This window comes from Pseudomonas sp. CAN1, from assembly GCF_030462585.1.
GTDB lineage: Bacteria > Pseudomonadota > Gammaproteobacteria > Pseudomonadales > Pseudomonadaceae > Pseudomonas.
Genome location: NZ_JASMRU010000032.1, coordinates 1 through 57,671, shown reverse-complemented (window position 1 = coordinate 57,671; position 57,671 = coordinate 1). Strand labels below are relative to the sequence as shown.

At 65.6% G+C, this 57,671-nt stretch carries 42 protein-coding genes (1 of these 42 running past the window's edge); 9 read left to right on the top strand and 33 right to left on the bottom strand.

All coding sequences use genetic code 11. The annotated features are described in order from the left end of the window. From tssF to tssB, 16 genes are all read right to left on the bottom strand, one after another. Positions 1–656, bottom strand: the start of a protein-coding gene (tssF, locus tag QO207_RS26615) for a type VI secretion system baseplate subunit TssF (protein ID WP_301535255.1). The gene continues 1,108 nt to the left of window position 1, outside the view; the window shows 656 of its 1,764 coding nt (coding positions 1–656); the start codon lies at positions 654–656; its stop codon lies off the left edge, out of view. Positions 657–678: 22 nt separating this feature from the next. Beyond that, on the bottom strand, positions 679–2,259 hold the full coding sequence (gene tssA / locus QO207_RS26610; RefSeq protein WP_301535254.1) for a type VI secretion system protein TssA: 1,581 nt from the start codon (positions 2,257–2,259) through the stop codon (positions 679–681). A 25-nt stretch (positions 2,260–2,284) separates the two neighbouring features. Further along, positions 2,285–4,909 carry an ImcF-related family protein gene (locus tag QO207_RS26605; RefSeq protein WP_301535253.1) on the bottom strand — a complete coding sequence of 875 codons (2,625 nt, stop codon included), beginning with the start codon at positions 4,907–4,909 and terminating at the stop codon, positions 2,285–2,287. 775 nt (positions 4,910–5,684) lie between these two features. Continuing rightward, entirely contained in the window at positions 5,685–6,905 is a 1,221-nt protein-coding gene (locus QO207_RS26600) for a hypothetical protein (protein ID WP_301535252.1), read from the bottom strand. A gap of 2 nt (positions 6,906–6,907) precedes the next feature. After that, positions 6,908–7,165: a PAAR domain-containing protein gene (locus tag QO207_RS26595; protein ID WP_301535251.1), complete on the bottom strand. Its 258-nt coding sequence runs from the start codon at positions 7,163–7,165 to the stop codon at positions 6,908–6,910. Positions 7,166–7,300: 135 nt separating this feature from the next. Continuing rightward, positions 7,301–8,578 (bottom strand): sel1 repeat family protein, encoded by a 1,278-nt coding sequence (locus QO207_RS26590; RefSeq protein WP_301535250.1) that lies wholly within the window; start codon positions 8,576–8,578, stop codon positions 7,301–7,303. Continuing rightward, positions 8,571–9,842, bottom strand: coding sequence for a sel1 repeat family protein (locus QO207_RS26585; RefSeq protein WP_301535249.1), 1,272 nt, complete (start codon positions 9,840–9,842; stop codon positions 8,571–8,573). Before QO207_RS26585 ends, QO207_RS26590 begins: the two co-directional genes overlap by 8 nt. Beyond that, positions 9,842–11,680 (bottom strand): phosphatidylserine/phosphatidylglycerophosphate/cardiolipin synthase family protein, encoded by a 1,839-nt coding sequence (locus QO207_RS26580; RefSeq protein ID WP_301535248.1) that lies wholly within the window; start codon positions 11,678–11,680, stop codon positions 9,842–9,844. Before QO207_RS26580 ends, QO207_RS26585 begins: the two co-directional genes overlap by 1 nt. Continuing rightward, the gene (locus tag QO207_RS26575; RefSeq protein ID WP_301535247.1) at positions 11,677–14,382 is read right to left on the bottom strand and encodes a type VI secretion system Vgr family protein; all 2,706 of its coding nucleotides are present in this window, start codon (positions 14,380–14,382) and stop codon (positions 11,677–11,679) included. Before QO207_RS26575 ends, QO207_RS26580 begins: the two co-directional genes overlap by 4 nt. After that, positions 14,372–17,026 carry a type VI secretion system ATPase TssH gene (tssH, locus tag QO207_RS26570; RefSeq protein ID WP_301535246.1) on the bottom strand — a complete coding sequence of 885 codons (2,655 nt, stop codon included), beginning with the start codon at positions 17,024–17,026 and terminating at the stop codon, positions 14,372–14,374. The genes QO207_RS26575 and tssH overlap by 11 nt, the downstream gene beginning before the upstream one ends. A gap of 149 nt (positions 17,027–17,175) precedes the next feature. Next, positions 17,176–17,667: an Hcp family type VI secretion system effector gene (locus QO207_RS26565; protein WP_301535245.1), complete on the bottom strand. Its 492-nt coding sequence runs from the start codon at positions 17,665–17,667 to the stop codon at positions 17,176–17,178. A 13-nt stretch (positions 17,668–17,680) separates the two neighbouring features. Further along, entirely contained in the window at positions 17,681–19,432 is a 1,752-nt protein-coding gene (locus QO207_RS26560) for an OmpA family protein (protein ID WP_301535244.1), read from the bottom strand. A gap of 2 nt (positions 19,433–19,434) precedes the next feature. Further along, a complete protein-coding gene (gene tssL / locus QO207_RS26555; RefSeq protein ID WP_301535243.1) occupies positions 19,435–20,082 on the bottom strand; it encodes a type VI secretion system protein TssL, short form in 648 nt (215 codons plus the stop codon). Positions 20,083–20,102: 20 nt separating this feature from the next. Further along, complete coding sequence (gene tssK, locus QO207_RS26550) at positions 20,103–21,455, bottom strand: type VI secretion system baseplate subunit TssK (protein ID WP_301535242.1); 1,353 nt, start codon at positions 21,453–21,455, stop codon at positions 20,103–20,105. Positions 21,456–21,476: 21 nt separating this feature from the next. Then, a complete protein-coding gene (gene tssC, locus QO207_RS26545) occupies positions 21,477–23,015 on the bottom strand; it encodes a type VI secretion system contractile sheath large subunit (RefSeq protein WP_301535241.1) in 1,539 nt (512 codons plus the stop codon). Between the two features lie 11 nt (positions 23,016–23,026). Continuing rightward, positions 23,027–23,536 carry a type VI secretion system contractile sheath small subunit gene (gene tssB, locus QO207_RS26540; protein WP_301535259.1) on the bottom strand — a complete coding sequence of 170 codons (510 nt, stop codon included), beginning with the start codon at positions 23,534–23,536 and terminating at the stop codon, positions 23,027–23,029. A 423-nt stretch (positions 23,537–23,959) separates the two neighbouring features. On the opposite strand from tssB, the gene QO207_RS26535 reads away from it, so the two are divergent. From QO207_RS26535 to QO207_RS26505, 7 genes are all read left to right on the top strand, one after another. Continuing rightward, entirely contained in the window at positions 23,960–24,466 is a 507-nt protein-coding gene (locus QO207_RS26535) for a sigma-70 family RNA polymerase sigma factor (protein ID WP_301535240.1), read from the top strand. Continuing rightward, a complete protein-coding gene (locus QO207_RS26530; protein WP_301535239.1) occupies positions 24,463–25,401 on the top strand; it encodes a FecR domain-containing protein in 939 nt (312 codons plus the stop codon). Before QO207_RS26535 ends, QO207_RS26530 begins: the two co-directional genes overlap by 4 nt. Before the next feature lie 124 nt (positions 25,402–25,525). Then, the gene (locus QO207_RS26525) at positions 25,526–27,934 is read left to right on the top strand and encodes a TonB-dependent receptor (protein ID WP_301535238.1); all 2,409 of its coding nucleotides are present in this window, start codon (positions 25,526–25,528) and stop codon (positions 27,932–27,934) included. Between the two features lie 18 nt (positions 27,935–27,952). Then, the gene (locus QO207_RS26520) at positions 27,953–29,104 is read left to right on the top strand and encodes a PepSY domain-containing protein (RefSeq protein WP_301535237.1); all 1,152 of its coding nucleotides are present in this window, start codon (positions 27,953–27,955) and stop codon (positions 29,102–29,104) included. Then, a complete protein-coding gene (locus QO207_RS26515; RefSeq protein WP_081518216.1) occupies positions 29,101–29,292 on the top strand; it encodes a hypothetical protein in 192 nt (63 codons plus the stop codon). The genes QO207_RS26520 and QO207_RS26515 overlap by 4 nt, the downstream gene beginning before the upstream one ends. 1 nt (position 29,293) lies before the next feature. Continuing rightward, complete coding sequence (locus QO207_RS26510) at positions 29,294–30,490, top strand: MFS transporter (RefSeq protein WP_301535236.1); 1,197 nt, start codon at positions 29,294–29,296, stop codon at positions 30,488–30,490. Beyond that, the gene (locus tag QO207_RS26505; RefSeq protein WP_301535235.1) at positions 30,487–32,112 is read left to right on the top strand and encodes a hypothetical protein; all 1,626 of its coding nucleotides are present in this window, start codon (positions 30,487–30,489) and stop codon (positions 32,110–32,112) included. The genes QO207_RS26510 and QO207_RS26505 overlap by 4 nt, the downstream gene beginning before the upstream one ends. 503 nt (positions 32,113–32,615) lie before the next feature. On the opposite strand, the gene QO207_RS26500 is transcribed toward QO207_RS26505, so the two are convergent. Further along, positions 32,616–33,389: an ABC transporter ATP-binding protein gene (locus QO207_RS26500; protein ID WP_301535234.1), complete on the bottom strand. Its 774-nt coding sequence runs from the start codon at positions 33,387–33,389 to the stop codon at positions 32,616–32,618. Between the two features lie 130 nt (positions 33,390–33,519). Here QO207_RS26500 and QO207_RS26495 point away from each other — a divergent pair, with 130 nt between their 5' ends. Then, positions 33,520–33,861 carry a hypothetical protein gene (locus QO207_RS26495; protein ID WP_301535233.1) on the top strand — a complete coding sequence of 114 codons (342 nt, stop codon included), beginning with the start codon at positions 33,520–33,522 and terminating at the stop codon, positions 33,859–33,861. A 63-nt stretch (positions 33,862–33,924) separates the two neighbouring features. Here the strand turns inward: QO207_RS26495 and QO207_RS26490 are convergent, their stop codons facing one another. The 16 genes from QO207_RS26490 to QO207_RS26415 all read right to left on the bottom strand — a co-directional run bounded on the left by QO207_RS26490 (position 33,925) and on the right by QO207_RS26415 (position 54,895). Further along, the gene (locus QO207_RS26490; protein WP_301535232.1) at positions 33,925–35,070 is read right to left on the bottom strand and encodes an acyl-CoA dehydrogenase family protein; all 1,146 of its coding nucleotides are present in this window, start codon (positions 35,068–35,070) and stop codon (positions 33,925–33,927) included. A gap of 24 nt (positions 35,071–35,094) precedes the next feature. Next, complete coding sequence (locus tag QO207_RS26485; protein ID WP_301535231.1) at positions 35,095–36,285, bottom strand: acyl-CoA dehydrogenase family protein; 1,191 nt, start codon at positions 36,283–36,285, stop codon at positions 35,095–35,097. A gap of 90 nt (positions 36,286–36,375) precedes the next feature. Then, positions 36,376–37,461, bottom strand: a complete 1,086-nt coding sequence (locus QO207_RS26480; protein WP_301535230.1) for a Zn-dependent alcohol dehydrogenase — start codon at positions 37,459–37,461, stop codon at positions 36,376–36,378. A 54-nt stretch (positions 37,462–37,515) separates the two neighbouring features. Next, positions 37,516–38,916 carry a coniferyl aldehyde dehydrogenase gene (locus QO207_RS26475; RefSeq protein WP_301535229.1) on the bottom strand — a complete coding sequence of 467 codons (1,401 nt, stop codon included), beginning with the start codon at positions 38,914–38,916 and terminating at the stop codon, positions 37,516–37,518. A gap of 133 nt (positions 38,917–39,049) precedes the next feature. Next, on the bottom strand, positions 39,050–41,455 hold the full coding sequence (locus tag QO207_RS26470) for a LuxR C-terminal-related transcriptional regulator (RefSeq protein WP_301535228.1): 2,406 nt from the start codon (positions 41,453–41,455) through the stop codon (positions 39,050–39,052). A gap of 177 nt (positions 41,456–41,632) precedes the next feature. Further along, positions 41,633–42,994: a DUF1329 domain-containing protein gene (locus QO207_RS26465; protein WP_301535227.1), complete on the bottom strand. Its 1,362-nt coding sequence runs from the start codon at positions 42,992–42,994 to the stop codon at positions 41,633–41,635. 23 nt (positions 42,995–43,017) lie between these two features. Beyond that, positions 43,018–44,862, bottom strand: a complete 1,845-nt coding sequence (locus tag QO207_RS26460) for a DUF1302 domain-containing protein (protein WP_301535226.1) — start codon at positions 44,860–44,862, stop codon at positions 43,018–43,020. 279 nt (positions 44,863–45,141) lie between these two features. Continuing rightward, positions 45,142–46,863, bottom strand: coding sequence for a long-chain-fatty-acid--CoA ligase (locus QO207_RS26455; RefSeq protein ID WP_301535225.1), 1,722 nt, complete (start codon positions 46,861–46,863; stop codon positions 45,142–45,144). Positions 46,864–46,905: 42 nt separating this feature from the next. After that, positions 46,906–48,138: an acyl-CoA dehydrogenase family protein gene (locus tag QO207_RS26450; protein WP_301535224.1), complete on the bottom strand. Its 1,233-nt coding sequence runs from the start codon at positions 48,136–48,138 to the stop codon at positions 46,906–46,908. Between the two features lie 60 nt (positions 48,139–48,198). After that, a complete protein-coding gene (locus QO207_RS26445) occupies positions 48,199–49,350 on the bottom strand; it encodes an acyl-CoA dehydrogenase family protein (protein WP_301535223.1) in 1,152 nt (383 codons plus the stop codon). Between the two features lie 14 nt (positions 49,351–49,364). Beyond that, a complete protein-coding gene (locus QO207_RS26440) occupies positions 49,365–50,168 on the bottom strand; it encodes an enoyl-CoA hydratase/isomerase family protein (RefSeq protein ID WP_301535222.1) in 804 nt (267 codons plus the stop codon). A 10-nt stretch (positions 50,169–50,178) separates the two neighbouring features. After that, positions 50,179–50,925, bottom strand: coding sequence for a 3-oxoacyl-ACP reductase FabG (fabG, locus tag QO207_RS26435; RefSeq protein ID WP_301535221.1), 747 nt, complete (start codon positions 50,923–50,925; stop codon positions 50,179–50,181). Positions 50,926–50,936: 11 nt separating this feature from the next. Further along, positions 50,937–52,082 (bottom strand): thiolase family protein, encoded by a 1,146-nt coding sequence (locus QO207_RS26430; protein ID WP_301535220.1) that lies wholly within the window; start codon positions 52,080–52,082, stop codon positions 50,937–50,939. Beyond that, positions 52,079–52,480: a Zn-ribbon domain-containing OB-fold protein gene (locus QO207_RS26425; RefSeq protein ID WP_301535219.1), complete on the bottom strand. Its 402-nt coding sequence runs from the start codon at positions 52,478–52,480 to the stop codon at positions 52,079–52,081. Before QO207_RS26425 ends, QO207_RS26430 begins: the two co-directional genes overlap by 4 nt. Positions 52,481–52,495: 15 nt before the next feature. After that, positions 52,496–53,692, bottom strand: a complete 1,197-nt coding sequence (locus tag QO207_RS26420) for an acetyl-CoA C-acetyltransferase (protein WP_301535218.1) — start codon at positions 53,690–53,692, stop codon at positions 52,496–52,498. A gap of 45 nt (positions 53,693–53,737) precedes the next feature. Continuing rightward, positions 53,738–54,895, bottom strand: coding sequence for a CaiB/BaiF CoA-transferase family protein (locus tag QO207_RS26415; RefSeq protein ID WP_301535217.1), 1,158 nt, complete (start codon positions 54,893–54,895; stop codon positions 53,738–53,740). 314 nt (positions 54,896–55,209) lie between these two features. On the opposite strand from QO207_RS26415, the gene QO207_RS26410 reads away from it, so the two are divergent. After that, complete coding sequence (locus QO207_RS26410) at positions 55,210–57,600, top strand: AAA family ATPase (protein ID WP_301535216.1); 2,391 nt, start codon at positions 55,210–55,212, stop codon at positions 57,598–57,600. Positions 57,601–57,671 lie beyond the last annotated feature (71 nt).

The following is a 57,671-nucleotide window of genomic DNA, read 5'->3' as shown; positions in this document are numbered from 1 at the left end:
GAGAAATGCCCCTGCAGCGGCTGGCGATCCGCCTCGCCGGGCAGACGCAGGTACAGCGCCTGGGTCTGCAGCGTCAGCGCCTGGTGCAGCGCGCTGGCCAGCGCGGCGTCGGCATTGAGGTAGAGCGGCAGATTGCTCAGGTCGATCTGCTTCCAGTCAGCCAAAGTGCCGCAGGAAAAGCGCAGGCGCAGCACCGAGCGGCCATCCGGCTCGCTGGCTACCCGCAGCGACTCCAGGGCCAGCGGGTGCAGCTTCACCAGCTCGGTGGTGGTGTAGCGGCAACGGGTGCGTTGCGGGCCGATGGGCCGCGACAGCACTTCGAAACCGGCGTCGATCATCTCGTCGCGCTTCAGCTGCAGGTGATCCGGCGTCAGCTCCACCACCGACAGCGACGGAATGGTCCGCAGGTAGTGCGGCCAGAGCAGGCTCACCAGCCCCTCGGTCAGCTCCGGCAGATCGTCATCGAGCTTCTCGCGCAAGCGCCCCATGAGGAAGGCGAAGCCCTCGAACAGGCGCTCCACGTAAGGGTCGCGCGCTCCCGCCTTGTCGAGGTTGAGTTGCGCGGCGCGGTCGGGGAACGCCTCGGCGAACTCCTTGCCCGCCTCGCGCAGGTAGCGCATTTCGGCGTCGAAATAGCGCAGTGTCAGATTGTCCATGTTGCAGTCCAGGGAAGTGGGTTCAGCCGCACAGCACGGCGGCACGAACAGGGTCGATGACGACCAGGGCGGCCAGCAGGCCTTCCATGCGCCGCGCCAGGGCGGGTTTGTCGGCATCGCTGCGCTGGGCCTTCTGCCGCAGCAGCTTGAGCAGGCGCGCCTTGACCTCGAAGCACAGCTCGGGCTCCCAGTCGCTCAGCGCCTGCGCCTGGCCATCCAGCTCGGTCAGCAGGTGCGCCGCCAGCTCGGCCTTGCCGTGCTGCTCGGCCACCCGCGCCATCAGCAGGCGCAACAGCCAGCGCTGGCGGCCACTGCGCAGGTCCGGGCGCGACGCCAGCCAGGCCAGCGCCGCTTCCACACCGTCACTGTCGGCCTGGGCCAGGGCTTCGCTTTCCAGCGCGAGCACGTCGTCACCGGCGGAGCCGGTGGGCGCTGCCGAGCTCATCCATTGCGCGGTCTGCCCGGTACTGATGTGCTGGGCGATCCAGTTGCGCGTGGCCTCGTCGGCGAACGGCGTGCCGTCGCTCCAGTGCAGTTGCTCCAGTCCCGGCAGGCGTTCGAGCAGCATGCGCAGGTCGCCTTTGACCAGCTTGGCCCAGCCATCGTAGGGCGTGCCCAGCCGCCCCAGCGCCTGGCACAGGTGCCATTGCAGGTCGAGCCAGAAGTGGTTCACCCCTTCGGCGAACATGCGCTCGGCATGGTCCAGCAACTCGGTCCAGCCCTGCTGCAGGTTGAGGCGCTTGAGCTGCGCCCGGTACTCCGTGCGCGGTGGCGCCAGGCGGGTGTTGTCGCTGGCATCCTGGGGCGGCAGCTGGTGCACGGTGTCCCAGCGCAGGCTGGTCAGCAGCCGATGCGCCGCCAGCCAGCCCTGGGGCTGGTCGCGCAGATAGCTGGCGAGCACCTTGCCGCTGTCGAGCAGGTCACGGCCGGATTGCACCTTCCCCGGCGCCGGAACCGCGGATGCCGGCGCCGGTTCGTTGTGCGCGGCGCTGTTCTGCGGCACCAGCGCATGCACCCCGCCGGATTGCGCCAGGCGGCTGCCCAGCGCTCCGTACAGGCCACCCAGCCCCGGCCGCTCGGCCTCCGCCCAGGTGGCGAAGATTTCCTCCAGCCAGGCCAGYGCCGCGACGGTGCGCTGGGTCTCGGACTTCACCACCTCGGGGAACAGCGACAGACTGTCCAGCACCTTGGCACTGGCCAGCCATTCCAGCGCCATGCGCCGGCTGTTCGGGCGCGCCGGCAGCACCTGGCTGCCAAAGCGGTCGAGCAGCGCCGCCAGCAGTTCCAGACCATCGGCGAAACCCGCCTCACCGTCGCCCTGGGTGCGCGCCCAGAGGTAGTAGCTGACGATCCGCACATCCTTGCAGCGCTGCTTCAACAGCTGCTCCGCCAGACGCGCCACCAGTTCCACGTCCGCGGAGGAAAGCTTGTTGACCTCCTCGCGCATGCGCTGGAAATCGTCGTCGTAACCGGGGTCCTCGCCCACCGGTGTCGCGCCCTCGATGGGCTTCAGCCAGGCATCCCACTGTGTCGCCTGCGCCTTGGCCAGCGCGACGGCGTCCTGCCCTTCCAGGCAGTTCGATATCAATCCCTGCAAACTCATCGATGCGTCCTGAATTCCCTTGCTTTCACTGGCCGCCCGGCTCTAACGGATCGGCCAGGGCATATGGCTCGGCGGCAGCCGCGCCGACGTTGAAAATGTTCTCCGGCAACGCGAAGCCGCGCAGCTGCAACACCGCCAGCGGGCCGCGGCCAAGCTCGGTCTGCAACTGCCAGGTCAGTGGCAACTCGTCTGGCGCCGTCAGCACCAGCTCGAAGCGGGTATCGCTGCCGTCCAGCGAGGTCACCCGCGCCTGTTCCAGCAGGCGGATCAGCCCCCAGACACCGGAGTAATCGCCGAACAGGCGCGCCCCGCCCTTGAGGCTGGTCCAGCTCAGCGAGGCACCCGGATGATCGGTGCCGCCCGGCCAGGTGAACTGCTGCCAACTCTCCATCTGGTTGAAGTACTCCAGCTTCACCCCGTCGAGGATGAAGGTGGTCTCCACCACGTTGCGCACCGGCTTGGCCTGCAACTGGAAAGTCATGCCCAGGCCGCCGTCGGTGTAGAGCATGTCCGCCAGGTCGCTGAGCTGGTTCACCGCCCGCAGGAACTGCGGGTTGAAATGCAGGCCCTGACTGTGGGCACTGTCCGGCACCCAGCGGTTGCCCTCCTTGCGCAGCACGCCGCCCAATTGCGCCTTGATGAACTGGTCGATGCGCCCGCTACCGGAGCGGATCATCTGCCCCAGCATCGGCAGCGAGGCGTCGCTGCCGCTGACCTCGAACGGATAGCGACCGTTGAAGGCGCGTTCCCAGTTCGCCACCACGGAGCGCTGCCACTGGCTGTTCAGGCCCGCCGCCGATGGCTGCAACACCCCCTCCCAGGCCTGGTTGAGCGGCTGCACGAAGAGGTTCTGGCCAAAGCCGCTCCACTCTCCGCCCAGGCTCGCAGCGATCAGGCCGCCGTAGTCGAGGGTGTCGGTGAGGTCCACGCTGGTGCCCTGGAACACCGTCTGCGCCAGAGCCTGGGTCATCGCCTGGGGGTCGCTGGCATTGGTCACATGCTGCAGCTTCAGGCGCACACGAGTGACCCGCGTGAGGAACGCCTGCAGGCTCAGGCCATCGTCTGCGTAAGCTGCACCGCCCTTTTCCTTGCCGAGCAAGGCGAGCAGCGGGCCGAAGGTACTTTCCAACGGGCCGTGGGGGTCGTTGCTCTTCTGGTCGATCAGCGGTTGCTTGTCCTTCTCCAGCAACTGCTGGGCCGAACGCATCAGCGAATCGGCCAGCGCCTCGCCCTTGACCTCGGTGCGGCCCTGGTAGGCCAGGGTGTTCATCAGCGCAATCAGTGGCGACTGACGTACGTCACTGAGCAGGGTCAGCTGGCTGATGGAATCGGACAGGCTGTGCGCCTTGCGCCAGCGGATGCTGTTGAGAAACGCCAGCCAGGCATCGCTGAAGTCCTGGAAATAGCGTTCGGTCAGCTGCGCCTTCAGTACTTCGGGCTGCAGTTCGCTGTCGAGAGTGCTCTGCTGATCGCTGAGCACCCAGTCGATCTCTTCACGGCGGGTCTCGGCCATCTCCTCGATGGTCTTGCGCACCTGCCCTTCCCAGGCCTGCCGGGTGAATACCCCCGGCACGCTGTTGGGCGTGTCGAACAGGCTCGCCGCATCGGACTCGCCGACCATGTCCATCAGCGCCATCGCCGCGTAGTTGTTGCTCGCCTGCTCGATCACCTGCTGATACAGGTTGGCCACACCATTGCGCCGGCCCAGCTGCCCCAGCAACACCTGCCGCGCCTGCCCGACCAGCGCCGGCTTCGCCTCGATTCGCCACTCCGGATGCGCCGCCAGATGCTGCGCGTAGAAGGCCCACAACCCCGGCGCCACTCCCTGCCACAGCCCCGGCGCCACGCCATCCCGCTCAGCCGTCACCTCGCCCAGCACCTTGCCCAGGAACGCCGCATCGACCTTCTCCGGCCGCGCCATCATCAGGTAGGCCTTGAGCTGCGAATGCGCGCCCTCGGCCCGCTCCGCCCGCTCGGGGCTGTCCGCCGGCAGCTCCGCCAACTCGGTCAGTTGCTCCTCCAGCCGCTGCACTGCCACATCACGCATCAACCGATTGTTCGCCTGGGCATAACGCGGCCACAACGATTCCAGCAGCTCATCGTTCTGGCTCAGGCCGAAGCGCTGGTACCAGGGCACTCCATGCTCGCGCCGGTAATCCAGCCGCGCGATTTCGCGGGTGAGTTCATTGAGCGCTGAAAGCTGGGCATCCGGATCGCCTGGCTGGCCGATGGTGGCCAGCGCGCTCTCCACCGTGGCGATCTGCGCGCGGTTGCTGATGAAGGACACCAGCAGCGTGAGGAGGCAGAGGCCGGCCAGGGCCAGCGCGGCAATGTAGAGGCCACGTAGCCAGGTCCAACCCTGTGTCTTCCCGTGCGCACCGCGATCCCCCAGTACGTCCCCCCATGCCGCACCGGGCCACCAGGCGCGCTCGCCACCCACCTCACGCTGAGTCTGTGCGGGGCTGAACAGCAGCCCGCGTAACAGTGGTCGCCACTGCGCGTGGCTCAATATTGGCGCAAGCGCGCTGGTCCAGCGGGCGATACCCTGCGCCTGCAGATCACGGGAAAGCCGCAGCAGAAAGTCATGCGATGCCTGGGCTTCCATCTGCACTATGCCCTGCTCTCGCAATGGCAGAGTCAGCTGGCGCAAGGACGACTCGACGCGCGCCACGGATGCGCTGGGAGGCAGCAGGCAGCCCACCGATTGCTCGGGACGCCCCATTTGCGACCATAGAGCGGGACAAATCTGCCAAAGATACAGCGGCGCACTCCAGGACAACTCCTGGGCGAGCCTGCGTAGTTGCTGCATCCCATTCCCTAACCGTGCAGCATCCGCCACGTCCGCCTCGCCCAGCGCCCAGCGCCCAGACGATGCCGTCAAACGGGCGCCAGCGTCCTATTCCATGCAGACCCGCGAGAAAATCCTGGGACCAGGCGCCCCGCAAATCACCACCGCGAAGCAGCACAGTCCCCTGTCCTTCCATCCACTCCTGCTCCAGCAGGCCGGGCGCCACCGCCTGGACGTGGCTGCCTTCACCCACCACCAGGAGCAGACGAACCTTGCTGCGCCAATGGCGACCATACTGCTCCCGCAGGTAAGGTTTGAGTCCAGCAAATCGAACTGACTCTCCGACGCTACCGGCCTGGGCAACAGCTTGTTGGGAAGGCTGGTCGTCGCCTTTCTGCAACTGGAAGGCCGAAGCGCCCACCCTTCTCCCCAACAGGCGATACCCAGCCACCAGCGCGACCACCAAAAGCGACAGTGCTGAACACGCCCAAACCCAGTAAGTCTGTGCCGAACTGCCGGGCCTGAGGCCAAGCCACTCTGGGCGCAGCCAGGCAATCAGGCACAGCGCGAGCCCCATCAGCAGCAGAAGCCCCACCACTACCCATCCACCTATCGAACGATTGCGCATCGCATATCCCTATACTTCAGACGGCATGACCACCGAACACCACGACCACACGCCTTCCGTGCCGTCGCCACTACAGATGACCTGAGGCCCCTCACCGGCCTCTACCGCGCCCACTGCCGCTGCAACAGCCAGCCAGGGCGTAGCGCAGCCAGCAAATCCCAGTGCGCCATCAAGGTCATGCAGCCCCGCTGCTGGCTTTGCAGCCAAGCCGGCCTCACCCAGGGCCTGAACTATCAATTGATCACCGGCGGCATCGCTGCCGGCTTTCCACACACCCGCCACCTCGGGAGCCGCCAGCGGCACCCAGTCCAGCGCCTGGCAAAGCGCTCGATTCAACGGCTCCGCGGCTGCCTCGTCGACAGGCTCCGGTCGATGCAGATAGGCCAGGGGGCGAACTGTCGACTGAGTCAGGCGGTTGCCAAACAGCACCGCCACCACCGCCTCAGCGGAACCCTCCACCGATTCGGGCTGGAATTGGCAAGCCACTACCAGCAGCAGCGCCTGATCGCGGATACGCTGGTCCAGCCACTGGTCCACCACTGCCAGTCCAGTACCGCCCAGCCGAACCGCCTCCTGTCGAATGCCGGAGGCTTGCCAGGCTTGCTCCCACGCGGCGGCCCATACGTCATCTCCCAGAGCAGAGTGCGTTTCGACCAGCAGGGCCAGCGGCCGGTCGCCTGGCAACTTCTGCAGAGCCGTCGCGACGTCTTCGAGCACTGCCGATAACTGCCGGCCCAGTGCCCGCACCGCTGGCTCGTCGTCCGCTCGGGCAATCCGGCTATGGTGGGCAGACTGCTCCTGCCACGACGCCTGCTGGCGCAGGGCGCCAGCCCCCACCAGCACGGCACTGCCTTGCGCTTCGTCAGCATTGTCCGTGCCATGCAAAGCGGTGCGCAGGCTCGCAGCCAGCACCTGCTGCGAACGCCGGCCCTGGCGCATCAACTGAGTCAGATGCGCCTCGCGGGAGCGATCCCAGCCATCGGCAACCGCCTCCTCGCCCAGATAAACCAGAGCGCGCAGGCCGGCCAGCCCAGCAAACACCAGCGTCGGCAAACCCAGGGCGAGCAGCCAGAACCGCACCGGCTGATGGTTCAACGAGTCACCGCCCAGCCACAGCGTGGTCCCCAGACCCGCACCCACGCACGGCACCAGCACGAGTAGCCAGCGCCACCAACGTGGCGGCTCGGGGCGTTGCGCCAGCGGAGGCACCCTGTCCAGGCGAACCACCATGTTCAGCCTGCTGTCGCTTCGGGCAACGAGGTCAACAGGGCGCAACCACAAGCGCAGCGATGGCCATGGAAGGCCACCGGTACACCGTGATCCTTGAACACCGGATTGCCTTCGCTCACCACCGTTGGCCCGTGGGCCGGACAACTCACCTTGTCCCCCACCCGCGCTGCGCCAATACCGTGAAACTTCATGGTCGGTGAACCCTCCAGCACACTGCCGCCGCTGGTGGTTTTGTCGCCGAGGCGAATGACACCTTTCATATTGGATTCCTCCACGTTGACATCCCGAGTACTGAACTTTCACCGCCAAATTCGTGGGCCGGTCTGTTCTCACTGGTTGAGAGCAAGTCCAGTGCAACCGGCCAGCGCCAAACAGAAATCCAGAGCAATCCGCGCTTAAGCATCGCCATAGAAACTCCACTCCATCCGCTGTTGCGTGACGGTGGTTTTGTTCTTGAGCGGCCAGGGGCGCACTATGAAGCGCTTGATGTCCCAGGTGGGGAAGACGTCGCCTTCATTGAACAGCCGCACGGTATCGGTCTTGACGATGGTGCGCTCGGCGGACCAGAGCACCCGCCAGTAGCCGGCACGCGGGCACGGCTGGCCGCTGTGGCAGATCTGGTATTCGTCGGTGCGGATAAAGGTTTGCGAAGCGGGCAGCGGCTTACCCGTGGCGGGGTCTAGGCCTTTGGCCTTGGCCAATTCTTCGATCAGCGCTTCGCTGGGTTTGGGCGGCGCGATATTGGCTTCGCGCTCTTCCAGCCATTTGAGCTTGCCGTCCCACGGCGGCAGCTTGGCCGGTGGCAGCGGGACGATCTCGTTGATCTCGGGAACTTTTGGGGAAGCATAAGAGTAATCCGCGAGGATGCTCCAGATTCTCTCATAGCGGTCGGCGCGTTCGAGATCCTTTTCTTGGCCGAGGTAATAGAACTTATTCGTAGGGCTCGGGCCACGAAACCCCTTATTCAAGAAGGAAGCCGAACCTTCATCACCCGCTGCAACCCCCAGTTGGTATGCTTCCAGCGCTTCCTGGTAATGTCCATCCTCCGACAGATCTACGCCTAGCATTCCAGCAGCTTCACCCTGCCCTTGCTCCGCCGCACAGCGGCGCATTTGCCGCGCGATGTTCGGAGCTCGATCAATCGGAACTAGCAGGTCTGCCACATAGGCCTGGGCATTGGCACTACCTTCATCCGCCGCCTTGCGGTAATAACGCAAGGCCTTCTCTTTGTCCTGCTGCAGCCCTGCCGAACCCTGATTGAGGAAGATGCCAATAAAGTAGTAACCACTGGCCACACCAGCATCGATCAAACGTTGGCTATACCGTAGTTGCTCTTCGCCACTAAGAGAGTAGTGTCCGCGCAAGACACCATTCTGCAAATTGATACTGGCTTTTGCGTGACCATTTTCGGCAGCAATACGGTAGAGCCGTTCGATCTGCGCATCTACCGCCTTGTCCTGCTTGAGTTGATTGTTCTTTTGCAGCCAGCGGGCGAAGTGAAACAGCTGATCGGCGTCAGCTGTGGGCTCGGGGTAGCGCTCGTGCTTGCAGGTGAAGGCCAGGTTGGCCTTGATCTGGGAAAGCGAGTCCAGCGGCGCTGGACGGGCAGCGGAAAGTCCGCCACAACCGACCAGCACCAAACAAAGCGCCCAGACGCAGCAGCCCTTAAGCATCGCCGTAGAAACTCCATTCCACCGGTTCTTGGGTTTCGGTGGTTTTGTCCTTCAGCGGCCAGGGGCGGACGATGAAGCGCTTGACGTCCCAGGTGGGGAAGACGTCGCCTTCGTTGAACAGGCGCACGGTATCGGTCTTGACGATGGTGCGCTCGGCGGACCAGAGCACCCGCCAGTAGCCAGCACGTGGGCACGGCTGGCCGCTGTGGCAGATCAGGTATTCGTCGGTGTGGATAAAGGCTTGCGAACCGGGCAGCGGTTTACCCGTGGCGGGGTCTAGGCCCTTGGCCTTAGCCAGTTGCTCGATCAACGCTTCGCTGGGTTTGGGCGGCGGGATATTGGCTTCGCGTTCTTCCAGCCATTTGAGCTTGCCATCCCACGGCGGCAGCTTGGCTGGGGGCAACGGAACGATCTCGTTGATCTCGGGGACTTTGGGGGAAGCGTAGGAATACCTTGCCAGTGTCCGCCAGATTGTTTTGTAGCGGTCGGCTCGTTCGAGGTCGGCAGGCTCTCCTAGATAAAACATCTTGTGTTTTCCAACAAAAGCTCTAGATAGACGGGATGCTGCACTCTCATAGCCCGCTGCCACTCCCATTTGTAAGACTTCAATTGCCTCTCTGTATTGGTGGTCATCCTGTAAATACATGGAGAGCATGACAGCCGCTTCACCTTGTCCTTGTTCGGCAGCACAACGACGCAATTGGCGAGCAACGTCAGGAGCCATATCTGTAGGCGCCAGTTTGTCAGCGACATAAGCTTGGGCGTTGGCGTTACCCTCATCGGCCGCCTTGCGGAAATAGCGCAGTGCCTTTTCCTCGCTTTGCTGTACTCCTGCCAAGCCGTGCTCGAGAAATAGCCCGATAAAGTAGTAACCGCTAGCCACTCCGGTATCGATCAACCTCCGGCTAAGACGTAACTGCTCATCGCCACTTAGCAGGTACTCCCCGCGCAGGGTGCCGTTCTGCAGATTAATAGTGGCCTTGGCATGGTCGTTTTCGGCAGCAATGCGGTAGAGCCGTTCGATCTGCGCTTTTACAACCTTGTCCTGCTTGAGCTGATTGTTCTTTTGCAACCAGCGGGCGTAATGGAACAACACGTCGCTGTCCGGCGAGGGTTGGGGGTATTGCTCGTGCTTGCAGGTAAAGGCCAGGTTGGCCTTGATCTGGGAGAGTGAGTCCACGGAAGTGTCCTTCTTCGAATGGGCAATGCCGTCCGTGCCACAGGCAGCCACTAACAGGCTGGAGAGCAGCAATATCCGGCGCATCAGTCGAGGTCCATCGTGCTGGATCTGGCGTAATGGAACTCCACGATGGATGCATAGGGAGTTCCCGTCATATCCTCTTGGCGCTTTTTGTTTATCTCGATGATTGCCTGCCAAGCATCAAACGCCTCCTCCGGATCATCCTGGACCCCGTCAAACACGTCTTCCCCTGGCTCAACCTTGCAAGTTGTATGAATCCGCCACAGGTCCTGCCTCATCTTGCGCGTCACGGCATGCCATTCGTGGGCCAGGTTCAATTCGCTGTCCACCCGCATGCTGCGGGTGTTGATATTGGCCGAGCCGTGGGTGGTGTAGACGTCGTTGACGATCATCAGCTTGGAGTGTATGTACACCGGCACCCAGTCCTTGCCCGGCGGTGAATCCGGGGCGACCAGGGAGCACACGACCATCTTCAACCCTGGCGGCACTTCCTGGTGGAGCAGTTCTTCGGTTCGGCGGTCGCGTTCGTGCTTCCATTGCTCCAGCTCACGCGGCCCGGTCAGATCATCACGCCCCTGGACGCGGGGCCGTGGCGGCATCGCTTTTTCCACTCGTTTTCTGGTCACCTCTGGCATGGTGTCTGCGCGCCCCAGACTTTCGAGCATGCGCTGGGTGTTCACCACTCCCATGCCAATCCCGCCGTCGGTGACATTGGTGGTGACGAACAGGTGGAGCGGACCATGCTTGCCGGGGTCGCGACCTTCGCCGGTCTGGTCATCAGCTACTTTCTTGACCAGTTCGGCCAGCGGTGGCCAGCGGAAGTACTGGTTTTCGATGTAGATGAACCGGGTGGCGTTGTTCGCCGCCTGCAGGTAGGCCTTCTCGATATCGTGCTTGCCAACCTGGGGTTGAGTGCGCAGCAGTTGAGCCAGCAGTGGCGTGCCGTCTTTGCCGCACTGGAGTTGGCTACCGACCTCCTTGGCCTTGCGCAGGGTGAGCAGGTCTTCGCCGGTTTCCTTCTGCCAGGCCTGGGCGAAGTTCTGATGCAGATACTCCAGAATCGGCCCGGTGACTCGGCTGGAAATATCCTGACGCGGCAAGGCGCCACGCGGACCACGGTTGGGCTCATAGGTACCGGGCCGTGGGTTCGGGTTCCTGGGATCAGGCCGCATGAGCGCCGAGTGGGCGTCGGTGTCCCAGTATTCGTCCAGCATGTTGTGGCCCATGACAAAGCCGACGGCCTGATCCGGTAGCTCATAGTCCACCAGAACACTCTTCTGGTGATGGCTGGGAGCCAACACCATAGCCGCTCGCGTCTTCCACTTGGTGTCTCGATCTGGCCCGTTATCCCGCACATCGGCGCCGATACGACTCCGCTCATTTTCACTGAAGCCACGAGTGACGAGCACCGGCACCTTTTCATGGACTCGTTGGGCGGCTTTATCATCGTCGACACTGAAGGTGTCGAACCACCACTCGTCATAGTTGTGTTGTTGGTCGGTGGCCGTTTGCCCGGCGCGGTGCATAAGGTTCGGCGACTTGCCCGGCAAGTTCGCCTCGCCTGACATGCCAGTGGCGTTTAATGGCATCTCCCAGGCCAGCAAACGGACCTGAATGCCCTTCCTGGCCTTCTCCACGAGCAATGCACCGATTGAAAGATGTGCGCCGTCGCGAATGAAGTACATCGAGGGCTGGAAGCCCCAGCAGATGATGTCGATGGATTTCTGCGCGGCATCGATGGCCTTGTACACGGCCTTGAAGGCGACCTCGCCATTGATCAGCGGTTCGTAGCTGGCCAACGCCGGCGCGTACTCGGCGTCCTGAACCCACCAGGGGGACGTACAAACACCTTCATTGGTGTGCTGCAGGGCGATGGGGACAACGATGTCGCACTGGCTCATGGGGTATCTCCTTCGTCGCCCTTTTGCCTATCCAGCAGAGATGCGTACAGCGTGCGCAGTTCGTTGTGAGCAGATGGTTGGTTGATTTGTGGGTCGCTCTGGAAAGCCACGCGATGCAGGCCACGGTTGGCCATGGCGCCCTGCTCGGGCTTGCTGTAGTCGTCGGGAATCGGTAGTTGGTAGGCAACGCCGTTGGCCATCACCAAGCGGTACTGCCGCGTGACAACCTGATGGTCGATGGCCAGATAGCCGCTTTCGTCGAGAACGCCTTGCTCCAATAACGCGCCGTCGGCATAGAGCTTGTAGGGCATACCCGCCCACGCCACCTGAGGGGCATTCGGTGCCTGAGGTACGCGCAGGCGGACACGCTGTGTCGACTCCAGCTTCGGAAACTCCGGGTGAGTCGCCGGCATGCTCGCCGGCCCCTGGTGGTTGAAGTGCGCGGACTTGATCAGGTAGTCGCCCTGGGTGCCGGATTCGATACCGTGCTGGTCGAAGGTGATATAGGTACCACCCGCATTAAGGACGATCTTCTTCTTGGCGGTTATGTGGATTTCGTCTTCGGTACTGGTGATATCCAGCGCCTGGCGGGCGATGAGTTCCATACGGTCGTGTTGCGCCTGAACCTGAATCGGGCCCTGGTTGGCGATGAGCTTCATGCCGACCTTGCGGACGAACAGGCTCACGCCCTCGCCGACGCCAATGAACAGGCGCTTGACCACACTGATGTCCGCCTCGTTACCGGCGTTGAGCATGAGATTGCGCTGGGCGGCCAGTTGCAGGTGAGCACCGCTGGTTACTGCAATACCTTTGGGCGCACTGAGCAGCAGAACGGAGCTTTTCAGCTTCTCCAGGTCATGCTTGAGCAGGTCGATCTGGGCCTGCACCTGGGCTGGGGCGGCCTTGGCTGATTCGGCATCGGCCGAGAGCTTTTGCATCTCATCGCCGGCCTGATCCAAACGAGCTACCGCTTCCTGCATGGCCAGAACTTTGCCCCGCGCGCCAGGCTGCACATCGGCGCTGATAAATACGCCTTTGCCGGCGCGGATGGCGCCCCAGTCGTCTGTTCTCAGCTCGAAACCTTCACCACGCTGCTCGCGCTGCGCATTCACGAGATGCCCCAGGTTGAGCTGGCTCTTGCCGCTGTACTCGGTGCTGAGCTTGATGTGCTCCTTGCCGCGCGAGTCGTCCATGCGCAGCTTGTTGTTGGCCGGTGTGCGCAGGACGTTGCGCTTGTAGTTCTTCAGGGTGACGTGGTCGGGGTGTTGCGAGTCGTGAATCGCGTGGGCGATGTAGGGGCGGTCCGGGTCGCCGTTTTCGAAGGCGATGCGCACTTCAGTGCCCTGGATCAGCGGCAGGTGCAGGCCGTAGGTATCACCGGCATACGGGCGCGCCAGGCGGAGCCAGAGCGACTCACGGCCGGCAGGCCAGGTGTCGCGGTCGAAGAGGAAGTGGCATTTGTAGCGGCCTTCCATATCGATATGGCCGTACAGGTCGTTCGGCTCGGGGCTGGTGACGCGGGCCGGGATGGTGCCGGCGATCACCGGCCTGGCTGGCACGTCGGGGCGGAAGCAGATGTTTTCGGCGTAGGGAATCGCCTCGAACTGCACTTCGAAGCTGCGATCACGGGCAGCACTGCTACGCAGGCGGACGATCACGGCGCCTGGGGCGAAGGCCTGAGGGGCGCCATCGATCTTCAGCACGTGGCCGGGTACAACGGCCGGGCTGCTGGTGCTGCCGGTCAAGCGGGTGCGCTGGTTGAGGTAGCGTTCGTGGGCAAGACGTGCGTAGAAGTAGCCGCTCTCGCTTTCGAGGTCTTCGTCCTGGGCGTAGGCATCGCCCAGGTTCATGTGCGGTTCGCCGTAGTGGTAGGCCTCGCCCTGGGTGGTGCTGGTCGACTTGAGCAGGTCGACGCCGGCATCCAGTTGCGCAGCGGCATCGCGGTAGTAATAGGCGCGGTTGCTGACCTGCTGCTGCACCACTTCGTGGCTGGCTTGCAGGTCCCACAGGGCATCCTGGCCGTTGGCTTCGAGTGACGAAAGTTGCCGCAGGGGCAGCAGCGATGCGGGCAGGTAATGGCGCTGGTCGTCATGGAATTCGACGACATCGATACGCAACCGCGCGTCCATGCTGAAGCGGTACCAGATGCCAATCTCGGCAGTGAGGCGCTGGATGAACGCCAGGTCATCCTCGCCGTACTGCATGGTCTGTTCGCGCTGGGGGTACTCGCGGGTCAGTTCGAAGAGGAAATCCTGCCCTTCGAACTCGTTGCGGCGCAGCACCTGCTCGATGATTTCCGGGACGCTCTGGTTCTGGTAGATGCGGTACTGGCGGGCGCGGTCGAGCAGCTTGATGCGCGGTTCCAGCAGCACTTCGTAGCGGGCTTCGTCACGGGAGCCGGAGAGCCGTTTGAAGCGGGTGATGACGCCGTGCAAGGTGCGCAACGGTGCAGCAACCGGCGGCGTGTAACCGGGGATACCGAGCTGTTCGAGCGGCGCGCGCAGGCTGAAGCTGGCGTCCTTGCGCAGGAAATCGTTGGCATCGAGGTCACGCTGGGTGCTGGTGAATTCGATACGGTAGGCGAAGGTCTGGCTCAGAGCCTCCTCGCCGGTAAACGCCAGTACATCAAGCGGTGCATCAACGCCCTGTACACCAAGTGAGTGACGGCTGTGGTCGAAGAAGGTGCGCAGTTCATTGAGCATCGGTCACTGCCTCTTTCTCTGGGTTGGCGAAATCGTCGAAGGCGAAGACGATGCCCTCCTCCTCGTCGTAGCCAAGGCTCACGCAGCGGCTGGTTTGCTGCAGAGCCTGGCGCTGCAGCAACTGCTGGCTGAGGACGGGAAGGATCTGCTGGTTGAGCAGGCTGTCGATATTGCGTGCGCCGCTGTCGGGGAGCAGGCAGGCGGCGACCAAGGCATCTTCCAGCGCGGCCTCGGTACGGCATTCCAGGCCGTAGTGACGTTGCAGACGCCGTGCGACCTGCCCGAGTTTGATTGCCACGATGCGCTTGAGCGCAGCGGCGTCCAGAGGGCGGTAGATCAGGGTCTGGAAGCGCGCCAACAGTGCGGGCTGGAAATGATCACGCAGTACCGGACGCAGGAGCTCCTGCAGGTCGCTGTCGGCGGCATCCGGACGCTCGTCAACCAGCTGCTGCAAGCAGTCGCTGCCGAGGTTGGAGGTCATCAGGATGACGGTGTTGCGGAAATCGATCTCGCGCCCTTCGCCGTCGCGCATGAAGCCGCGGTCGAACACCTGGTAGAACAGGTTGAGCACGTCGCGGTGGGCTTTCTCCACCTCGTCGAGCAGCACCACGCTGTAGGGGCGCTGACGCACCGCTTCGGTGAGCACGCCGCCCTGGCCATAGCCGACGTAGCCCGGCGGCGAGCCCTTGAGCTGGCTGACGGTGTGGGCTTCCTGATACTCGGAAAGGTTGAGGGTGATCAGCGATTTCTCGCCGGCGAACAGGCAGTCGGCCAGGGCCAGTGCCGTCTCGGTCTTGCCGACGCCGCTGGTGCCCACCAGCAGGAACACACCCAGCGGAGCGTTCTCGCTGGTGAGGCCGGTCTTGGCGGCACGCAGGCGCTGGGCCAGGGCGGACAGCGCAGTGTCCTGGCCTATCACCCGCTCGCCCAGGCGGGCTTCGAGGTCGAGCAAACCGGCCTGTTCGTCTTTGAGCAGGCTACCCAGGGGGACGCCCGTCCAGTCGGCGATGACTTCGGCGACGCTGCGGGCCTCCACGTCCAGGGTGAGCAGTGGTTGGTCCTGCTGCGCGTCGGCCAGTTGTGCCTTGAGCGATTCGATATAGGCGTGATCGAGCGACTCGGCCTGGCGCGCCTGCAGCAGTTGCCGGGTCAGCTCGGATTCGCGCTGGTATTGCCGCTCCAGGTGCTCCTGGCGCTTGAGCAACTCTGCTTCGCTGCTGACAATCGCCTCGATGCGTTCGCCGGCGTCTGCGCCGGCGAGTTTCGCGTCCTGCTCCAATGCCTGGCGCTCCAGCTCCAGGGCGGCGCGCTCAGCCTTGATCTGCACCAGTACCTGAGGCTCGCAGTCGAGCCCCATGCGCACCCGCGCGCTGGCAGTGTCGAGCAGGTCGACGGCCTTGTCGGGCAATTGCCGCCCGGTGAGGAAGCGCCGCGACAGGGTGACGGCAGCCTGTACCGCCTCGTCCTGGATATGCACGCCGTGGTAGCTGGCATAACGCGACTTCAGGCCGCGCAACATCAGACAGGCGCCGGCATCGTCGGGCTCGTCCACCTTGACCATCTGGAAACGCCGTTCCAGGGCCGCATCACGCTCGAAGTATTGCTTGTACTCGGACCAAGTGGTCGCTGCGATGGTGCGCAGCTCGCCTCGGGCCAGGGCGGGCTTGAGCAGGTTGGCGGCATCGGCGCCGCCGGCCTGGTTGCCGGCGCCAATCAATGTGTGAGCTTCATCGATGAACACCAGGATCGGTGTGGGCGACTGCTGGACAGCATCGATGACGTTCTTCAGGCGCTGCTCGAACTCGCCCTTCACGCCGGCGCCGGCTTGCAGCAGGCCGAGGTCGAGTGTGCGCACGCTAACCGGTTTCAGGCTTTCCGGCACGTTGCCTTCGGCAATGCGCAGAGCCAGGCCTTCGACCAGCGCGGTCTTGCCCACTCCGGGCTCGCCAACCAGTATCGGGTTGTTCTTGCGCCGGCGGCCGAGGATGTCGATCACCTGGCGAATTTCGTTGTCGCGACCGTAGACGGGGTCGATGCACCCTTCCCGCGCCTTGGCGGTGACGTCCTGGGTGAACTTGTCGAGGACGGCGAGCAGTGCGTCCTGCTTGTCCTTCGGCGCGGCCAGCTCGGTGCGCGGGGACTCGGCCAGGGCCGCTTCGCGCTGCTGCTGCGGACGCTCCTCGGATTGTTCGTCCAGCCAGGGCAGCAGGCGCTCCAGCTGGACTTCGCTCAAGCTGAGCAGCGGCCAGACGGCTTCGCACTCCAGCAGCGACGGCGTCTCGATCAGCGCGCCGAGCAGGTGGATCGAACGCAAGTGCTGGTTGTCGTCATTCAGCGAGGCGCGCAGCCAGGCGTTCTTGATCAGTTGCTGCAGGTTGGCCGCCAGCTGCGGCTTGCCCTGCACGTGGCGCGGCAGGTTGTCGAGGTGGTCCAGCAGGCCTTGCCAGATGGCGTCCACGTCCCATTCGTAGCGCCGCGCGATCAGGGTCAGGTCGCCCTCGCCCTGCTCCAGCAGCTTGAGCAGCCAGTGCTCGATGCCGATGGCCGGGTGGGCGCGGGTCTGGCAGAGCGAGGCGGCAGCGCTCAGTGCCTGGGCGCAATAGGGGTTGAGGCGGCGAAGCAGGTAGGCGGACTGCTGTCCCATGATGCGTTCCTTGCAGGAGCCGGCCGCCCTGCCGGATGGCGGCAGAGGCAAGGCACCGGTGATGACTCGGAGAAGCGGCTGGCCACCGGTTTCCCGGTGGTCAGCCTGATCACGGCAGTCGGGCTGGCCCGACTGCCGACCAGAAGGCGTCAGGCGGTCTGACGTTCGTTCCAGGCGTCGGCATGGATGATGTTGCCGTCCTTGTAGGTCCAGGTGATCTTCTCGTAGCGCAGCTCCACTTCCTCGAGGTGGTTGTGCTTCTCCTTGGCGGGGTCCTTGATGTCGTGCATCTTCGGCGCCACTTTCACGACCTTGACGTTCTCCAGCAGGGTGTTGAAGTACTCGACCTCCTGGCCGGCGTCATCGATGCGGTACCACTTGAACTCGGCGCTCTTGAGGGTCTGGCCGGAGCTCACCGCCTTGTAGAAGTACGGGCTGGAAGCGTCGATTTCCTTGGTGAACTTGAACGGCGTGTGGATGCGGGTACCGGTCAGCTTGCCGGTGTTGTTGTCGGTCGGGATGTACAGGCTGTGATCCTGGGCCACCACCTCGACACTGCCTTCGCGGCTCTGGACGTTGACCGAACCCTTGATGTCCGCACCGCCGTCATCTTTCAGCCACAGGTAAACGGGAATTGCCATGGGGAAGTTCCTTCTATTGGGATGAGAGCGTCGCCTGGTAACGAGGCGACTGGGGTTGTCCTTCCGGTGCCTGGGCCGGGACCACGCAGGCTCCCGTTTCCGGCACCAGACGGATATCGACCCGGCGGTTGGCCGCTCGGCCCGCCGGTGTGTCATTGCTGGCGATGGGTTGTGCGGCGCCATGGCCCTGTACCGCGAAGCAGCTGTCGGGCAGGTCGCCCATCTGCTGCATCCAGTCGCGAACGGCGGCTGCGCGTTCCCTCGACAGCACCAGGTTGCGGGCTTCGTCACCGGTGGAGTCGGTATGCCCGGCGATGACGATCAGCCAGCCCGGCTGGGCCTTGATCCCCACCAGTGCATTGACCAGAACCTTGGTCGAGCCTGGCTTGAGCTGCGCGCTGCCGCTGCCGAACAGCGAGAGGCTGTCCAGCCGGACGGGATCCGGGATATTCATCGTCGCCTGCACGACCGCAATGGGCGGACGGTAGGCAGCGATGGCCGCCAGTAGCGGAGGACGAATCCGCTCGGCGGCATACAGGCCAAGGCCGAGCGGCAAGGGTTCGCCTTCGCGGTAGTAGCGATCCAGCCGGGCAGCGTCGTTGCGCAGCACGACGATGGCCTGCTCCCGCTGCCGGTGCTCCGGCTGATCCGGCGTGTTCGGTTCTGCTATGGCCTGGTAACGCAGCAGGTCGTCGCTCAACTGGCGCACCAGCAGGACGTTCTGCCACGCGGAGCTGCACAGACCGACAGCAGCGGCGAGTACAAACAGCCAAAGCGCCCGCAAGGTTGCCCGGCGCAACGGTGTCACTCCGGGTTTGCGCGGCAGACGCGACAAAAGTGGATCAGGGAATGGCAACGAAGTCTGGCCGGTCTCTCGCACAGGCGACTGCAGCGCTGTGCGCTCATGCAGCCAGTCGGACCAGAGACTGGCTGTGCGCTGCGACGGGCCAGCGGCAGCCAGCATCTGTGCGCAAGCGATCGGGAAGCAAGGCGTCTCGCGCGTTTCACGGGAAGTGAGATGAGGTAGCACTGCGCTGGACACCCAGCGCGCCAGACTCTGCGCCTCGATATGGGCGCCCAGGCGTGCCGTGCGGGTGGCCTGGTCGACGGGAAGCGCCTGCCAGTGCGCGGCATCCACGCTGCCTGAGCCATCGTCGACCACCAGAGTTTCGGACTCGCAGCCCCTGACGAACCAGGAGCTTTCGCCTTGTGCCGACTGCAGATAGGAGCCCAGCATCACCGGCAACTCCAGCCCGCCTCGACGCAACCTCGCCACCTGCTGGCGGAAGGCCCGGAGGGTACCGGCAAGGATTGCCGAGTCCTGCTGGGTGGCAGGGGTGACCACGTGGAAGACAGCGATCTGCCCGCTCCAGTGCGGACGGTTCGCCAGCACCTGCTCGATGACCGCAGACAGTCGATCGACACTCGTCACCCGCAGGTAGCAGCCTTGTGCAGTGACGCGCAGGACCAGGCGATCTTCGGCGGCGTCGCCAAACAGCATCGGCAGCTCATCACCGCAGACCGCGACCACCGGCAATGCAAACTCTGCCGGCGGCAGGCTGCAGCCCTTGGCCAGGAGCAGCGAGCTCCGCGCCTTGTCACGCCGACCGGCAACTATCCAGCCCAGGCCGACGACGATCAGGATCGCCAGCACCAGCCATAGTCGCCCAGCCAAGGGCAGCGGCAAAATCGCGCACGCCAGGGCAAGGCCCAGTAGTCCGGCCCAAAGCCACAAGCCGCGCGTCCAGTTGAGCTGCAGCGACATGCTTACACCTGCCCGGGTAGCAGAGTGGCAACCGTGTCGCTGAGTACCCGGTGCAACACCAGCCACAGCCCCGCGAGCAGAACCGCCGCCACCGCCACATGCAACCATGGCGTGGACAACCAGCGCCGCAGGTTTCCGCCAGCTGCACGCACCAGCAGTGGAGCCCCGGCGTTCGCTCCGAACGGCTCGACATGCTCGTTCAATGCTGCCAGCAGGCGCTCCCGTTCAGGATCATTTTCCGTCTCGTACCGACCCAGGAACCCCAGCATCAGCGCGCGCTGGTAGCAGGTCAGCACACGGCGATCCGGGGCTGGCTCGGACAAGACTTCGCGCATGTCTTCATACAGCTGCTCACCAGCCTGGTGGCGATTGAAGAAATGCGCCTGCAAGGGCTTGGCCGCCCAGTAGTCACGGGTCGACGGCTCTGCCTTGCGCATCACCGTTTCATCCAGCAGCGCACATTGCGCGTAGCAGATCTGGTTGATCGTGCGCTGGCTCACCCCTGCTTCGATCAGCCTGTTGCGAGTTTCTTCCACCTGCGCCGCGCAATGATTCCAGAGTTCGGCACCACTCTTCGGCGCGGCGCCCTGGCGCAGCTCCACGACCAGCAGGTAGCTGTCCTGCAGCAGCGCGTCGATATCCACTTCCATGCTTTTTCCGGTCGCTTTCGTCATGAGCGCAGCACCGCGAACAGGTCTAGTTCGACTTCCCCGAGCGTCCCGGGCACATACAGGGCACAGCTGCCGGACTCCTGCATCGCGCGGGCCTTGGGATGGGCCAGGTCGAGGGCGAAGTACTGGTTGCCCAGGCGCATCGGAATGGCCGCCGGCACGTGACTGAGCGGCAGCAACGGAACGCCATCGAGAGCAACGTTGACCAGGTGGTCGACGTCATCCGGCGCGCCGACCTTGCACAGTTTCGGGAACTGGCTCTGGACCTGGGCGGCGGGTTGGCTGGAGCGCACCGACAGGTAGAAATCGACCCCACCGGCTTCGCGTAGACGGCCATCGTGCAACTTCGCCTGCCAGCGCTGGGCAGTGGGATGCTCCAGCTCCAGGGCAATGACGCGGGACGGCAGACTGGCCTCCAGCAACGAGGAGATCAGCCGGAACAGCGGCGGGAATACCTCCTCCAGCCGCTCGTGTCGGTAGCCGGGAATGGCGGCGATGTCGTGTTCCAGGGAGAAGGTCATCAGGCTGCCGGCCAGCTTGGACAGCTCCCGGTAGACCTGCTGTGGATGCTGCCCCGGATGCGCCAACAGGTCGGCCAGCACCGGCTGATAGGTGTTCAGCGCATTGAGCAGCCAGAACAGCGAGACGTCCGCCACCGCGAAGTCGGCCATGCGCTGGTTGCTCTCGCGGCGCATACCCATCAGGCGCGTGCGCTTGGCAGCCAACTGGGTCATCAGGTTGTCGAGCTGCGCCAGCAATGGCGGATGGGCGTCGAAACTGAGCAGCGGTGGAACGAACTGCGGGTCCAGCGCCCAGACACCTTGCGCATCACGCAGCACACGCGCCACCGGGCAGGTCAGGTATTCGGCGTTCTCGTCGCTGCCCAAACGCAGGGACAGGATGTGTTCCAGCGCGGCCATGGATTCGGACTCGTCGCCGTAGAGGTCCTGCACCTGCCGCCAGTCCTGGCGATAGCGGATCGGCTGGGCGGAATTGCCCTCGCTCATCTGGCAGTTGCCGCCATTGGCGTGCTCCAGGGGCAGCGCCAGCAGCAAGGTGGCGGCCATCTCCTGTTCAGGCAGACGGTCGAGGTCCAGCGCAGGCGGCAAGCGGTCGGCCATATCGCTGTCGATCAGCGTGCCATCCGCAAGCCGCACCCGCAGCCGGGCAGCCTTGAGCTTGCCCAGCCGCAGTGCGTCATGGTCGAACTGTGCAGCCTGCACCCCCCAGGGGTGGACCGCCGAGATGCGTGCTACGCATTCGTTGGTCCAGGCCTCCCAGCGTGCCTGTTGCTGGAATTGCTGCGGGGACAGCAATGCCCCCGCAGCCCATAAGGGGCGGTCGATCTTCATGAATGTCTTCCGTGACGACGCTTAGGCTTTCGCCTTGGGCATCTGCGAGACCAGGGACAGGTTGACGTCCATGCCTTCCACCTGGAAATGCGGGACGGCGTAGAGCTTCACGCGGAAGAAGCCCGGGTTGTCGTCGATGTCCTCGACCGTCACCTTGGCGTCACGCAGCGGGTGCGAAGCCTGCAGGTCGTCGCTGGGGTCGGTCATCTCGGTAACCAGACCGCGAATCCAGTTGTTCAGCTCCAGTTCGAGGACGCGGCGGTCCTTGGTGGTGCCGATGTTTTCCCGCTGGATCAGCTTCAGGTAGTGGGCAATACGCGAGAGCAGGAAGATGTAGGGCAGGCGCGCGTTGATGCGGCTGTTCGCCGTGGCGTCAGAGGTCTCGTAAAGTGCCGGCTTCTGCGCGCTGTTGGCGGAGAAGAAGCAGGCGTAGTCGCGGTTCTTGTAGTACGAGAGCGGGATGAAACCGAGGTTGGCGAACTCGAACTCGCGGGTTTCCGGGATCATCACTTCCGAAGGAATCTTCACCTGGTTGCCGGTGCCCAGGTCATACAGGTGGATCGGCAGGTCGGTGACCGCCCCACCCGCCTGGGGACCACGGATCTGCACGCACCAGCCATTGTTGATGAAGCTCTTCACCATGTTGGCGGCAAAGGCGAAGGTAGCGTTGGTCCACAGATACTTGTCGTGGTCCGGGCCCTTGACGCTCTCGACGTAGTTGAAGCTGCGCACCGGGATGGTATCCGGGCCATAAGGCAGGCGGCCCAGCACGCGGGGCATGGTCAGACCGATGTAGCGGGAGTCGTCGGAGTCGCGGAAGGACTTCCACTTGAGGTATTCGGCGCGATCGAAATAGTTGCCGATGTCCTTGATCGCAGCCACCTCCTCCATCGTTTCCTTGCCGAAGAAGGCCGGCCCCACCGAGCCAATGAACGGCATGTGGGCCGCGGCGGCGACTTTGGAGATGCTGCGCAGCAGGGCGATATCCTGCGGACCGCGATCGAACTCGTAGTTGGAAATCGCTGCGGCAATCGGTTCGCCACCGGGAGTGTCGTATTCCTGGGTGTAGGTGTGGACGTACAGGCCGCTCTGGGCGATTTCCGGTGCGTCTTCGAAGTCCTGCACCAGGTGGTCCTTGCTGATGTCCAGCAGTTCGATGCGCACGTTCTGGCGGAAATCGGTCTGGTCGATCAGCGACTTGACCCCGCGCCAGGTGGATTCCACGCGCTGGAAGTCCGGGTGGTGCATGATCGCGTCCAACTGCCGGCTGATCTGTTCGTCCAGCTGGGCGATGTGCTCGTCCAGCAGCGTCTTGTCGAGCCGCTCGACCTTCTGCGAGGAGCGCTTGAGCAGGTCGAGGAAGACGCTGACGGCGGCGGTGACACGCTCGTCGGCGGAGACATCCGATAGGGCATCGGTGCTCTGGTAGATCTCGATGTCGGTCAGCGACGACACCGGGCTCAGGTTGATCTTGCCGAACAGGGTGGCGTAGACCCCCTGCCCCTCATGGGTCAGAACGGTGCTGCTGGACGCTACTGCCATATTTCCTTCTGCGGACATGTCATCTCTCCTTAGTGCTGGGCTTCATCGTGCGGGGCAAGCGCGGCGAGTTCGGCGCGCAGTTCGCTGCTCAGGGCGTCATCCTTGAGGATTCGCTCCAGCTCACGACGGAAGGTGACGTTGTCCAGCAGGTTCGACTTGAGATCGCGCAGCAGATTGCGCATGGCCAGCAGGGCGCGGAGTTCGGGAAGCTGGCGGGCCACCTGCTCGGGCTCGAAGTCCTTCATGTGGCGGAAGGACAGTTCGACACTGGCATCGGAGCCATCGTCGGCGAGGGTATTGGGCACAGCGATTTTCAGACTGGGCTGAAAATCCGCCAGCACACTGTTGAAGTTGTTCTTGTTGATATCGACTTTGCTGCGCTCGGACAGCGGGCGAAGTTCACGACCATTGCTGTAATCGCCCAATACCATGAGCTTGAGCGGCAGTTCTACTTTCTTCTGCGCCCCGCCGGTATGCAGGTCGAGCTTTATATTGACGCGAGCCTTTGGAACCTCATTCTGGAAACTATCCGATGCCATGATTACCTGCCTTACAATCCCTTTGTTAATGCAAGCACGCAACGCCACCAGAGCCTCTAGAAAGCCGATGCGCGCGATGAATCTGAAATTCAAAACACTCCAGACGGCGAACTATCCTCTAGCCATTCGAGCCGCTCTATAAGAATTATCTGGAATATTGAGTAGGAAGCGTCTTATTGACGCGGCTCTGAATTACCACAAGCACGTAGCCGTTAAGGTTCCTGAGAGGAAACTCTCCATCAGAAAACTCCCAGCCATTGATATCTTTCTTTCAAAATGAACCGCCGTTCCCAATGGCAGGGGTCTTTTCGGCTGACTGCTCCGCAATCTCAATTCGGGCTAATTTTTAGCCTTGCCGGGCTTGTGAGTACCCTATGACAGCCCCTATCATGAGAAGCATTCTCAAATGATAAAATTTCCGCCATGCCTTCGGTCGACGCTCCCCTCCATGCCGCCGTCAGCGAGCTCTATCAGCACCATCACGGCTGGCTGCAGGGCTGGCTGCGTCGGCGCCTGGGCTGCCATGAACAGGCGGCGGACCTGGCCCAGGACACCTTCACCCGCCTGCTCGGCTCCCGCCGGGTGCTGGAAGCCCGCGAGCCGCGCGCCTACCTCACCACGGTGGCCAAGGGGCTGATGGTCAACTGGTTCCAGCGCCAGTCACTGGAGCGCGCCTACCTCGAAGCCCTGGCCAACCTGCCGGAGGAGCTGGCGCCCTCGCCTGAGCAGCGCTACCTCGTACTGGAAACCCTGCACGAGGTCGACGCCCTCCTCGCCCGCCTGCCTGACCCGGTGCGCCAGGCCTTTCTGCTGGCGCAGATCGAGGGGCTGAAATACGAAGCCATTGCCGAGCGCCTGGGCGTATCCCTGGGGTCGGTAAAGCGCTATATGCAGCAGGCCTTCCGCCATTGCCTGGAGCTGATGGAATGAGCGCGGCCGAGCCCATCGCCGCGCGCATCCTCGACGAGGCAGCGGAATGGCTGGTGCGCCTGCAACAGGACGCCAGTGAAGACAACCGTCGCGCCTGCGCCGACTGGCAACGCCAAAGCCCGCAGCACGCACGCGCCTGGGACAGGGCCGAACGCCTGCTGGGCCAGCTTGGCAGCCTGCCTCCGGCGCTGGCGATGCCGGCACTGGGCCGCGAGCGCGCGCTGGATCGTCGCCGCGCCCTCAAGCAGTTGGCTGTGCTGCTGGCCATTGCTCCGGTTGGCCTGGCCGCCTGGCGCGCGCAGCCCTGGCAGGACTGGAGCGCCGACCAGCACACCGGCGTCGGCGAGCAGCGCAAGTTGCCACTGCCCGACGGCAGCCTGCTGACGCTCAACACCGACAGCGCCGTGGACATCGCTTTCACTCCGGCGCAGCGGCTGGTGCATCTGCTGCGCGGGGAAATCTTCCTCGATGCGCGAGCGGACAGCCGGCCTTTCCTGGTCACGACTCGCGAAGGCCGAATGAATACCCGCGAGGCACGCTTCAACGTGCGCCGGGACGACGCCTCGACCAGCGTCTCCGTCCTTCACGGACGCGTAGAAGTCGCGCCGCTGCGGGGCTCCAGCCAATGGCTGGGCCCCGGGGAGTCGGTGCTGCTGTCGAGCAGGCGTATCAGCGCCGCCCCGCCATCCCTGAGCCCGGACGCCTGGACCCACGGCATGCTGATGGCCGATCGCATGCCCCTGCAGACGCTGCTGGGCGAGCTGAGCCGCTACCGCCACGGCGTGCTGCGCTGCGAACCGGCAGTGGCGCAACTGGCGGTTTCCGGGGCTTTCCCGCTGCTGGACAGCAACCTTGCGCTATCGATGCTGCAGTCCACCTACTCCCTGCGAATCCGCCGGGTGACGGACTTCTGGATCACTCTTTCGGCCGCCTGAAGACAAGCGCCTGGCGTTGATGCAAAATATTTTCAAAAAGAAGTGAGACTTTTTCTCACTTCAGCTGGCAACAGGGGAACATCTCCCGACACGAAGCCCGCAGAGGCCCGAAGGTACCCCGTCCATGTCCAGCAATCGACACGTCCAGCCCTCTTCGCTTTCCCTGGCGGTGCGTACCGCCCTTTTCTCACTGGCAGTTGCCGTCGCAGCGCCGGTGATGGCCGCGCCTGCCGCTGGCGAGGTGCGCAGCTACAGCATCGCTCCCGGCCCGCTGGGCCGCGCCCTGGCTTCTTTCGCCGCCGAGACCGGCGTGCACCTGTCCTTCGACCCGACGCTGACCGACGGCCTGCAGAGCCCAGGCCTGAGCGGCGATTACTCGACCCGCAGCGCCCTGGAACGCCTGCTGCAAGGCAGTGGCCTGGAGCTGGAGCAACGCGGCGACGGCACCTTCACCCTGATCCGCTCGCCCAGCCCCGACGCCCTGCAGATGCAGCCGTCGCTGATCACCGGCCAGGCGTCGGGCCCTGAAGACCTGCCCACCGAATACGCTGGCGGCCAGGTGGCCCGTGGCGGACGCCTCGGCCTGCTGGGCAACACCGACCTGATGGATGCGCCCTTCAGCATCACCAGTTACACCGAGAAGACTATCCAGGACCAGCAGGCGCGCAGCGTCGCCGATGTGCTGCGTAACGAGCCCTCGGCGCAGATCGGCAGCGCACGCACCAACCTCAATGAGGACTTCTCCCTGCGCGGTTTCCCGGTGGTCAGCGCCGACGTTGCGCTGAACGGCATGTACGGCCTGGCGCCGTTCTACCGGGTGCCGGTGGAAATGGCCGAGCGCGTGGAGGTGGTCAAGGGCCCGAGCACCATGCTCAACGGCATGCCGCCCAGCGGCAACGTCGGCGGCGCGGTGAACCTGGTGACCAAGCGCGCCGGCGACGAGCCGCTGACCCGCGTGACCATGGACTACCTGTCCGACTCGGTGTTCGGCACCCATGTCGACGTCGGCCGGCGCTTCGGCGAGAGCAACGAGTTCGGCGTGCGCTTCAACGGCGTGTACCGCAACGGCGACACCACTGTCGACAAGCAGGAGCTGGAAGACGGCCTCGGCTCCCTCGGTCTGGACTACGCCGGCGAACGCCTGCGCCTGTCCGCCGACTACATCTGGCAGCGCGAGGACCTGACCAACGTGGTCCGCCAGTTCTCGGTCGGCCCCGGTGTGACGAAGATTCCCCACGCCCCCGACAACGACCTGAACTACCCCGGCTACGGCGATTCCGAGATGGTCGATCGGACCCTGGTGTTCCGCGGCGAATACGACCTCACCGACTGGCTGACCGGTTACGCCGGCTATGGCGACCGCCGCAGCGAGATGGACGCCCTGGCCGGCAACCCGGTGCTGATGGGCAACGCTGGCGACTTCGTCTCCAGCCCGGCCTGGCAGGTCTACGACGTCGGCTCGCACTCCGCCGAAGCCGGCCTGCGCAGCACCTTCAACACCGGCCCGGTGGAGCACAAGCTGAACTTCGGGGCGACCCGTGTGGTGCAGAACGCGGACATCTTCTTCCTCTACACCGCCTTCCCGTCGCGGGCGTCGAACATCTACAACCCGGTCTACGAAGGCACGCCGAGCACCGCCGGCTACTCGAAGAACGTGCAGAAGTACACCAGCCAGACCCTCACCAGCTATGCACTCGCCGATACCCTGTCGATCCTCGACGGCCGCGTCGAGCTGACCCTCGGCGCGCGCAAGCAGCGCGTGGAATCGCAGAACTTCGAGATGAACGTCGGCAACCCGGCCGGCCCTGGCTACGACGAGGAAAAGACCACGCCCATGGGCGGCATCGTGGTCAAGCCGTGGGAGAACATCTCGCTGTACGCCAACTACATCGAGGGACTGAGCCCGGGCGAGACCGCCCCCATCGGCAGCAGCAACGCCGGCGAGATGCTCACGCCCTACGTCTCCAAGCAGAAGGAAGTCGGCATCAAGGGCGAGTGGGACGGCTTCGGCGCGACCCTGGCGGCGTTCGAGATCAAGCGCCCGAGCAGCGTCAACGATAACGGCCGCTTCACCCGTGGCGGTGAGCAACGCAACCGCGGCCTGGAGCTGAGCCTGTTCGGCGAGGTGGCCGAGGGGGTACGCCTGCTCGGCGGTGCGTCTTACACCCAGGCCAAGCTGACCAAGACCCAGGGCGGTCAGTACGACGGCAACGATGGCATCGGCGTGCCGCGCAAGCAGCTGAACCTCGGTGGCGAGTACGACATTGCCCAGGTGCCCGGCCTGACCGTCACCGCCCGCACCATCTACACCGACGAGCAGTACGTGGACCAGGCCAACAGCCTGAGCATCCCCGACTGGTGGCGCCTGGACCTGGGCGCGCGCTACCGCTTCGACACCCTCGGCAAGCCGGTGGTGCTGCGCGCCAACCTGGATAACGTGTTCGACAAGGACTACTGGGGCACCTCCACCGCCGGGTACCTGTACCTGGGCGAGGGACGCACCCTGCAGTTGTCCGCGAGCGTGGACTTCTAACGAAGAAAGAGCCTGACGATGACCGCCAAAGCCCTCCGCACCTGGTACCTGGTGCACAAGTGGACCAGCCTGATCTCCACGGTATTCCTGCTGATGCTGTGCCTCACGGGCCTGCCGCTGATCTTCCACGAAGAGATCGAGCACTACTTCGAGCCGCACCCGGAGCTCAAGCCGCTCACCGAACAGTCGCCGAAGATCGACTACGACGACGTGGTGGCTCGCGCCCTGGCCAAGCGGCCCAGCGAGGTAGTGCGCTTCGTGTTCTGGGAACAGGACGATCCGCTGGGCGCGGTCCTCACCGCTCCGACCCTGGTGCCGCCGCCGGAGAATGGCCACATCCAGCCCTTCGACGCGCGCACCGGGGAGTTCTTCGACCCGCTGCCACCGCCGGGCGGCTTCATGTACATCATGCTCAAGCTGCACACCGACCTGTTCATGGGCCTGCCCGGTTACCTGTTCCTTGGTTTCATGGGCCTGCTGCTGGTGGCCTCGTTGGTGTCCGGTGTGGTGGTCTACACGCCGTTCATGCGCAAGCTGGACTTCGCCACCGTGCGCTCGCAACGCAGCTCACGGCTGAAGTGGCTGGACCTGCACAACGTGCTGGGCATCGTCACCCTCGCCTGGGTGCTGGTGGTGGGCGTCACCGGGGTGATCAACACCCTGGCGCTGCCCATCCTCATGCTCTGGCAAGGCGGCCAGTTGGCCGAGATGACCGCGCCCTACAAGGACTTGCCGCCGCTGGAACAGCTCGGCTCGCTGCACAAGGCCATCGAAACCGCTCGCCAGGCGGCGCCGGACATGAAGCCCAGCTTCGTCGGCTTCCCCGGCACGCAGTTCAGCAGCCAGCACCACTACGCCGTATTCATGCGCGGCAACACCCCGCTCACCGAACGCCTGCTCAAGCCTGCGCTGGTGGACGCAGAAACCGGCGAGCTGACCGACATGCGCGAAATGCCGCTGTACGTGAAGACCCTGCTGCTGTCGCAGCCGCTGCACTTCGGCGATTACGGCGGCATGCCGCTGAAGATCGTCTGGGCACTGCTGGACATCGTCAGCATCGTCATTCTCGCCAGCGGCCTGTACCTGTGGCTCGGCCGGCGCCGCACGCCCATCGAGAAGAGACTGGCGGAACTGGATTCCGGCGGCCTGGCGACGGAGGTCAAGGCATGAGACGCGGACTCTGGATGATCTTCCGCTGGCCCGTCGCACTGGCCGTGCTGAGCACCTTCGGGCTGCTCTCGGCGTTGCTAGGCGATGGGGTTTTCGACGTGCTGTCGTGGATTTCCCTTGGTGTTCCGCTGCTGCTGATCGTCTTTGTATGGATGAGAATGCCCCGTCGTCCCAAGGAGCCACGCTGAAATGACCGCCATGCCGCCCCAGGCGCCCACCCTCAACCTGCGCCCGCTGATGTTCGAGACCTTCGTCTGCACGGTGGCGGTGATGTCCTTCGTCGCGCTGATCGGACCGGTGGCGCGCACCCTGSGCCTGGCGCCCTGGCAGGCGGGCATGACAGTCACCGTCGGCGGCATCGCCTGGATGCTCATGGCGCGGGTCTGGGGCATCGCCAGCGACCGCCTCGGCCGCCGCCGCGTGCTGCTCAGCGGCCTGGCCGGCTTCGCGGTGACCTACGCCCTGCTCTGCGCCTTCATGGCGCTGGCACTGAATACCTCGATGTCACCGCTGCCGGCCTTCATCGGCATCGTCGCGCTGCGCGGGCTGGCGGGCGGCTTCTATGCCGCCGTACCGGCCTGCTCGGCGGCGCTGGTGGCGGATCACGTAAGCGCGGACAAGCGCGCCTCGGCCATGGCCGGGTTGGGTGCCGCCAGCGCCGTGGGCATGGTCGTCGGCCCGAGTTTTGCCGGCCTGCTGGCCATGCTCGGCCTGGCGCTGCCGCTGCTGCTTACCTGCCTGCTGCCGCTGCTGGCGTTCGCCGTCCTGTGGCACTGGTTGCCCGACAGCCAGCGGGTCAGCGAACGCAAGGGCCCGGCGCTGGCGATCAGCGACAGGCGCCTGCGCCGCTCGCTGACCCTGGGCTTCATCGCCATGGTCTGCGTGACCGTGGCGCAGATGACCGTCGGCTTCTTCGCCCTTGACCGCCTGCAACTGCCGCCGGCCGATGCTGCCCGCGTCGCCGGCATCGCGCTGACCTCGGTGGGCGTGGCGCTGATCTGCGCGCAGATGCTGGTGCGCAAGCTGAACTGGGCGCCGCTGCGGCTGATCGGTGTCGGCGGCCTCGTCTCGGCACTGGGATTCGGTTCGGTTTGCATCGCGGTAGCGCCGTGGATGCTCTACGCCTCCTGCTTCGTCGCTGCCGCCGGCATGGGCTGGGTCTTCCCCGCCGTCTCGGCGCTCAACGCCAACGCCGTGGAAGCTGACGAGCAAGGCGCCGCTGCCGGCAGCCTGGTCGCCGTGCATGGCCTGGGCATGATCAGCGGCCCGCTGCTGGGCACCCTGCTGCACCAGGTGGACAGCCGCGCGCCCTATGTGCTGGTCGCCGCGCTGCTGCTGTTCGGCGTCGTCTGGACCGTGCTGCCGCGCAAGGGCGCAACTGCATGACTATCCCCGACGTCGTACTGCTGGCCCTTCTCGCTGTTGCATTGCTGGGCTGGTGGCTGCGGCGTCGGCCCCTGGCAATGGTCGCCGCCCTGCTCGCCCTGGTCACGGCGCTGTACGACGTATGGGACGACCGCTGGCAGGCGGGTGCCGGCGCCGTGGTCGCCCTGCTGCTGGTGCTGGCCTTGCTAGTGCGGCGCCAGCGTCCGGCGCGGGTGCCGCTCTGGTCGGGGCTGGTTTTCAGCCTGCTGACCAGTGTGGCAGTCGCGGCGCTGTATTTTTTCCCGGTTTCTCCACTGCCCAAGCCCGGTGGCCCTTATCAGGTCGGCGTGCGCGACTTCGAACTGGTCGACGCCAGCCGTACCGGCGTGCTCGGCGCGCCTGCCGGCAAAGCGCGACGTTTGCTGGTGCGCGTCTGGTACCCGGCCTTGCCGGCGGCGGGCAGCGAACCACGCGATTACTTCAGCGCCGCTGAATCACGCAGCACCGCACGCGGCTTCGGCGAGCTGTTCCATTTCCCGCCCTTGCTCTCGTACTTGCGTCATCTACGGACCAACTCCTTCGAGAGCGCACCGCTGCGTGCCGACCTGGGCCGCCTTCCCGTGGTGTTCTACAGCCATGGCTATGGCTCTTTCGCCGGCATGAACGGGCGGATCATGGAGGAACTGGCGAGCAACGGTTATGCGGTCTATTCCCTGCAGCACACCGGTGACGCCTCGCCCACGCTGTTCCCCAACGGTGAAGTAGCGCCTACCGACCCGGCACTCTACGACCATTTGCGCTACGCCTTCGAGCAAGGATTCTCGCCGCTGCTGCTGCAAGGCTATGGCGAGGATGACCTGGGCCGCCGCCTCGACGGGCAACTGCGCTTCGCCACCGAGACCACGCCGCCAGCCGACCGCGCCATCCACCTCAGCGCGCCGGTCTGGCTGGCCGACCGCCTGTTCGTCCACGACCGCCTGCAGGCCGGCGCCGTGCCGCCGAATGTGGCCGACCTGGTGGCCGCCAGCGACTTCACCCGCACCGGCGAGATGGGTATGTCCTTCGGCGGCTCCACCAGCGGCGCCGTCTGCCTGGTGGACAAGCGCTGCGCGGCGGCGGTGAATCTGGACGGCGGCGACTTCGACTTCCTGCCCTTCGACAGGGATCTGCCGGTGCCCATGCTGATGCTGCATTCGGACCTGTCGCTGTTCTACCGCATGCTCGGCCTGACGCCGCCGTCCCGGCCGCGCAGCTTCAACGACTTCTCCTACGAGAGCCTGCAACACGCCGGGCAGAACCCACGCATCCACCGTCTGGTGCTGCGCGACGCCCTGCATGCGGGCCTCACCGACAATGCGCTGTACATGCGCCGTCCACTGCGCGATAAGCTCATTGGCAGCGCACCCACCGATGTACTGATCGAGGCCCCGGCGACGCTGGTCCTGGGCTTCTTCGACCACTACCTGCGCGGCCGCGACAACGGATTCCCACAGGCGCAGATCGCACCGTGGTCAGACTGGCTGACGCCCTACAGCAATCTCCCGGTCAGCCAGTGGTGGAACGCTCTACCAGAAGCCGAGCGTGCCCAGTGGGAAGAGCGTATCCGCTCGATGCATGCCCAGCGGCAGGCGTTGGGCCGGTAACGCGAACTTCGGTGCCAGGTGGTTCGCGAGCAAGCTCGCTCCTACAGCTCAGCCCACCCACAGCGCTGCTTTTCGTAGGAGCGAGCTTGCTCGCGAACAGTCCGTAGGGCGCATAACGCGCCAGCGTTATCCGTCAGCGTGGCAATCGGCGGATTCCCCGTCCGCCCTGCGCACGGGGTTTGATGCTCTTGCAGGAGCGGAGCTTCTCCGCGAATCGCCGACAGGCGATGGTCGAGGAGTAACCCTGCCACTGCTACGTCCGCCGCGATGGAATTCGCGGACAAGGTCCGCTCCTACAGGGAGTTCCCAGGCCGACAAGGCAGCGTGCGGGACAGCATGGGTATCGCAAGCTCCACCCATCCTACGACGGTGAACGTCTGCCACCACCGCGGAGTGCGGTTCGCGAGCAAGCTCGCTCCTACAGAAAGCCGTTCAGCCCAGGATCAGCCGACCAGGCCTACAACCGAGAGCAGTTGTACGCACACCGGCCAGGATGCATCAACTCAGGCATGCCAGCAGCGATACCAGCCGTCCTGCTCGGTCACCTTCAGCGGCGCCTGGTAAAGCGCCGACAGGTGTTCGCTGGTGAGAATCTGCGCCTTGGGCCCATCCGCCACCACCTTGCCGTTGGCGATCAGCACCACCCGTTCGATCTCCGGGATGATCTCGTCCAGGTGGTGGGTGGTGATGATCATCGCGTGTTCCGGCCCGCAGAAGCGCCGCAGCAGGGTGAGCATCTGCAGGCTGGCGCCCATGTCCAGGCCATTGGCCGGTTCGTCGAGGATCAGCGCGCGCGGTTCGTGGATCAGCGCCCGAGCCAGCAGCAGGCGGCGCTTCTGGCCAGTGGAGAGGCGCTGGAACATGCGCTCGGCGTAGCCGTCCATCTCCACCTGGGCGAGCATTTCGCGGGCCTTGGCGGCCTGCTCCGGCGTCGGCTGCAGGTGGCCATGGCTACCGATGGCGCCGAAGAAGCCGGAAATCACCACGTCCAGCGCCTGGGTGAAGGGCGTGTAGTCTTCCTGCAGGTCCTGGGAGACGAAGCCGATGCGGCTGCGCAGGTCCCACAGGGTGACGTTCTGCAGACCGAACAGGTTCAGCGAGCTGTCCGGCCGATCCACCGGGTAGAGTTCGCGGCTGATCAGCTTGAGCAGCGTGCTCTTGCCGGCGCCATTGGGGCCGAGGATGGCGACCTTCTCGCCTTCGCCGATGTGCAGGGAGAAGCCATCCAGCACACGGGTCTGCTGCTGGTAGGCGGTGACATTGTTGAAATCGATCATGACTGCTCGCGTGGGAACGTTCGTGTGGAATGAGGGCAGCCGCTGACAGTAGGCGCCTTGCGCGCCATCCTCAAGCCTTCATTGATTCGCAGCTACGCTTTCCCAACGTCCTACGCGCGAGTACGCCAGCATGAGCGAACCGGAACCGCCCTCCCTCGACGACGATATCTGCGTCCATATCTTCTCCGTCTCGGCCACCATGGTCGGTGTGTGTCTGACGGTGATCGGCATCATCCGGGTGATCCTCACCCTGCGCCGCGAGGACCTGATCATCGACGACCTGGTGGCGCTGAACATGTTCTGCTACCTGACCTCGGCGTTCTGCGCCTACTGGAACCTGCGTACCCATCGCACGCTGCGCAACCAGCGGATGATGCGCATCGCCGATAACGTGTTTCTCGTTGCCCTGGTGTTCACCGCCGCCAACGCGGGCTTCATCACCTGGGCCATGACCTCGACGCCGACTACCTGACCGGCAAAAAAACGGGCCACCAGAGGTGACCCGGAAACCGAGGAGTGTCGTTCGGCCTTACGCTCAGACAGCCGATTCCATCAGTTCACAGAAAGCTTGCAGGTGGTGGTCGTCATCGCCGAACTGGCGAGCGACCATCCACAGGTGCTTGGCGTGGTGCGAGAGCTGGTACTCCCAGGTCAGCCCGATGCCGCCGTGCAATTGCACGCTGTCATCGGCTATCAGGCGTGCAGCACGGCTTACGATGACCTTGGCCGCCGCCAGGGCGCGGCTGCGCTCGGCGCTGTCAGGCTCATCGGCGACACAGGCGGCGAGCAGCGCGATGGCACTGGCCTGGTCCAGTGCGATGCGCATGTCCACCATGCGGTGCTGCAGGGCCTGGAAGCTGCCGATCGCGGTGCCGAACTGCTTGCGTGTCTTGAGGTAGTCGAGGGTATAGGCGCAGGCCGCTTCCATACTGCCGACCGCTTCGGCACACTGCGCCGCCAGCGCCCTGCCCTGCTGGTAGGCCAGCGCCCCGTGGGCCTCACCCTCTGCACCGAGCAATGCCGCGCGGGCGACGAACACCTTGTCCAGGACGATCTCGCAGGCCTTGCGGCCATCCATGGTGGGGAAGGCACGGCGCGAAATGCCGGGTGCCTCGGGGTCGACCAGGAACAGGCTGATGCCCTGTTCGTCGAGTGCCTCGCCGCAGGTGCGCGCCGAGACCAGCAGCAGGCCGGCACTGTGCCCGCCGACCACCACGCTCTTGCGGCCGCTCAGTTGCCAGCCGCCGGAAACCGCCTCGGCGCGGGTACGCACATCGAGCAGCTGGTAGTGGCTTTGCGGCTCCTCCAGGGCTGCCGCCAATTGCAGGCTGGCGTCGGCCACCCGCGGCAGCAGGTCCTGGCGCTGGCGCTCGCTGCCCAGCTGGGCCAGCAGTCCGCCAGCGAACACCACCGAATGCAGGAACGGCTCCAGGCACAGGCCACGCCCCAGTTCGGTAGCGACCAGGGCCACATCGACACCACCACCGCCAAGGCCACCCAGGGCCTCCTCGAACGGCACTGCCAGCAGCCCCAGCTCGCCGAGCTGGCGCCAGAAGTCAGCGCTATAGCCCAGTTCGCTGTCGCGGCTGTGCTCGCGGGCCTCGAAGCCGTAATGGTCCCGCACCAAACGGGCCACGGTGTCCTGCAGCATCTGCTGCTCTTCGCTCAACTTGAAGTCCATGCCGGGCCTCCAGGAATTCAGGGGTCAGAGTTCAAGGATCATCTTGGCGATGATGTTCTTCTGGATTTCATTGGTGCCGCCGTAGATGGACGCCTTGCGTGTGTCCAGATAGCGGGTGAAGGCACTGGCACCATCCTCGTGCAGTGGCGTCGCCTCGGCGTAACCCAGTTCGTCTTCCAGATGCGGCACCGCGTAGCTGCCCAGGGCCTTGCTGATCTGCCAGGTCAGCGCCTGGCGCAGCTCGGTCCCCTTGATCTTCAGGATCGAGCTTTCCGCACCCGGCACGCCGCCGTCACGCACCGTCGCCAGCAGCCGCAGGTTGCTCATCTCGTTGGCCATCAGCTGGATCTCCAGCTCCGCCACCTGGGAGCGGAACAGCGGGTCTTCCAGCAGCGGCCTGCCGTTGCGTTGCTCACGGGCAGCGATGATCTTCAGCCGCCTGAGCAGCGCCTTGCTCTCGCCAGTGCGGGCGATGCCGGTGCGCTCGTAGGTCAGCAGGTACTTGGCGCAGGTCCAGCCTTCGTTCTCCCGCCCCAGCAGGTTCGCCACTGGCACTCGCACGTTGTCGAGGAACACCTCGTTGACCTCGTGCTCGCCGTCCAGGGTGATGATCGGCCGCACGGTAATGCCCGGCGAGTTCATGTCGATCAGCAGGAAGCTGATACCGCGCTGGGCCTGGGCTTGCGGATCGGTGCGCACCAGGCAGAACATCCAGTCGGCGTGCTGGGCCAGGGTGGTCCAGGTCTTCTGGCCATTCACCACGTAGTGCTCGCCGTCACGCACGGCGCGGGTCTTCAGCGACGCCAGGTCGGAACCGGCGCCCGGCTCGGAATAGCCCTGGCACCACCAGTCCTGGCAATCGAGGATGCGCGGCAGGTAGTGCGCCTTCTGCTGCTCGCTGCCGAACTTCATGATCACCGGCGCGACCATGTTCAGGCCGAACGGCAACGCGCGCGGCGCCCCGGCGGCGAAGCATTCTTCCTCGAAGATCTGCTTCTGCACCGAGTTCCAGCCAGTACCGCCATGCTCCACCGGCCAGCCGGGAGCCAGCCAGCCGCGGGCACTGAGTTTGCGCATCCAGAACACCTGGTCCTGCTTGTTCAGCCGCTTGCCTTCACGGATGCGCGCGGCCAGTGCCTCGGGCAACTCGGCGCGCAGGAAGGCACGCACTTCCTCGCGGAACGCCTGTTCCTCGGGGGTGAATCGAATATCCATCGGGTCTCCTCGGCAGGTGCCTGGCACCGCCCGGTCGGGAGTTGCGTGATTGGTTCCGCCTCGCCCCGGCTGCCGGGGCGAGCGCCGGGGTCACTGGTCGAAGACGATCACCGAGCGCGCCAGCTCACCGCGGCGCAGCTCGTCGAAGGCCTGGTTGATCTGCTCCAGCGGCACCCGCTGGGCGATCATCTCGTCCAGCTTGAGGCGCCCGGCGAGGTAGAAGTCCACCAGGCGCGGCAGGTCCACCGGGAAGCGGTTGGAACCCATCATCGAGCCCTGGATGCGCTTCTCGTCGAGGAAGTCCAGGCCGTGCAGTTCAAGCTTCACGCCGGGCTTGATGACACCGATGACGGTAGCGGTGCCGCCGCGACGCAGCATGCCGAAGGCCTGCTCGGCAGTCTGCTTGAGGCCGATACACTCGAAGGCGTGGTGCACGCCGCCGCGGGTCAGTTCGTGTACCTGCTTGGCGACCTCAGCAGAAGACGCGTTGATCACGTCGGTGGCGCCGAACTGGCGGGCCAGTTCCAGCTTCGAATCCAGCATGTCGATGGCGATGATCCGCGACGCGCCAGCCAGCTGCGCACCATTGATCGCCGCCAGACCGATGCCGCCGCAACCGATCACCGCGACCGTCTCACCGGGACGCACCTTGGCAGTATTGAACACCGCGCCGGTGCCGGTGGTGACGGCGCAGCCGAGCAAGGCGGCGCGGTCCAGCGGCATGTCCTTGCGGATCGCCACCAGCGCATGTTCATGCACCAGCATCTGCTCGGCGAAGGACGCCAGGTTGGCGGTCTGTGCCACCGGTTTCTGGATGATGCTCAGGCGCGGTTCTTCATCGCGGCTGCGGCGCGTCTCGGGGGATACGCAGAGCGACAGGTGGCCGGTCAGGCAATGCTCGCAATGCCCGCAGTAGACGCTGACGCAGGTCACCACGTGGTCGCCGGGCTTCACCGTGCGCACGTCGGCACCGACCGCCTCGACGATGCCGGCGGCCTCGTGGCCGAGAATCGACGGGCCGCGCGCCGGCAGCATGCCGTCGAGGATGTGCAGGTCCGAGTGGCAGACGCCGACCGCGACGGTGCGCACCAGCACCTCGCGCGGGCCGGGCTTGCTGATCTGCACGTTCTCGATGGTCAGCGGCGCGCCCGGCGCGTGGAATACGGCAGCTTTCATGGTGTACCTCTAGACGAAGGAAGATGGGGCGGGAGCGCACTCCCGCCGGGAAACTCAGCGTTTGATCAGCGAGGCGACCAGCTGGCGCGCCTGCTCGACATGGGGCGCGCGGCTCAGGTCTGGCGAGCCGCCTTCACGCAGCACGGCGCGGGCATGGCTCAGCGCGCGGAAGCCATCGATGCCGTGGTAGGCACCCATGCCGCTGTTACCCACTCCACCGAACGGCAGGCACTCGGCGCCGCCGTGGCGCACCACATCATTGATGGTCACACCGCCGGAGCAGGTGCGGCTGAGTAGGTACTGCTCTTCCTGGGCGTCGTCGCCGAACCAGTACAGGCCCAGCGGGCGCGGCCGGGCATTGATGAAGGCGACGGCGTCGGCGATCTCGCGGTACGGCTTGATCGGCAGCAGCGGGCCGAAGATTTCGTCCTGCATCACCTTCAGGCTGTCCTGCGGATCGATCAGCAGGGTCAGCGGAAGCTTGTGGTGCGGCTGCTCGCTGAAGTCCTCGCTGGCCGGGTTCAGCTCGACGATCTCGGTGCCGACCGCGCGCGCCTCGTCCAGGTAACCCTGCAGGCGCTGGTAGTGGCGAGCGTTGACCACCGAGGTGTAATCGGGGTTGTCCTTGAGCGTCGGGTACAGGCGGGCGAACACCGCGCGAGCGATTTCGACGAATTCACCAACGCGCTCTTCGGGCACCAGCAGGTAGTCCGGTGCCAGGCACACCTGCCCGGCGTTCATCGCCTTGCCACCGAGAATGCGGATGGCAGCGGTCTTCAGGTCGGCGCTGCGCGACAGGATGCAGGGCGACTTGCCGCCCAGCTCTAGGGTCACCGGCACCAGGTTTTCGGCGGCGGCGCGCATCACCTGTTTGCCGACGCTGCTGGCACCGGTGAACATCAGGTGGTCGAACGGCTGCCCGCAGAAAGCCTGGCCCACGTCGGCGCCACCGGTGATGACGGCGACTTCGTCTTCGGAGAAGGCTGAACGGATCATCTTCGCCATCAGTTCGGAAGTCTGCGGAGTGAATTCGGAAGGCTTGATCATCACCCGGTTGCCCGCAGCCAGGGCGCCGGCCAGGCAGGCGAAGGCCACTGCAAACGGGCCATTCCAGGGAGTGACGATGCCGATCACGCCCAGCGGCTGGTACTGCACCCAGGCATCCTCACGCTCGGAGCCGCGTTTTTCCGGCTGCATCCAGCCGGCCAGCTGGGCCTTGGTCTGCTTGAGCACCATCAGCGGGCCAAGCACGTCGACCAGGCGGGAGAAGTCCGGGCTGCGGTGGCCGAAGTCGGCGGACATCGCGTCGATGATGGCTTGCTGGTTGTCCACCAGCAGGCCGATGACCCGGTCGATCCACTCGATACGCCTTTGCGCGCTGGGCAGCCCCTCCGCCAGGAAGGCGGCACGCTGACGGTCGAGAATCTGGCGAATGCTGTGTTCCACGCTGTTCATCCGAACGGCTCCTGCTTGTTGTTATGCCCCGTGCGGAGCGTGGGCGTCACGAATCCGCAGGCGTGTTCTGTCAGAAGCATGTTCGACGGCGGCGTCGCACCACCTCACCCCCCGGATCAGGTGGCGCGACGAATCAGGCGAGCAGCCCGCGCGACTTGGCGATGACGATGGCCTGGGTACGGCGCTTGGCGCCGAGCTTTATGTTGATGTTCTTGGCGTGGTACTTCACGGTGTTCACCGAGATGTACAGGCTGTTGCCGATCTCCTGGTTGGACAGGCCGGTGGCCAGCAGGCGCAGTACCGCGGCCTCGCGGTCGGTCAGGTCTTCCAGCTCGAAATCGTCCGCAACCGTTGCGTCGTCCGACTCCACGGTGCGTTGCAGCAACGCCCTGACCCGCCACACCAGCGTGCGGAAACCAGCCTCCAGGCATTGCTGCTCCAGCGTGCGCAGCCGCGAGCGAGCCTGCTCGCCGCGTCCCAGGTGGATCTCCGCCTCGGCCAGGAGCAGCTGCAGTTGCTGGCTGAGCCACGGGCTCGCCGGGTTGGAACACAACCTGGCCGGACCCTGCGCATCCGCGTCGCGCAGCAGCTCTCGCCAGCGCTCCTGGTGGCCCAGTGCGCGCAGACGTTGCAGGCCAATCGGCGCTTCGTAGAACACCGGCGCCACGTCGCTGCAATGCATCTGCCGCTCCGCCTCGTAGAGGTGGACGGCGGCCGCCAGATGGTCCTCCTGGCGGCCGGCAATTTCGGCCAGCAGCAGATGCGCATGCAGCGTCAGCGGCGCCGACTGCGACCCCGCGCAACGCAGCGCCAGGCGGCCAGCCAGCGCCGCCTCGGGCAGTTTTCCGCAGGCGGTGAGCCATTCGCAACGCAGGGCATAAAGGCGCCCGGTGAGGGTATCGGGCAGGCTTTTGCGCATCGCCTGGCGCTTGCGCAGGCTGTCGTCCAGCAACGCCTCGCTCAGCTCCAGACTGCCGCGCAGGAAGGACAGGCGCAGGCTGTCGATCTGCAGCAACAGCTCTCCTTCCGCTGACTCGGCGCGGCGCGCCAGTTCCAGGCCGGCATCGAGCCAGCGCGCGGCGCTGCCCAGCTCGCCACGCACCATGGCGACCCGCGCCAGGGTCGAAGTACAGAGCAGGTTCAGGCTCCAGTCGCACTCGTTCAGCAGCGGCAAAGCCGCCTCCGCCTGCAGCGCGGCCTCGTCGATCCGACCTTCCCAGAGCAGCACTGCGCCCAGCAGGACCTGCCAGTGCAGCAGCAGACGCTGTTGCTCCTCCTCGCTGCGCGCCGGCAGGAAGCGCTCCAGCGTCGCCAGGCAACGACGCGCCTCGTCCAATCGTCCACCGCTGACCAGCGCCAGGACTGTGCGACAGACCAGCTCGGGACTGCTTTCCAGCCACTCTTCCGGCAGCCGCCCGCGCCACTGCAGCCACTCATGGGCACGAGTCATGATCTGCTGCCAGTCCAGTTCCAGGCGCTGCAGATAACTGACCGCCATCTCCGGCTGGCCGGCGTCCAGCGCCAGGGCGATGGCATCGTCCAGCCGGTGCTCCCGACTCAGCCAGCGACACGCGTGCAGACGGACCCCGCCTGCCTGAGCCGCGTCCAGCCGGGCGCCCAGCACTTCCGCCACGACCGCCGGCAGGCTGTACCAGCCCTGGTCGCCCTCAACCGGCAACAGCAGGGCATTGGCGGCGAGCAGGCGCTCGAACAGCTCGCGGCCGTCGCCTTCACGAAGTTCTTCGCAGAGTCCGAGGGTGAAGCGCGGCAGATGTGCCAGCATGGCCAGCAACTCCTGCTCCTCTCTACCCAGGCCGCGCAGCACTTCACGCTCAAGGTAGTCCTGCAGCAGGCGCAGGCCCTGCAACGGCCCGGCCTGCATCAGCCGCAAGCCGGCGATCCAGCCGCTGGTAGCGCGCCAGAGTGGCTGCCAGTCTTCCGTCGCCTGGCCGCGTCGCCCGGCGGAAAGCCATTGCTCGGCCTCCTCCAGACGCAGGGCGAGGTCGGCGGCCGACAGCTCCAGCAGTTGCCCGTTCAGTGCCAGGTCAGGCAGGTTCCAGCGTGGTCGCGTACGGCTTGCGACCATCAGGCGCAGGCGCCCCCAGGGGCCAGCGAGCAGTTGCTCGACCCAGCGGTCAACGGCCTCCGGCAACTGCTCCGGCAGGCCATCCAGCACCAGCACATGGCCGGTCGAGCTGCTGCGCAGCAGGCGCAGTAGCGCTGCTGAGGCTTCAGCGGGCGGCTGATCGATACCGGCCAATGTCGCCAGACGGGCAAAGAAGACTTCAGCCGATACGGCTGCACCCTGCAGGCTCATCCACAGCACCCGGTCACCCCGGCATTGCCGCTGGTGGGCGGCTTCGCTGAGCAACGCGGTCTTGCCGTACCCGGCCGGCGCGCACAACAGACTGAGCACGCAACGTGACTGCAGCAGCGGCTGGAGCAGCCGCTGGCGCGGCAGATACTCCTCGGGAAGTCGTGGAATGCCCCGGCAAACCGGGCCTTCCTCCGCAAAGGGGGTGATGGCGAGCCCTTGCATGACGTACCTCGGTCCAGTGATCAGGAAGTGCGTGGCTGGCGAAACTCGTCCAGCCTTGTCGTCATGCTGTGGGGGAAACGGGGAGGAATGCGCCCCCCGCCTCAGGTGGTGGGACGGACGTACATCAAGTGCGGCAGGAATCCTGTACCCGGCTCGGCGAGCCGGGTACAGGGATTGTCAGCGAATGCCGACGTTGCGCAGAGCGGCGGGGGTGAAGTCGTTGAGCTTGTACTTCTGGTTGTATTGCGTGCCCTGCTTGGACTCGTTGGTCAGGCTCATGGCCAGGTAGCGGCCGGCGACCAGATCGTACAGGGTGATGGCGTTGTAGACCGCCAGGCCGTTCTGGTAATCGCTGCTCAGGTGGCCTTCAGCCACGCGCCAGAGCTGCCCACGGCTGTCGTAGTGATCCACCTCCACCAGGCTCCAGGTGTCCTCGTCGAAGTACATGTGGCGCTTGGCGTAGATGTGCCGTGCGCCTGGCTTGAGGGTGCCCTCCACTTCCCACACGCGGTGCAGCTCGTAGCGGGTCAGGTCCTGGTTGATGTGGCCGGGGCGGATGATGTCGGCGTACTTGTTGCTCGGCGAGCCCAGGCGGTAGTTGTTGTACGGGATGTACAGTTCCTTCTTGCCGATCAGCTTCCAGTCGTAGCGGTCCGGCGCGCCGTTGAACATGTCGGAGTTGTCGGCGGTACGCATGCCATCGGCAGCGCTGCCGGGGCCGTCGTAGGCAATTTCCGGAGCGCGGCGCACGCGGCGCTGGCCGGCGTTATAGGTCCAGGCCTGACGCGGCTGGGTCACCTGGTCGATGGTCTCGTGCACCAGGCTGACGTTACCGGTCATCCGTGCCGGGGCGATGACTTCCTGCTTGTAGTAGAACAGCACGTTGCTGTCGGCCTTCTGCGGATCATCCAGGTACCAGGGGAATGCCGCGTCCTCCTTGAAGCCGACCATGGTGAAGTCGCCGTTCACCTGGGGCGCGGCCTGGGCGCTGTAGCGCAGGTAGTTGGTGCCGCGATAGCGGGTCGCGTGGTTCCACAGCACTTCCACGCCGCTCTTGGGGATCGGGAAGGCGTAGTAGTGGCCGTCAAAGTTCTCCAGGCCGTTGCCGTTGTTCACCAGCTTGGTGTCCAGCGCGCTTTTCTTGGCAGCGTCATAGATGGCCTGGGAAAAGGCGGCAGTGCGGTGGGTCGGATAGACCGGGATCTTGTAGCTGTTCGGATAGCGCTTGAACAGCGCCAGCTGCCCAGGGGTCAGCTTGTCCTTGTACTGCTCGGCGTTGGCCGCGGTGATCACGAACTGCGGTTTTTCCCCAGCGAAGGGATCGCCCAGGAAGCCGTTCTGCATCGGCGCTGCGCCGGCCTTCAGGCCGCCGTCCCAGGCCGGGATGCTGCCATCCTTGTTGCCGGCCTTCTCGCCGCCCAGCGGTGTCAGCGTGGTGCCGAGCTGGTCGGCTTCCTGTTGGCTCACGGCTGCCATCACGCTGCCGGCGAGCATCGACAGGGCCAGTACACTCAGCTGAGTAAAGCGTCTTGCGATCATGACAGTTCTCTCTTGCAGTTCCATCAGAAGTTCACGCCGAAGCTGAGCGAAACGAAGTCGCGGTCAGTCTGCGTGTTGTAGTCCCCGCCAAAGAAATCGGTGTAGGCTAGGCTCGCGGTGTAGGTGTTCTGGTAGTCGGCGTTGAGGCCGACGCTGATGGCCTTGGCGCCTTCCTCGAAGTTCGGCCCGCGACCCTGGACATCGTGGGACCAGGCGAGGTTGGGCGACAGGTTGATGCCGGCGATGACGTTCGGGTAATCCAGCTGGCCGCGCAGGCGGTAGCCCCAGGAGTTGCTGGTGTAGAAGCCGTCGCTGTTGCATTCCTGCTGCGGGTTGCTCGGGCGGGTCTGGCCGGGCTGGCCTGGAACCGGTTGCATGGTGCCCGCACAGGCCGCCGCCCCGGCGACACCCGGCAGCTCGCCGGAACCGAAGGTCGGGCTGCGGCCGAATCGAATATCGGTACCGTCAGCCTTGCCCAGCCCATTGATGCGGTTGTAGCCAACTTCACCGACCAGAGTCAGGCGCTCGGAGCCAAGGATCTGGTTGAACAGCTTGGTCACGGTGGCCTGCGCCTGCAGCACCGGCATGCGGTCGTAGCCCTCGATCACCGCGCCTGGCGTGCTGGTGGCGAAGCCCGTGGTGACCAATGGCGAAGTCGGGCTGCCGACCGCCGCGGTCAGCAGGTCAGGCGTACTGATCTGCAACGGCATGTTCGGCCGGTAGCTCAGTTCGCCGCCCAGGGAATAGCCTTCCAGGTTGGTGGCGAAGCTCAGGCCATAGAGGCGGATGTCCTCGGGGTAGTCGACGAAGTAACGGGCGTTACGCGCCACCGCCAGGCTGTTGGCGCCGCCGGTGGTGCGCAAGGTGCTCAGGTACGGGTTGCGGCTGTGGTAGTTCATGGCATACAAGCCGAACTCGGTCTCGTTCAGCTCCGGCACGAACCAGCGCAGGGCCACGCCGTACTGGCCGCTGTCGCGCGCATCGTCGTCCTTGGCCCGCGGCAGGTACACGTCGTCGGTGCCAGTACCCAGCACCTGGGCGGTACCGCCGGTGTTCTTCGCGACACCCGGCGCCAGATCGAGGCCGGCCGAGACCAGGCGATCATCGCAACCCGGCGCGACGCCATCGTTGGCGAAGAAGGTGCCGCAGTTCTCGATCACCGATTTCTTCCACTCCAGCTGGTAGAAGGACTCGACGGTGAGGTTGTCGGAAAGGCCCTGGGACACGTAGAACATGTTCACCGGAACCAGACCTTCCTTCACTTCCGAACCCGGCCGACGCAGAGCGGCGACGTCAATGGGGTTGGCGACGTTGATGCCGTTCTGGATGAAGGTGCTCTCGCCCCAGCTCACCACCTGGCGGCCGAGACGGACGTTGCCCGGTAGGTCGCCCAGGTTGTAGTTGTGGTAGGCGAAGACGTCGAGGAACTGGCCGCCGGCGGACTTGGCCGCTTCGTCACGGCCGTGGTCGTCGATGTCGTAGAAGTGCTGGTGGCCGTCCTTCTGCTCGAAGTCATACCAGTACTTGCCGCGGACGAAGAAACCGCTGTCGCCATACCTCAGGTCGAGGTCATGGATGCCCTTGAAGATCGTCGAGAAGTTCTCGCCGGACTTGAAGTTCAGGCGGCCGTCATCCAGCGTGCGGCTGGAAGCCTTGCCGTTGGCACCGACCGAGTTGAAGTTGGAGATGAAATTCGGGTTGGCTGAGGTGGTCGACCAGCTGCCGCCGATGGACAGCGACGAGTCGAACTTGCCCTCGATCTCCCCCAGGGAAAAACTGAACGCGTTGGCCTGCATGCTGATGCCCATCGCAACGGCTGCCGCCAGCAGGCGCGGTGCAAAGGTATCGAGCTCTTTTCTTCTTGTCATTGGGGCGCTCCAGGTACCCGTTTTCTTGGAGTCTCGATACTAGGTTCGACGTTGATTTTCCCTGTCACCCGATCGGGTAATTCGCAGCGTCCGATTCCATCCGTGAGCCAACTCTCACGCACACGTCCCATCAGCAGCGTTACCCTTGGTGACACCTCTAAAACACGCGGAAACACTGGCCGTACGGGCGTCTGCGGCAAGCTCGATTCGAGCATAAAAAAAGCCCCGCGGTGAGGGCCGCGGGGCGTTCCGAAAGGGGATTTGTTGCCGCGAATTACATCAGGCCTGAACGGCGCGTTCCTGCTCCTGCAGCTCGCGCCAGTTGATCTTGCCGGTGGCGTTCTTCGGCAGGCTGTCGACGATCAGGCAGATACGTGGCGCCTTGTAGGTCGCCATGTTTTCGCGGCACCAGGCCAGCAGGGTTTCATGGGTTTCGCCATGACCGCTGCGCAGGGTGACCAGGGCTTTCACCGTTTCGCCGCGATGCTCGTCGGGCGAGGCGATGACGCAGGCTTCGAGGATCGACGGGTGGGTGCCGAGAATGGCCTCGACCTCGGCCGGCCAGACCTTGAAGCCGGCGGCGTTGATCATGCGCTTCAGGCGGTCGCGGATGAAGAAGTAGCCCTCCTCGTCGACACTGGCCAGGTCGCCGGTACGGAAGAAACGCTTGCCGTCGATGGCCACGAAGCTCTCGGTGTTGGCCTTGGGGTTGTTCCAGTAGCCGAGCATGACCTGGGCGCCATGGACGACGATCTCGCCCACTTCGCCCTGGGACATTTCCTCGAAGGTCTCCGGATCGACCACGCGCATGTCCACGCCGAAACCAGGGATTCCCAGGCAGCCGCGCTTGGGCTTGAAGTAGGGGTTGAGGCAGAGGAAGGCGGCGGTCTCGGTCAGACCGTAACCCTCGATGTAGTCCAGGCTGTAGCGATCCTTGAGCAGGTTGATCAGGTTCATCGGCATGGCCGCGCCGCCACCGCCGAGGGTGCCCAGGCTGGACAGGTTGCGCTCTTCGATGCCCGGCTGGGCAAAGAAGTCCACCAGCATGGCCGGCAGCGCGGCCCAGTAGGTCACGCCATGGCGCTCGATCAGCTCGGCGGCGGTCTCGCGATCCCAGCGCGCCATCAGGACGATGGTGCCGCCATAGAAGATCGGCGCGTTGGCGTTGGTCTGCAGGCCGAGTAGATGGAACAGCGGCGCCACCGACAGGTATACCGACGAAGCATGAGTCAGGCGCCACAGACCGGTGCCGACGAAGGCGGTGGTCACGGAGCGATGGGTGTGCACACAGGCCTTGGGCTTGCCGGTGGTGCCCGAGGTGTAGGGCAGCATGCACAGGTCGTCCGGCCCGGACAGGTGCGCACTGGGCCGGCAGCCGGCTGCCAGGGCTTCTGCCCACGCGGTGCCGCCAGCGAACTGCACGGGTTCGGCACTCTGCCGCAGCCATTCGGGGATCTTCAGCCCATCATCCCCCTCCTCCAGCGCATCGCCGTAGGCGTGCACGATGACCCGACGCAGGCTGGTGCGCCCGAGCAGCGGGGCCACCTGGCCGACCAGTTCCTGGGCGACGAAGGCAGCCACCGCGCCGCTGTCACTGACGATGTGCTCCAGCTCATCCTGCAGCAGCATGGCGTTGGCCGGCACGAACACCGCGTCGGCACGCAGGATGGCGAAATAGGCGGCGATGAACTGCGGGCAGTTCTGGCTGAACACCAGCACCCGGTCACCGCGCTCGACGCCGCAATGCTGTTGCAGGTAGCCGGCCAGGCGCTCGGCGTCCTGCAGCAGTTGCGCATAGGTGTAGGACGCGTTGTAGAACTGCACGGCAGTCTTGTGCGGATAGCGCCCGGCAGAGACCTGCAGCGGGTTGAAGGCGCTGCCCTCGGGGACGTGCTCGACCCAGGTCGGCTGCAGCTTGCGGTAGCGCGGCGCAAGATTGAGCGGTGACTGCGGACGCTCGACGATACCCGCCGGGGTTGGATGAGGATGAGTGAAAGCCATGGTGCCTCCTGTTGGCGACTTCGCGGCCGCCGCTTGTAATGGTTAGAACAGGGTGTCGCCAGCGAGCAGGCGCTTGGCGATGGTGCGACGCTGGATTTCCGAGGTGCCATCGGGAATCCGCAGGGTCCGGGCGTAGCGGAAACCCGCCTCCAGACGCAGTTCATTGGTCAGTCCCATGCCGCCGTGGATCTGCATGCAACGGTCCATGACCCGGCAGAGCATCTCGGTGGCCGATGCCTTGATGATCGAGACCTCCTTGGTCGCCGGGCGGCCTTCGTCGATCAGCCAAGCGCAGTGCAGGACCATGCTTTTCACCGCATAGATGTCCATCGCGCACTCGGCGAGCATGGCCTGCACCATCTGGTGCTCGGCAATCGGCTGGCCGAAGGTCTTGCGCACCTTGGCGTAGTCCAGCGCCTGGTCCAGTGCCCAACGCGCCATGCCAAGGCAGCTGGCAGCCATGCCGACACGGCCGGCGTTGACGCCGTCCATGGCGACCGCCAGGCCCTTGTCCACCTCGCCCAGGCGGCAGCTGTCGTGTACCCGGACGTTGTCCAGGCTGACAATACCGATATCGGCACCCAGGTGGCCCATGGTGGGAATCACGCTGGGTACGGAGAAACCGGGGGTATCGGTGGGCAGGAAGAAGCCGGTGATGCCGCCCTTCCCTGCCCGCGCCCTGGCTTCGTCGGTGACAGCGAAGACCATCGCCAGATCGGCATAGGGTGCGTTGGTGATCCACTGCTTGGTGCCATTGATCACCCAGTGCTCGCCGTCACGCACCGCGCGGGTACGCATGCCAAACACGTCGGAGCCGGCGTCCGGCTCGCTGAGGCCGAAGCACAGGGTCTTCTCGCCGCTGGCGATGGCTTCCAGGTGCGGCTCCAGCACTTCCGGCCGCAGGTGCTTGAGTACCGGCGTAAGACCGTTGGTGAACGGCGATGGCAGGACCACCGTCTGGACCAGTTCGCGCGGCGGGCCGGCATAGTGGTTCAGGCGTTCCTGGATATAGACCTGGGCCTGGGCGCCGAGGCCGCCGCCGCCGAGCGACTCGTCACCAAGCGCGGTGTAGAAGCCCGCCTCGGCGGACTTCATCCGCACCTGCTTGCGCAGCGCGCAGACCTCCGGCGCATAGCGCCCATCACGGGTGTAGAGATTGCGTTCGTCGTGCAGCAATGCGGCGTGCTGCTTCTCCAGCGGCTCGATTTCCTGCTGGACGAAGCGGATCAGCGCATCGCCAAAAGCTTCGAATTCGGATGGCAGGGTGAAGTCCATGGTCTCTGCTCTCTTGTTCTTGTCGGGCTTGTACTTGCCGGGCTGGTTCGTCTGCCGTGATCAGCGGAACGCGCTGATACCGGTGATCTCGCGTCCCTGGATCAGCGCGAGGATGCCGTTCATGCCATCGGGCACCTGGAACATCCGGGTGTCGCGCCACAGGCGCTCCAGGCCGAGTTCGGCGGTGATGCCCATGGCGCCGTGGACCTGCATCGCCAGGTGGATGGCGCGCTCGCAGGCCTGGGTGGCGTAGCGCTTGGCCATGGCCGAGGTGCCGTTGGCGCGCTGGCCGCGGTCGATGGTGTCCAGCGCGTGGTAGCAGAGCAGGCGGGCGCTGACGATCAGCGTCTCGATCTCCGCCAGGTCCTGTTGCACCAGCTGATGGGCCGCCAGTGGCTTGCCGAACTGCTCGCGGACCTTGGCGTACTCCACCGCCTGCTCGAAGGCCTTCTGCGCCATGTGCAGGCACATCAGGCCGATCAGCGGACGGTTGCCGTTCCAGCCAACGGTCAGGGTCTTGGCGGCATCGCCGGCGTCACCGATCAGGTGACTGCGCGGGATGCGGGCTTCATCGAAGACCACCTCGCTCAGGTGCCCCTGCTGCAGTCCGGTCACTTCGATTTCGCGCACCTCGACGTCACACAGGCTGCGGTCCACCAGCGCGCGCTGGGCCATCGGCCGGCCGCGCTGGTCATTGCCCAGGGTGCCGGAGACGTTGAACACGTCGCACACCGAGGCGTTGGTGATCCACATCTTGCGGCCGGTCAGGTAGGCGTGATCGCCTTCGACGCGAATGCGCGTGCGCACGGCGTTGGAGTCGGAGCCGGCGTTCACCTCGGAGTTGGCGGTGCAGGCGATCTTGCGCCCGGCGATCAGGTCCGGCAGGTACTGCGCGGCGATTTCCGCCGGGCAGCCGGAGTAGATGCGCGCCACGGTGCCCTCGTGGGATGTCAGCGACAGCGAAACCACCGCCGGCAGCTGTTCGAGGATCAGCCCGTAGTCGAGCATGTTCAGGCCGCCGCCGACTTCCACCGGCAGGCGTGGCGCGGTGATGCCCAGCTCGGCCAGGGCGGCATAGATTTCCAGCATCGCCGCGCGCGGCAGCGGCTTGTCCACGGGATGCCGGGCGAGCACCGGATCGATGCGGTCGCGCACCATGCGCTTGGCCGCGTCGATCATCATTTCCTGGGATTCGGTGGGAGCGAAGTTCATCTTGCGGTCTCGCTTCAGGCGCCGGTGTACTTGGCCGGGCGTTTCTCGGCGAAGGCCTTGCGGCCCTCGATACGGTCCTTGCTGTCGCGCAGCAGGCCCCAGGTCAGGTTGGCCTGGGCGACGAAGTCGCGCGGCGGCAGATGGCTGGTTTCCACCGCCAGCTTCTTGATCGCCTGCACCGCCAGCGGGCCGTTGCCGGCGATCGTATTGGCCAGCTCCATGGCCAGCGGCAGCAGGCGCTCGCGCGGCACGCGGTCACTGATCAGGCCGATGCGTTCGGCTTCCTGGGCGTCGATGCGGATGCCGGTCAGCGCCATCTTCATCGCGTGGGCCGCTGGGATGGCACGCAGCAGGTACTGCACACCGCCCACCGCGGGGACGCTGGCCACCTTCGCTTCCGGTAGCGCAAAGGACGCTTCCTCGCTGGCGATGCGCAGGTCGCACTGCATGGCCAGTTCCAGCCCGCCACCCAGGCAATAGCCATGGATGGCGGCGATCATCGGCTTCCATATGCGCAGGTCGTTGAGATCGACCAGGCGCGTGTAGCCACCCTCCTCGGCCTCGGCTTCCAGGCTCTTGAGCGAACCGCCGATGAAACCGGCGGCCGGCGGCAGCGTGGCCTTGAGGTTGGCGCCGGTGCAGAAGGCCCGGTCACCGCCACCGGTCAGCACGATGGCGCGCACCTGATCGTCGTCCTGGCAGGTGACCAGCAGCTTGCGCAGCTGCATCAGGTCGCCGATGGTCAGGGCATTGAGGGACTCGGGGGCGTCGAGGGTGATGAGCGCCACGTAGTCGTTGAGCTGGAACTGGATCGCCATGTCTGGTCCCTTACACGCTGGGGCTGGACAGCGAACGGCCGCCGCAGACGTAGATCGTCTGGCCGGTGATGTAGGAGCCGGCGGGGCTGGCGAACATCAGCATGGCGTGGGCGATGTCCTCGGGCAGGCCAAGGCGGCCGACCGGGATGGTGCCCATGATCTTCTGCCGCGACTCTTCCGGCACGGTGGCCAGCAGCGGTGTGTCGATGGCGCCGGGAGCAATGGCGTTGGCGGTGATGCCGTGCTTGGCCAGCTCGATGGCCAGCGAGCGGGTCAGGCTGACTACGCCGCCCTTGGCGGCCGAGTAGTTGACCTGGCCAAAGGCACCCAGCCAGGCGCGCGAGGAGATGTTGACGATGCGCCCGAAGCCCTGCTCGATCATGCCCGGCACCACGGCCTTGACGCAGACGAACTGGGACTTGAGGTTGACGTTGAGGACCAGGTCCCAGTCGTCCTCGGTCATCTTCACCAGGCGCTTGTCGCGGGTGATGCCGGCGTTGTTGACCAGCACGTCCGGAGTCTTCCAGCGCGAAGTGACCTGGGCCACGGCATCGCTCACCTGTTCCATGCTGGTCACGTCGACCTTCACGCCCATCAGGTTCTCGCCCAGCACGCCGGCGCCGGCAATGACCTGGTCCATGGCGTCACGGTTGAGGTCGAAGATGGCGACGCGATAACCGGCGTTCAGCAGAGCCTGGGTCAGCCCCAGGCCGATACCCTGGGCGCCGCCGGTGACGATAGCTACTTGTTGATTCATGGGTTGGCTCCTCAGAGGCCGAGAATGTGCACGGCGGATGCCGCGTGATCGACGCCGGCGATGCCGCCGCCGGTGCATTGGGTCATGGCCAGGCGCGCGCCCTGGATCTGCCGGTCGCCGGCACGGCCCTGCAGTTGCCAGACTGCCTCGACCATCTGCGCGACGCCGGTGGCGCCCAGCGGGTGCCCCTTGGCCAGCAGGCCGCCGGAGGGGTTGACCGGCACCCGGCCGCCGAGGCCGGTGGCTCCGCTGCGCAGCAGGTCGGCGGCAGAGCCGCGTTCGCACAGCTGCAGGGCTTCGTAGTAGATGAGCTCGGCGATGGTGAAGGCGTCGTGCAGCTCCACCATGTCCAGGTCCTGCGCGCTGACGCCGGCCTGGCGGTAGGCCAGATCGGCGGCCCGGGCGGTGATCTCGGCGCTGAGGATGTCGTCGTCATGGGCATCCGGGCGGCCGGACTGCACCACCGAAGCCATCACCCGCACCGCATCGGCACGCTCGGGCTTCTTCGTGGTGAGGATCAGCGCCGCGGCGCCATCCACCGTCGATGGGCAGCACTGCAGCAGGGTCAGCGGATCGAACACCATGCGCGAGTTCATCACCTGGTCCAGGCCGACTTCGCTGCGCTGCTGGGCGAACGGATTGAGCGCGCCGTGACGACGGTTCTTCACCGCCACCTCGCCGAGTACGTCCGCCGGCACGCCGTACTCATGCAGGTAGCGAGTGGCACGCATGGCGTAGACCGCCGGCAGCGCCATGCCGGCACGCACGTAGAGGTCCGTCATGTAGTCGTTGCGTTGCAGCGGCAGCGTGCCGCCGCCCAGGGCAGTCAGCTTCTCCACACCCAGCACCAGCACGGTGTCGTAGACGCCGGCCTGCAGCGCATGGCTGGCCAGGTGCACGCCGGTTGCGCCGCTGGCGCAGGCGTTCTGCACGTTGTACAGCGGCAGGCCGGGCTGGCCGAGATCACGCAGCAGTACCTGGCCGAGCACCATGCCGCCGAACACGTTGCCGGCGTAGATGGCTTGCACCGCGCCCAGCTCCTGGCCGGCATCCGCCAGCGCGCCGAGCACGGCCTGTTGTGCCAGGTCCTGCATCGAGGCGGCGTGGGCGGCGAACGGCGTCATGGCGACGCCGGCGATGTAGACGGGCTTGCTCATGGCTGGACCTCCAGCGGGCGGAAGGCGTAGATCGGCCCCTCGGCGGTGTCGACCAGGCACAGGCGCAGCGACTCGCCGATGCGCGGACGGCGGTCGGCGGGATAGTCCAGGCGGGCGAGGACCCGCAGGCCTTCGGCGAAATCCGCCAGCCCCAGCGGCTGCGGCGGCTTGTTGGCCTTGGGGTTGGAATGGAAGACGGTGAAGCTGTAGAGCACCGCGTCGGAGGCGACCTCCACCAGCTCGCAGTCGCCCAGCAGCGGCGAGGTTTTCGGCAGCGGCGGGAAATGCAGGCCGGCATGGCCGGCGCGGCGATGGGCGAGCAGCACCAGTTGGCCATCACGCTCGCGCCAGGGTTGCTGGCTGACGTCGGGCGCCAGACCGTTTTCAGTGAAATTCATGGGACAGCTCCGGCTTCAGACGCTTTCGAACACGGCAGCCAGGGCCTGGCCACCGCCGATGCACATGGTTTCCAGGCCATAACGGGCCTTGCGACGACGCATTTCGTGGAGCAGCGAGGTCATGATCCGCGCGCCAGTGGCGCCCACCGGGTGACCCAGGGAAATACCGGAGCCATTGACGTTGACCCGTGGGTCGTTCTCCAGGCCCCACTCGCGCAGGACGCAGAGCAGTTGGCCGGCGAAGGCTTCGTTGACTTCCAGCAGGTCCATGTCGGCAAGGCTGAGACCCAGGCGCGGCAGCAACTTGGCCACCGCCGGCACCGGCGCAATGCCGAAGCGCATCGGGTGGCAGCCCGCCGAGGCCCAGCCGACCAGGCGCGCCATGGGGCGCAGGTCGTGCTCGACGACGAAGCGCTCGGAGACCACCAGGCAACCAGCCGCGGCGTCGTTCTGCTGCGAGGCGTTGCCGGCGGTAACCGTGCCGTTGGGCATCAGCGTCGACAGGCGGGCCATGGCTTCCAGGCTGGCATCCTCGCGAATGCCCTCGTCGCGCTCGACCAGCAGCGGAGGCCCCTTGCGCTGCGGCACCTCGACCGGGATCACTTCGTCGCTGAAACGGCCCTGGGCCCAGGCGTTGGCGGCCTTGCGATGGCTGTCCACGGCCCAGCGGTCGGACTCCTCGCGGGTGATGCCGTATTCGCTGACCAGCATCTCGACCGACTCCGCCGCGCCGGAGCTCTTGCCATAGCGACTCACCGGCTGGGAGTTGGCGCGGCCACGGTCGAGGCGGTCGTGCAGCTTCACGTCGCCCAGGCGCGCGCCCCAGCGCATGCTGGTGCTGTAGTACTCGATGTTGCTCATGCTCTCGACGCCGGCAACCATCAGGCAGTCGGCGACGCCGGTCTGCACCTGCATGGCGGCGTCGATCACCGCCTGCAGGCCGGAGCCGCAGCGGCGGTCCAGGCTGTAGCCGGCAACCTGTTCGGGCAGGCCGGCCAGCGAAGCGGCGTAGCGCCCGATGCAGGGCGCCTCGCTGGACTGGTAGGACTGCGCGACTATCACCTCATCGATCAGCTGCGGATCGACAGCACTGCGCTGCAGGACGGCCTGGATGACTTTCGCCGCGAGGTCGGCAGCAGGAAGCGACGCGAGTGCGCCGCCGAACTTGCCGATCGGCGTGCGCAAGGGGGACAGGATGTAGGCTTGGGACACGGCGTTTTCTCTTGTTCGTATGGCCGGGGTAGAAGCGCGAGCGGGTCAGTCGCTGTGGAAGCCCAGCCCCAGCTCGCTCAGACGCTGGATCGCGGAGTTGTCGAAGCCCCAGTCGCGCAGGGCCTGCTCACCGCCCTCCCCGCGCGCCGGGGCCGGCGCCGGCAACGCCGAAGGCGTGCCGAGGAAGCGCGGTGCGGGAACTGGCTGGGTGACGCCAGCGACTTCGACGAAGCTGCCACGCGCCAGGCTGTGCGGGTGGCTGGCTGCCTCGGAGAAGGCCAGCACCGGCGCGACGCAGGCGTCGCTGCCGTCGAACACCGCACACCATTCCTCGCGGGTGCGCTGGAGGAAGGCGCGGATGAAGGCTTCACGCAGCCGCGGCCAGCCCTTGCGGTCATGCTGCTTGGGCAGGTCGGCTGCGGACAGGCCGAGCTTCTCCAGCAGTTCCGCATAGAAGCGCGATTCCACCGGGCCGATGGCCATGTACTGGCCATCGAGGGTGCGGTAGGTGTCGTACCAGGGGGCGCCGCCATCGAGTAGGTTGCTGCCACGCTGTTCGCGCCAGTGCCCCGCGGCCAGCAGGCCCCAGATGATCGAACCGAGCTGCGCCGCGCCTTCGGTCATGGCGGCATCCACCACCTGGCCGACTCCGCCACGCTGCACGTTGACCAGCGCAGCGAGCACGCCCATGGCCAGCAGCATGCCGCCACCGCCGTAGTCGCCCACCAGGTTCAGCGGCGGCGTCGGCCGCCCACCGTCCGGGCCGATCCCCGAAAGCACGCCGGACAGGGCTATGTAGTTGATGTCGTGGCCGGCGCTCTGCGCCAGCGGACCGTGCTGACCCCAGCCGGTCATGCGGCCGTAGACCAGCTTCGGATTGCGCTGCAGGGCCTGCTCCGGGCCCAGGCCCAGGCGCTCCATCACGCCAGGGCGGAAGCCTTCGATCAGCACGTCGGCGCGCTCGATCAGCTCCAGCGCGGCCTGCACGCCATCCGGGCTCTTCAGGTCAAGGGTGACCGAGCGGCGGTTGCGCCCGGTGATGTCGATCTTCTCGCCCGCCCGGCCCGGCACCAGCTCCTCGCCGGCCAGCGGACGGTCGATGCGGATGACGTCCGCCCCCATGTCGGCCAGCAGCATGGTGCCGAACGGCCCAGGCCCGATCGCCTCGAATTCCACTACGCGGATTCCCTGGAGCACGCCCATCTGTCACACCTCATCCGTTGACTGTCGCGGAACCTTCGACGGCTCCAACCGGGGACGACAGCTCGCCACGGAAATGGCGCGGACTACCGCCTGATGGGGCCAGTAGAGCAACGGTGCAGTGCTGATCGACCACCCACGTCGGGTGGCCACCCGCCGACCACCCCAGCAAATCCGGGCGCTGGCGAACCGGCCGAGGAACGGTGGCTGGTGGAGAGGGGGCGACTTGCTCCATGCTGTGAGCAGAACGATGGTTCCAGGCGGGATTCCGCTTGCGACGCTCGCTGCAACACAACAAGAAGAACAGTCAGACCGCCATGAATCAGAACGCCTTATCCGCCGGGGCCGGTGCCCACCCGATCGACCAGAGCCGTCTGGCGCCGCCGCGCACCACGCCGCGCACCCTCGCCCGCGAGGAGCTCAACGGACGCCTGCTGGATGCCCGGCGCAAGCGCTGCGTCGTGGTCCGCGGGCCGGCCGGCTGCGGCAAGACCACCTCGCTGGTCGGCTGGCGCCAGCAACTGCTGCCGCTGGGCTTCGACGTCGCCTGGCTCAGCCTCAGCCAGGAAGACAACCAGCTGGCGCGCTTCCTCGACTACCTGCTCGCCAGCGTCGGCCAGGTCGGCCAGGCGCTGGTGCAGGAAGCCCTGCTGCTGGAGGGCTACAGCACCGACAGCGAGGCGGTGGAGCGCAGCATCGTCACCCTGGTGCGCGGCATCGCCCGCCACCCGCGGGAACTGGTGCTGGTGCTGGACGACCTGCACCTGATCACCGACGCCGGCATCCACCAGAGCCTGCAATGGCTGCTGGACTACGCACCGGCCAACCTGCACCTGACCCTGGTTTCACGCAGCGCCATCCCGGTCTCCCTGGCGCGCCTGCGCAGCCAGGACCTGGTCCTGGAACTGGACCTGCGCGACCTGCGCTTCAGCGAGGCGGAAAGCGCCCGCTTCCTCCAGGCACAACTGGGCGACACCGACCCCGTCGAACTGCGCCGCATCCACGAGATGACCGACGGCTGGGCCGCCGGCCTGCAGCTGGTCGCTGCCAGCCGGCGCAAGACCGCCCGGCGCAGCAGCGAGCCGGCGCAGCTGCGCGACAACCAGTCCTTCGCCCAATTCTTCGAGGCCGAGGTGCTCTCGCTGCTGTCGCCCCGCGAGCTGGAACTGATGCTCCACCTCTCGCAATGCGCCAGCTTCAGCCCGGCCCTCTGTGCGGCGCTGCTCGGCGAGCCGGAAGCGGCCCTGGAGGCCGCGCAACTGCTGGCCCGCCTGGAGGAAGACAACCTGTTCGTGATCGCCATCGAAGGCGACGACGGCGAGACCTGGTACCGCCTGCACCCGCTGCTGCAGGACACCCTGATGGCACTCTTCGGCGCCCGCCCGCCGCAGCAGCGCCAGGCCGTACATGCCCGCGCGGCAGCCTGGTACAGCGCCCGCGGCGACCTCAGCGAAGGCGTGCGCCATCGCCTGCTGGCCGGCGAGGTGGAAGCCGCCGCCGACCTGGTGGAGCAGCACAGCGAAGCGCTCTATGCGCGCGGCGACCTGCGCCGGCTGATGGAGCTGGTCCGCCAACTGCCCCACGAGCAGCTCCAGGCGCGCCCGCGCCTGCGGGTATTGCAGGCGCGGATGCAGATCTATGCCCGCGACTACGCCGGGGCACTGGACAACCTCGAACACCTGGAGCAGTCCGTGGCGCCGGGCGACGCGGAAGGCCTGTTCCGCCTCACCCTGCTGCGTGCCACCCTGGCGCTGCAGCGCGACGACACCGAAAGCGCGCAGGAGCTGCTGCCACGGCTGCTCGAACCGCCGCCCGGCGTCAGCCCCATCACCCTGGGCGGCAGCCTCAACCTGCTGTCCTGGCTGTACCTGAACCGTGGCGAGTACGAGCAGGCCCGGCGCATCCAGCTCGACCGCCCGCCACTGATGGTCAACGGCGCGGCGCTGCTCGGCACCGCCGCCGGCAGCCTGCAGGGGCGCTGCCTGATCGGCCTGAGCCTGGCCATGGAGGGGCAGATCGCCCAGGCCGAGCGCATCTATCGCGAAGTGGTGTACGAAGCCGGGCGCAACGGCTCGACCTGCTATGACGCCCTGCACCTGGCCACCGCGCTGCTCGGCGAGGCGCTCTACGAGACCAACGAGATCGATGCCGCCCAGGAGTTGCTGGCCAACCGGGTCGACCTGTTCGAACGGGTATCCATCCCCGACTCGGTGCTGCGGGTACTGGTGGTGCTCGCCAAGTGCCAGTGGCTGCGGCGCAACCGCCGCGAGGCCTTCGCCTACCTGGAGCGCCTGGAGGAGTACGGCCGGCGCCACGAGCTGGATCGCCTGCAAGCCTACAGCCTGGTCTGGCAGGTCATCTGGAACCTGCAACTGGGCGAGCTGGTGGCCGCCGAAACGCGCCTGGCCCGCCTGCGCCAGCTCGATGCGCGGCACTGCGACGACCTCGTTGGCGTACAGCGCGAGATTCACATCCTCACCGAGAGCGCGCTGGTGCGCTATGAGGAACACCAGGGCGACGTGGCCGGCGCCAGCCTGCGGCTGAACAAGCTGATCGCCATCTGCGAGGCCGGCAATCGACAGCTGGGAGTGATCCGCATGACCCTGGTCAGCGCGCTCTTTGACGCTCGCCGCGGCCTCAGGGACTCCGCCTACACCAAGCTGCTGGCCGCTTTGCGCGGCGGCCAGCGTGGTCAGCGCGCTCTTTGACGCTCGCCGCGGCCTCAGGGACTCCGCCTACACCAAGCTGCTGGCCGCTTTGCGCGGCGGCCAGCGCCATG

Excerpts from the sequence above, each read along its gene's own strand:
- QO207_RS26475 (WP_301535229.1), bottom strand. The coding sequence starts at position 38,916 with ATGAACAGCGTGGAACACAGCATTCGCCAGATTCTCGACCGTCAGCGT.
- QO207_RS26580 (WP_301535248.1), bottom strand. The coding sequence starts at position 11,680 with ATGAGCCAGTGCGACATCGTTGTCCCCATCGCCCTGCAGCACACCAAT.
- QO207_RS26470 (WP_301535228.1), bottom strand. The coding sequence starts at position 41,455 with ATGCAAGGGCTCGCCATCACCCCCTTTGCGGAGGAAGGCCCGGTTTGC.
- QO207_RS26490 (WP_301535232.1), bottom strand. The coding sequence starts at position 35,070 with ATGGACTTCAAGTTGAGCGAAGAGCAGCAGATGCTGCAGGACACCGTG.
- QO207_RS26520 (WP_301535237.1), top strand. The coding sequence starts at position 27,953 with ATGACCGCCAAAGCCCTCCGCACCTGGTACCTGGTGCACAAGTGGACC.
- QO207_RS26585 (WP_301535249.1), bottom strand. The coding sequence starts at position 9,842 with ATGCGCCGGATATTGCTGCTCTCCAGCCTGTTAGTGGCTGCCTGTGGC.
- tssB (WP_301535259.1), bottom strand. The coding sequence starts at position 23,536 with ATGGCATCGGATAGTTTCCAGAATGAGGTTCCAAAGGCTCGCGTCAAT.
- QO207_RS26595 (WP_301535251.1), bottom strand. The coding sequence starts at position 7,165 with ATGAAAGGTGTCATTCGCCTCGGCGACAAAACCACCAGCGGCGGCAGT.
- QO207_RS26410 (WP_301535216.1), top strand. The coding sequence starts at position 55,210 with ATGAATCAGAACGCCTTATCCGCCGGGGCCGGTGCCCACCCGATCGAC.
- QO207_RS26515 (WP_081518216.1), top strand. The coding sequence starts at position 29,101 with ATGAGACGCGGACTCTGGATGATCTTCCGCTGGCCCGTCGCACTGGCC.
- QO207_RS26450 (WP_301535224.1), bottom strand. The coding sequence starts at position 48,138 with ATGGACTTCACCCTGCCATCCGAATTCGAAGCTTTTGGCGATGCGCTG.
- QO207_RS26425 (WP_301535219.1), bottom strand. The coding sequence starts at position 52,480 with ATGAATTTCACTGAAAACGGTCTGGCGCCCGACGTCAGCCAGCAACCC.
- QO207_RS26460 (WP_301535226.1), bottom strand. The coding sequence starts at position 44,862 with ATGACAAGAAGAAAAGAGCTCGATACCTTTGCACCGCGCCTGCTGGCG.
- QO207_RS26440 (WP_301535222.1), bottom strand. The coding sequence starts at position 50,168 with ATGGCGATCCAGTTCCAGCTCAACGACTACGTGGCGCTCATCACCCTC.
- QO207_RS26530 (WP_301535239.1), top strand. The coding sequence starts at position 24,463 with ATGAGCGCGGCCGAGCCCATCGCCGCGCGCATCCTCGACGAGGCAGCG.
- QO207_RS26535 (WP_301535240.1), top strand. The coding sequence starts at position 23,960 with ATGCCTTCGGTCGACGCTCCCCTCCATGCCGCCGTCAGCGAGCTCTAT.
- QO207_RS26600 (WP_301535252.1), bottom strand. The coding sequence starts at position 6,905 with ATGGTGGTTCGCCTGGACAGGGTGCCTCCGCTGGCGCAACGCCCCGAG.
- QO207_RS26575 (WP_301535247.1), bottom strand. The coding sequence starts at position 14,382 with ATGCTCAATGAACTGCGCACCTTCTTCGACCACAGCCGTCACTCACTT.
- tssH (WP_301535246.1), bottom strand. The coding sequence starts at position 17,026 with ATGGGACAGCAGTCCGCCTACCTGCTTCGCCGCCTCAACCCCTATTGC.
- tssL (WP_301535243.1), bottom strand. The coding sequence starts at position 20,082 with ATGGAAGTGGATATCGACGCGCTGCTGCAGGACAGCTACCTGCTGGTC.
- QO207_RS26445 (WP_301535223.1), bottom strand. The coding sequence starts at position 49,350 with ATGAACTTCGCTCCCACCGAATCCCAGGAAATGATGATCGACGCGGCC.
- QO207_RS26415 (WP_301535217.1), bottom strand. The coding sequence starts at position 54,895 with ATGGGCGTGCTCCAGGGAATCCGCGTAGTGGAATTCGAGGCGATCGGG.
- tssC (WP_301535241.1), bottom strand. The coding sequence starts at position 23,015 with ATGTCCGCAGAAGGAAATATGGCAGTAGCGTCCAGCAGCACCGTTCTG.
- tssK (WP_301535242.1), bottom strand. The coding sequence starts at position 21,455 with ATGAAGATCGACCGCCCCTTATGGGCTGCGGGGGCATTGCTGTCCCCG.
- QO207_RS26525 (WP_301535238.1), top strand. The coding sequence starts at position 25,526 with ATGTCCAGCAATCGACACGTCCAGCCCTCTTCGCTTTCCCTGGCGGTG.
- QO207_RS26455 (WP_301535225.1), bottom strand. The coding sequence starts at position 46,863 with ATGGCTTTCACTCATCCTCATCCAACCCCGGCGGGTATCGTCGAGCGT.
- QO207_RS26485 (WP_301535231.1), bottom strand. The coding sequence starts at position 36,285 with ATGGATATTCGATTCACCCCCGAGGAACAGGCGTTCCGCGAGGAAGTG.
- QO207_RS26495 (WP_301535233.1), top strand. The coding sequence starts at position 33,520 with ATGAGCGAACCGGAACCGCCCTCCCTCGACGACGATATCTGCGTCCAT.
- QO207_RS26560 (WP_301535244.1), bottom strand. The coding sequence starts at position 19,432 with ATGTCGCTGCAGCTCAACTGGACGCGCGGCTTGTGGCTTTGGGCCGGA.
- QO207_RS26480 (WP_301535230.1), bottom strand. The coding sequence starts at position 37,461 with ATGAAAGCTGCCGTATTCCACGCGCCGGGCGCGCCGCTGACCATCGAG.
- QO207_RS26505 (WP_301535235.1), top strand. The coding sequence starts at position 30,487 with ATGACTATCCCCGACGTCGTACTGCTGGCCCTTCTCGCTGTTGCATTG.
- QO207_RS26565 (WP_301535245.1), bottom strand. The coding sequence starts at position 17,667 with ATGGCAATTCCCGTTTACCTGTGGCTGAAAGATGACGGCGGTGCGGAC.
- QO207_RS26590 (WP_301535250.1), bottom strand. The coding sequence starts at position 8,578 with ATGCTTAAGGGCTGCTGCGTCTGGGCGCTTTGTTTGGTGCTGGTCGGT.
- QO207_RS26430 (WP_301535220.1), bottom strand. The coding sequence starts at position 52,082 with ATGAGCAAGCCCGTCTACATCGCCGGCGTCGCCATGACGCCGTTCGCC.
- QO207_RS26500 (WP_301535234.1), bottom strand. The coding sequence starts at position 33,389 with ATGATCGATTTCAACAATGTCACCGCCTACCAGCAGCAGACCCGTGTG.
- QO207_RS26465 (WP_301535227.1), bottom strand. The coding sequence starts at position 42,994 with ATGATCGCAAGACGCTTTACTCAGCTGAGTGTACTGGCCCTGTCGATG.
- fabG (WP_301535221.1), bottom strand. The coding sequence starts at position 50,925 with ATGAATCAACAAGTAGCTATCGTCACCGGCGGCGCCCAGGGTATCGGC.